The sequence below is a fragment of the Paracoccus yibinensis genome, assembly GCF_030846195.1.
In the GTDB taxonomy this organism is placed as follows: Bacteria; Pseudomonadota; Alphaproteobacteria; order Rhodobacterales; family Rhodobacteraceae; genus Paracoccus; species Paracoccus yibinensis.
In genome coordinates, this window is the sequence record NZ_JAVCWH010000003.1 from 336,725 (window position 1) to 393,473 (window position 56,749).

51 protein-coding genes and 1 pseudogene (2 of these 52 cut by a window edge) are annotated in these 56,749 nt (G+C 66.7%); 26 read left to right on the forward strand and 26 right to left on the reverse strand.

The window, feature by feature from the left end; translation table 11 throughout:
- From RAH32_RS08820 to RAH32_RS08835, 4 genes and pseudogenes are all read left to right on the forward strand, one after another.
- Positions 1–569, forward strand: the 3' portion of a protein-coding gene (locus tag RAH32_RS08820; RefSeq protein ID WP_306607207.1) for a HesA/MoeB/ThiF family protein. The gene continues 370 nt to the left of window position 1, outside the view; 569 of the gene's 939 nt are visible here — the last part of the coding sequence; its start codon lies off the left edge, out of view; the stop codon is at positions 567–569.
- A gap of 1 nt (position 570) precedes the next feature.
- Entirely contained in the window at positions 571–1,503 is a 933-nt protein-coding gene (locus RAH32_RS08825; protein ID WP_306607209.1) for an ABC transporter substrate-binding protein, read from the forward strand.
- A pseudogene (locus tag RAH32_RS08830) lies at positions 1,500–2,161 on the forward strand (TenA family protein). The gene RAH32_RS08825 and the pseudogene RAH32_RS08830 overlap by 4 nt, the downstream one beginning before the upstream one ends.
- A 53-nt stretch (positions 2,162–2,214) precedes the next feature.
- Positions 2,215–2,877: an ABC transporter permease gene (locus tag RAH32_RS08835; RefSeq protein ID WP_306607735.1), complete on the forward strand. Its 663-nt coding sequence runs from the start codon at positions 2,215–2,217 to the stop codon at positions 2,875–2,877.
- Here RAH32_RS08835 and RAH32_RS08840 read toward each other — a convergent pair.
- The 5 genes from RAH32_RS08840 to ribB form a co-directional block, all read right to left on the reverse strand.
- A complete protein-coding gene (locus tag RAH32_RS08840; protein WP_306607211.1) occupies positions 2,862–3,473 on the reverse strand; it encodes an ATP-binding cassette domain-containing protein in 612 nt (203 codons plus the stop codon). The genes RAH32_RS08835 and RAH32_RS08840 overlap by 16 nt on opposite strands.
- Positions 3,463–4,179 carry an ABC transporter permease gene (locus RAH32_RS08845; protein WP_373429699.1) on the reverse strand — a complete coding sequence of 239 codons (717 nt, stop codon included), beginning with the start codon at positions 4,177–4,179 and terminating at the stop codon, positions 3,463–3,465. The genes RAH32_RS08840 and RAH32_RS08845 overlap by 11 nt, the downstream gene beginning before the upstream one ends.
- A 52-nt stretch (positions 4,180–4,231) precedes the next feature.
- Complete coding sequence (locus tag RAH32_RS08850) at positions 4,232–5,218, reverse strand: ABC transporter substrate-binding protein (RefSeq protein ID WP_306607215.1); 987 nt, start codon at positions 5,216–5,218, stop codon at positions 4,232–4,234.
- A gap of 90 nt (positions 5,219–5,308) precedes the next feature.
- Positions 5,309–5,782, reverse strand: coding sequence for a 6,7-dimethyl-8-ribityllumazine synthase (locus RAH32_RS08855; RefSeq protein ID WP_306607216.1), 474 nt, complete (start codon positions 5,780–5,782; stop codon positions 5,309–5,311).
- Positions 5,783–5,786: 4 nt separating this feature from the next.
- Complete coding sequence (ribB, locus tag RAH32_RS08860; protein ID WP_306607218.1) at positions 5,787–6,902, reverse strand: 3,4-dihydroxy-2-butanone-4-phosphate synthase; 1,116 nt, start codon at positions 6,900–6,902, stop codon at positions 5,787–5,789.
- Positions 6,903–7,173: 271 nt separating this feature from the next.
- Here ribB and RAH32_RS08865 point away from each other — a divergent pair, with 271 nt between their 5' ends.
- Positions 7,174–8,859: a thiamine pyrophosphate-binding protein gene (locus RAH32_RS08865; protein WP_306607220.1), complete on the forward strand. Its 1,686-nt coding sequence runs from the start codon at positions 7,174–7,176 to the stop codon at positions 8,857–8,859.
- 1,469 nt (positions 8,860–10,328) lie between these two features.
- On the opposite strand, the gene RAH32_RS08870 is transcribed toward RAH32_RS08865, so the two are convergent.
- The 8 genes from RAH32_RS08870 to RAH32_RS08905 form a co-directional block, all read right to left on the reverse strand.
- Positions 10,329–11,135, reverse strand: a complete 807-nt coding sequence (locus RAH32_RS08870) for a CatB-related O-acetyltransferase (protein WP_306607222.1) — start codon at positions 11,133–11,135, stop codon at positions 10,329–10,331.
- 51 nt (positions 11,136–11,186) lie between these two features.
- Positions 11,187–12,476, reverse strand: a complete 1,290-nt coding sequence (locus RAH32_RS08875) for an HlyD family type I secretion periplasmic adaptor subunit (RefSeq protein WP_306607224.1) — start codon at positions 12,474–12,476, stop codon at positions 11,187–11,189.
- A complete protein-coding gene (locus RAH32_RS08880; RefSeq protein ID WP_306607226.1) occupies positions 12,473–14,194 on the reverse strand; it encodes a type I secretion system permease/ATPase in 1,722 nt (573 codons plus the stop codon). The genes RAH32_RS08875 and RAH32_RS08880 overlap by 4 nt, the downstream gene beginning before the upstream one ends.
- Positions 14,187–15,467, reverse strand: coding sequence for a glycosyltransferase family 4 protein (locus tag RAH32_RS08885; protein WP_306607228.1), 1,281 nt, complete (start codon positions 15,465–15,467; stop codon positions 14,187–14,189). Before RAH32_RS08885 ends, RAH32_RS08880 begins: the two co-directional genes overlap by 8 nt.
- Positions 15,464–17,614, reverse strand: a complete 2,151-nt coding sequence (locus RAH32_RS08890; protein ID WP_306607231.1) for a hypothetical protein — start codon at positions 17,612–17,614, stop codon at positions 15,464–15,466. The genes RAH32_RS08885 and RAH32_RS08890 overlap by 4 nt, the downstream gene beginning before the upstream one ends.
- Entirely contained in the window at positions 17,611–18,852 is a 1,242-nt protein-coding gene (locus RAH32_RS08895) for a glycosyltransferase family 4 protein (RefSeq protein ID WP_306607233.1), read from the reverse strand. Before RAH32_RS08895 ends, RAH32_RS08890 begins: the two co-directional genes overlap by 4 nt.
- Positions 18,849–20,816: an MmgE/PrpD family protein gene (locus RAH32_RS08900; protein ID WP_306607235.1), complete on the reverse strand. Its 1,968-nt coding sequence runs from the start codon at positions 20,814–20,816 to the stop codon at positions 18,849–18,851. Before RAH32_RS08900 ends, RAH32_RS08895 begins: the two co-directional genes overlap by 4 nt.
- Positions 20,817–20,894: 78 nt before the next feature.
- The gene (locus RAH32_RS08905) at positions 20,895–21,737 is read right to left on the reverse strand and encodes a calcium-binding protein (protein ID WP_306607237.1); all 843 of its coding nucleotides are present in this window, start codon (positions 21,735–21,737) and stop codon (positions 20,895–20,897) included.
- Positions 21,738–21,936: 199 nt separating this feature from the next.
- Between RAH32_RS08905 and RAH32_RS08910 the strand changes: the two genes are divergently transcribed.
- The 3 genes from RAH32_RS08910 (at position 21,937) to RAH32_RS08920 (ending at position 23,944) form a co-directional block, all read left to right on the forward strand.
- A complete protein-coding gene (locus RAH32_RS08910; RefSeq protein WP_306607238.1) occupies positions 21,937–23,133 on the forward strand; it encodes a calcium-binding protein in 1,197 nt (398 codons plus the stop codon).
- Positions 23,134–23,197: 64 nt separating this feature from the next.
- The gene (locus RAH32_RS08915) at positions 23,198–23,323 is read left to right on the forward strand and encodes a hypothetical protein (RefSeq protein ID WP_306607240.1); all 126 of its coding nucleotides are present in this window, start codon (positions 23,198–23,200) and stop codon (positions 23,321–23,323) included.
- Between the two features lie 138 nt (positions 23,324–23,461).
- Positions 23,462–23,944, forward strand: a complete 483-nt coding sequence (locus tag RAH32_RS08920) for a hypothetical protein (RefSeq protein ID WP_306607242.1) — start codon at positions 23,462–23,464, stop codon at positions 23,942–23,944.
- Positions 23,945–24,008: 64 nt separating this feature from the next.
- Here the strand turns inward: RAH32_RS08920 and RAH32_RS08925 are convergent, their stop codons facing one another.
- From RAH32_RS08925 to RAH32_RS08950, 6 genes are all read right to left on the reverse strand, one after another.
- Positions 24,009–24,920, reverse strand: coding sequence for a diguanylate cyclase domain-containing protein (locus tag RAH32_RS08925; RefSeq protein ID WP_306607244.1), 912 nt, complete (start codon positions 24,918–24,920; stop codon positions 24,009–24,011).
- Positions 24,917–27,718, reverse strand: coding sequence for a response regulator (locus RAH32_RS08930; RefSeq protein ID WP_306607246.1), 2,802 nt, complete (start codon positions 27,716–27,718; stop codon positions 24,917–24,919). Before RAH32_RS08930 ends, RAH32_RS08925 begins: the two co-directional genes overlap by 4 nt.
- Positions 27,715–28,098, reverse strand: a complete 384-nt coding sequence (locus RAH32_RS08935) for a hypothetical protein (protein ID WP_306607248.1) — start codon at positions 28,096–28,098, stop codon at positions 27,715–27,717. The genes RAH32_RS08930 and RAH32_RS08935 overlap by 4 nt, the downstream gene beginning before the upstream one ends.
- Positions 28,099–28,295: 197 nt before the next feature.
- Positions 28,296–29,354, reverse strand: a complete 1,059-nt coding sequence (locus RAH32_RS08940; protein WP_373429687.1) for a DUF475 domain-containing protein — start codon at positions 29,352–29,354, stop codon at positions 28,296–28,298.
- A gap of 563 nt (positions 29,355–29,917) precedes the next feature.
- A complete protein-coding gene (locus RAH32_RS08945) occupies positions 29,918–30,445 on the reverse strand; it encodes a hypothetical protein (protein WP_306607252.1) in 528 nt (175 codons plus the stop codon).
- 13 nt (positions 30,446–30,458) lie between these two features.
- Positions 30,459–31,610 carry a zinc-dependent alcohol dehydrogenase gene (locus tag RAH32_RS08950; protein WP_306607254.1) on the reverse strand — a complete coding sequence of 384 codons (1,152 nt, stop codon included), beginning with the start codon at positions 31,608–31,610 and terminating at the stop codon, positions 30,459–30,461.
- Positions 31,611–31,873: 263 nt separating this feature from the next.
- On the opposite strand from RAH32_RS08950, the gene RAH32_RS08955 reads away from it, so the two are divergent.
- Both RAH32_RS08955 and RAH32_RS08960 read left to right on the forward strand, forming a co-directional pair.
- Positions 31,874–32,449 (forward strand): response regulator, encoded by a 576-nt coding sequence (locus tag RAH32_RS08955; RefSeq protein ID WP_306607255.1) that lies wholly within the window; start codon positions 31,874–31,876, stop codon positions 32,447–32,449.
- 46 nt (positions 32,450–32,495) lie between these two features.
- The gene (locus RAH32_RS08960; RefSeq protein ID WP_306607256.1) at positions 32,496–33,563 is read left to right on the forward strand and encodes a zinc-binding metallopeptidase family protein; all 1,068 of its coding nucleotides are present in this window, start codon (positions 32,496–32,498) and stop codon (positions 33,561–33,563) included.
- A gap of 38 nt (positions 33,564–33,601) precedes the next feature.
- On the opposite strand, the gene RAH32_RS08965 is transcribed toward RAH32_RS08960, so the two are convergent.
- The gene (locus RAH32_RS08965) at positions 33,602–34,177 is read right to left on the reverse strand and encodes a helix-turn-helix domain-containing protein (protein WP_306607257.1); all 576 of its coding nucleotides are present in this window, start codon (positions 34,175–34,177) and stop codon (positions 33,602–33,604) included.
- 166 nt (positions 34,178–34,343) lie between these two features.
- Here RAH32_RS08965 and RAH32_RS08970 point away from each other — a divergent pair, with 166 nt between their 5' ends.
- Positions 34,344–34,826, forward strand: a complete 483-nt coding sequence (locus tag RAH32_RS08970) for a fasciclin domain-containing protein (RefSeq protein WP_306607258.1) — start codon at positions 34,344–34,346, stop codon at positions 34,824–34,826.
- Between the two features lie 187 nt (positions 34,827–35,013).
- On the opposite strand, the gene RAH32_RS08975 is transcribed toward RAH32_RS08970, so the two are convergent.
- Positions 35,014–35,643, reverse strand: coding sequence for a hypothetical protein (locus RAH32_RS08975; RefSeq protein ID WP_306607260.1), 630 nt, complete (start codon positions 35,641–35,643; stop codon positions 35,014–35,016).
- 186 nt (positions 35,644–35,829) lie between these two features.
- On the opposite strand from RAH32_RS08975, the gene RAH32_RS08980 reads away from it, so the two are divergent.
- On the forward strand, positions 35,830–36,012 hold the full coding sequence (locus tag RAH32_RS08980; protein WP_306607262.1) for a hypothetical protein: 183 nt from the start codon (positions 35,830–35,832) through the stop codon (positions 36,010–36,012).
- Positions 36,013–36,057: 45 nt separating this feature from the next.
- Here RAH32_RS08980 and RAH32_RS08985 read toward each other — a convergent pair whose 3' ends face one another.
- Complete coding sequence (locus RAH32_RS08985; RefSeq protein ID WP_306607264.1) at positions 36,058–38,568, reverse strand: ABC transporter permease; 2,511 nt, start codon at positions 38,566–38,568, stop codon at positions 36,058–36,060.
- Positions 38,565–39,263, reverse strand: a complete 699-nt coding sequence (locus RAH32_RS08990) for an ABC transporter ATP-binding protein (protein WP_306607266.1) — start codon at positions 39,261–39,263, stop codon at positions 38,565–38,567. The genes RAH32_RS08985 and RAH32_RS08990 overlap by 4 nt, the downstream gene beginning before the upstream one ends.
- An 82-nt stretch (positions 39,264–39,345) precedes the next feature.
- Here RAH32_RS08990 and RAH32_RS08995 point away from each other — a divergent pair, with 82 nt between their 5' ends.
- On the forward strand, positions 39,346–39,972 hold the full coding sequence (locus RAH32_RS08995; RefSeq protein WP_306607737.1) for an arylesterase: 627 nt from the start codon (positions 39,346–39,348) through the stop codon (positions 39,970–39,972).
- Between the two features lie 64 nt (positions 39,973–40,036).
- Here the strand turns inward: RAH32_RS08995 and RAH32_RS09000 are convergent, their stop codons facing one another.
- The 3 genes from RAH32_RS09000 to RAH32_RS09010 all read right to left on the reverse strand — a co-directional run bounded on the left by RAH32_RS09000 (position 40,037) and on the right by RAH32_RS09010 (position 43,925).
- Complete coding sequence (locus RAH32_RS09000) at positions 40,037–41,632, reverse strand: ABC transporter permease (protein ID WP_306607739.1); 1,596 nt, start codon at positions 41,630–41,632, stop codon at positions 40,037–40,039.
- Positions 41,633–41,735: 103 nt separating this feature from the next.
- Complete coding sequence (locus tag RAH32_RS09005; protein ID WP_306607268.1) at positions 41,736–42,761, reverse strand: Fe(3+) ABC transporter substrate-binding protein; 1,026 nt, start codon at positions 42,759–42,761, stop codon at positions 41,736–41,738.
- Positions 42,762–42,833: 72 nt separating this feature from the next.
- The gene (locus RAH32_RS09010; protein WP_306607270.1) at positions 42,834–43,925 is read right to left on the reverse strand and encodes an ABC transporter ATP-binding protein; all 1,092 of its coding nucleotides are present in this window, start codon (positions 43,923–43,925) and stop codon (positions 42,834–42,836) included.
- Between the two features lie 191 nt (positions 43,926–44,116).
- Here RAH32_RS09010 and RAH32_RS09015 point away from each other — a divergent pair, with 191 nt between their 5' ends.
- From RAH32_RS09015 to RAH32_RS21505, 13 genes are all read left to right on the forward strand, one after another.
- Positions 44,117–44,404 (forward strand): hypothetical protein, encoded by a 288-nt coding sequence (locus tag RAH32_RS09015; RefSeq protein WP_306607272.1) that lies wholly within the window; start codon positions 44,117–44,119, stop codon positions 44,402–44,404.
- Between the two features lie 385 nt (positions 44,405–44,789).
- Positions 44,790–47,117 carry a CRISPR-associated helicase Cas3' gene (gene cas3, locus RAH32_RS09020; RefSeq protein WP_306607274.1) on the forward strand — a complete coding sequence of 776 codons (2,328 nt, stop codon included), beginning with the start codon at positions 44,790–44,792 and terminating at the stop codon, positions 47,115–47,117.
- The gene (locus tag RAH32_RS09025) at positions 47,111–47,497 is read left to right on the forward strand and encodes a hypothetical protein (protein ID WP_306607276.1); all 387 of its coding nucleotides are present in this window, start codon (positions 47,111–47,113) and stop codon (positions 47,495–47,497) included. Before cas3 ends, RAH32_RS09025 begins: the two co-directional genes overlap by 7 nt.
- Entirely contained in the window at positions 47,494–47,883 is a 390-nt protein-coding gene (locus RAH32_RS09030; protein ID WP_306607278.1) for a hypothetical protein, read from the forward strand. Before RAH32_RS09025 ends, RAH32_RS09030 begins: the two co-directional genes overlap by 4 nt.
- Before the next feature lie 66 nt (positions 47,884–47,949).
- A complete protein-coding gene (locus RAH32_RS09035) occupies positions 47,950–48,234 on the forward strand; it encodes a hypothetical protein (protein WP_306607280.1) in 285 nt (94 codons plus the stop codon).
- 2 nt (positions 48,235–48,236) lie between these two features.
- Complete coding sequence (locus RAH32_RS09040) at positions 48,237–48,503, forward strand: hypothetical protein (protein ID WP_306607282.1); 267 nt, start codon at positions 48,237–48,239, stop codon at positions 48,501–48,503.
- Positions 48,504–48,629: 126 nt separating this feature from the next.
- Positions 48,630–48,857, forward strand: coding sequence for a hypothetical protein (locus RAH32_RS09045; RefSeq protein ID WP_306607284.1), 228 nt, complete (start codon positions 48,630–48,632; stop codon positions 48,855–48,857).
- Positions 48,858–49,017: 160 nt separating this feature from the next.
- On the forward strand, positions 49,018–49,662 hold the full coding sequence (locus tag RAH32_RS09050) for an ImuA family protein (RefSeq protein ID WP_306607286.1): 645 nt from the start codon (positions 49,018–49,020) through the stop codon (positions 49,660–49,662).
- On the forward strand, positions 49,589–51,076 hold the full coding sequence (locus tag RAH32_RS09055) for a Y-family DNA polymerase (RefSeq protein ID WP_306607288.1): 1,488 nt from the start codon (positions 49,589–49,591) through the stop codon (positions 51,074–51,076). Before RAH32_RS09050 ends, RAH32_RS09055 begins: the two co-directional genes overlap by 74 nt.
- Positions 51,073–54,465 (forward strand): error-prone DNA polymerase, encoded by a 3,393-nt coding sequence (locus RAH32_RS09060; RefSeq protein WP_306607290.1) that lies wholly within the window; start codon positions 51,073–51,075, stop codon positions 54,463–54,465. Before RAH32_RS09055 ends, RAH32_RS09060 begins: the two co-directional genes overlap by 4 nt.
- A gap of 640 nt (positions 54,466–55,105) precedes the next feature.
- Positions 55,106–55,243 carry a recombinase family protein gene (locus tag RAH32_RS21495; protein ID WP_373429688.1) on the forward strand — a complete coding sequence of 46 codons (138 nt, stop codon included), beginning with the start codon at positions 55,106–55,108 and terminating at the stop codon, positions 55,241–55,243.
- 12 nt (positions 55,244–55,255) lie between these two features.
- Positions 55,256–56,125 (forward strand): recombinase family protein, encoded by an 870-nt coding sequence (locus RAH32_RS21500; RefSeq protein WP_373429689.1) that lies wholly within the window; start codon positions 55,256–55,258, stop codon positions 56,123–56,125.
- A protein-coding gene (locus RAH32_RS21505) for a hypothetical protein (RefSeq protein ID WP_373429700.1) crosses the window boundary here: on the forward strand, positions 56,112–56,749 show its 5' portion. Its footprint extends 49 nt past the window's final position; only the first 638 of its 687 coding nucleotides appear in the window; it begins with the start codon at positions 56,112–56,114; its stop codon lies off the right edge, out of view. The genes RAH32_RS21500 and RAH32_RS21505 overlap by 14 nt, the downstream gene beginning before the upstream one ends.

The following is a 56,749-nucleotide window of genomic DNA, read 5'->3' on the forward strand; positions in this document are numbered from 1 at the left end:
TTACCTATACGCTGTCCGATGCCTGCCTTGCGGCGGGGCGTCCGCTGATCGCCGGTTCCGTCCTCGGCACCCAGGGCTTTGCGGGGGGCTTCTGCGCGGGCGCGCCTTCGGTCCGGGCGGTGTTCCCGGACCTTCCGGCGCAGGCCGGCAATTGCGCCACGGCAGGCGTTATGGGAGCGATGGCCGGCCTGATCGGCGCCATCCAGGCACAGATGGCGCTGACCGTCCTGCTGGGGATGACCCCGTCGCCCTTGGGCCAGATGATCCGCTTCGACGGATTGCGCCCGGCCAGCTTCCGCTTCGACGACGCCCCCGAACCCCAAACGGGCCATCGCTTCATCGCCCCCGGCCAGATGCGGCCGGATGACATCGCGGTGGAGCTGCGCGGCATGGACGAGGCACCCCTGCCCTTCGTGCCCCATGCCCTGCGCGGACCCGACCTGCCCCGCCCCCAGGACGGGCGGCGGGTCGTCCTCGCCTGCCGTTCGGGCTTGCGGGCCTGGGCCGCCGCCGAACGCCTGCGCCGCGACTGGCCGGGCGAGATTGCCCTGATCGCCACCGGAGACTGACATGAGACTGCTGCCCGCACTTGCCCTGGTTCTGACCGCGGCGCCCGCCATGGCGGACGATTCCCTCACGCTGATGCTGGACTGGTTCGTGAACCCCGACCATGCCCCGATCGTCATCGCACAGGAAAAGGGCTTCTTCGCCCAGGAAGGCCTGACGGTCGAGATCGTCGCCCCCGCCAATCCCGCCGATCCGCCGAAGATGGTGGCCTCGGGCCAGGTCGACCTGGCTGTCGGATATCAGCCGCAACTGCATCTTCAGGTCCATGAAGGGCTGCCCCTGACGCGCATCGCCACGCTGGTCGCGACGCCGCTGAACTGCCTGACGGTTCTGGCGGACGGGCCGGTCCAGAACATCGCCGATCTGCGGGACCGGAAGGTCGGCTATTCCGTGCCGGGGATCGAGACCGTGCTGATGGGCGCGATGCTGGAACAGGCCGGGCTGACGATCCGGGATGTCGAACTGGTCAATGTCGGCTGGGCGCTGTCGCCCGCGCTGATGACGGGCCAGGTCGATGCCACGCTTGGCGGGTTTCGCAACTTCGAACTGACGCAGATGCGGCTGGAAGGCGCCGAAGGACGCTGCCTCTTCGTCGAGGAACACGGCATCCCCGCCTATGACGAACTGATCCTGCTGGCCAATCCTGACAGGATGGACCCCGACGCCGTGGCCCGTTTCGTCGCCGCGATGGAACGCGGCGCGAACTACGTCGTGAACCATCCCGTAGATGCCTGGCAGGTCTTTCGCGACGCCCATCCCGACCTGGATGACGACCTGAACCGGCAGGCCTGGACCGCCACATTGCCGCGCTTTTCCCAAAGCCCCGGCGCGGTGGATCACGCCCGCTATGCCCGGTTCGAGGCCTTCCTGCATGATGCCGGTCTGACGCGCCAGACGCTGCCGGTATCGGCCCTGGCCAGGGATCCCGGCGCATGAGCCATGGCGCCTGCTTTCCGCTGTGGCGGGCCAAAGCCCCCGACTGGGACGCCTATGTCGATGCCCCCTTCGTCCGCGCCCTGGCCGACGGCAGCCTGCCCCGTTCGGCCTTCCTGACCTATCTGGCGCAGGATTACCTGTTCCTGATCCATTTCGCCCGCGCCTGGCGCTGGCCGTCGTGAAAGCCGGTTCCCTGGCCGAGATGCGCGCCTGTTCGGCCACCGTCCACGCGCTTCTGGAAATCGAGATGCGGTTGCACGTCGGGAACTGCGCGCAGGCCGGGATCAGCGAGGACGACCTGTCCCGCATCGTCGAGGCGCCGCAGAACCTGGCCTATACCCGCTATGTGCTGGAAGCGGGCTATAGCGGCGATTTCCTGGATCTGCTGGCGGCCCTGGCGCCTTGCGTCTTGGGTTACGGGGAAATCGGGGCGCGGCTGATCGCGGCGCCGCATGACCCCGCCTATGCCGACTGGATTGCGACCTATGGCGGCGCGGAATATCAGGCGCTGTGCCGCGACACCGCCGCGCTGATCGACGGCGCGGTCGCCGCGCGGCTGGGACCGCAGCCGACCGCGCTGCCGCGTTGGCGCGAGCTTCAGGACCGTTTCTCGACCGCGACCCGGCTCGAGGCGGGGTTCTGGACAGTGACCGGGTGATCCGCTGCGCCGTTTTCCTCCTGGCGTGGCAGGAGGCGGTCGCTGCCTTGCAGGTGCCGCCCTTCCTGCTGCCCGGTCCGGTCGCGGTCGCGCGGGCGCTGTGGGACGGGCAGGCCGGGCTTGCGCGCGACGCCCTGATCACCCTGGGCGAAACCGTCGCGGGCTTTGCCATCGGCGCAACCCTGGGCGTCGTTCTGGCGCTTGGCATAGCTTTGCTGGCGCCCCTGCGGCGAGCGCTGATGCCGGTGCTGACGATCAGCCAGACCGTGCCGGTCTTCGCCTTCGCGCCCCTGCTGACCTTGTGGCTGGGATATGGCGTCGCCCCCAAGATCGCCGTCGTCGCGCTGATCGTGTTCTTTCCCGTGGCGCAGACCTTCCTTGACGGGCTGTCGCGCACTCCAAAGGTCTTTCGCGAACTGGCCGACAGCATGGGCGCCACGCCCATCGAGGCGCTGCGGATCGTGCGCATCCCCGCCGCCCTGCCCGATCTGGCCAGCGGGCTGCGGATCGCGGCGACCTATGCCCCGGTGGGCGCGGTCATCGGCGAATGGGTCGGCGGCGCCAGGGGACTGGGCGCGGCGATGATCCAGGCCAGCGGGCGCATGAAGACAGACCAGATGTTCGCGGCCCTGGTCCTGATCGTCCTGATCGCGGTCGCCTTCAGGGGCGTGGTTTCGCTGATGGCGGCGCGGCTGGACCGCTATGCCGGTGGCTGAGAAGCCTCATCCGTCTGCAGAATGGCAGGGTTGCCCGACAGCCTGACCGGGACTGCCCCCAGCCGGGACGGTTCCGCCGCGTCATGCGTGACAAGCACCAGCCCCGCCCCGCTGCGGTCCAGGAGCATGGCAGTCAGGTCGATCATCCGGCCGGCGGTGTCGGGATCCAGGCTGGCGAAAGGCTCGTCCATCAGCAGGATGTCGGGGCTTGCGGCAAAGGCGCGCGCCAGGGACAGGCGGCGTTGCTGGGCTAGGGACAACTGACGGGGAAACTTGTCCTCGTGCCCGGCAAGTCCGACCTCGGCCATCAGGACGCGGGCCGTGGCGTCATCGCAGCCGGTGGGCAGGGTGACATTGGCGACGGCGCGCCGCCAAGGCAGCAGGGTCGGTTCCTGGAACACCGCCGCCAGCCTTTCGCCCCCGTCCAGACGACCCTGGAAATCCCTGTCCAGCCCGGTCAGGATGCGCAGCAGGGTCGATTTGCCGACGCCCGAGGGACCAAGGATCGCCAGCCGCTGCCCGCGTTCGACGGAAAGGCGCAGCGGACCCAGGATCGAGCGGCCCGCGAAGGACTTGCCCGCCAGATCAAGCCTCATCGCGCCGCCAGCGGTTCGCGCCAGCCTCCCACGGGCGCAGGATGGCAATGTCGATCAGCAGCATCACGGCGACGAAGGCCAGCGCCCAGGCCAGCACGCCGGCCACGTCGAAGCTGGAAAACAGCAGGTGGATCTTGAAGCCGACGCCGTTCGACCGGCCCAGGAATTCGACCACCAGCACGATCTTCCAGATCAGGGATATGCCCGCCCGCGCCGCCGCCGCGATATGGGGCGCAAGCTGTGGCAGGACGACATGGCGCAGCCGCGACCACCATCCCATGCCGAAGACCCGCGCCATGTCGTCCAGGTCGGGACGCAGGGCGCGGCCACCCTCGCGCAGCATGACGGTCACAAGGGGGATCTTGTTCAGGGCGACCGCGGTGACGGCGGCGACCTCGTTCAGGCCGATCCAGATATAGGCCAGCACGATCACCACCAGGGTCGGGATGTTCAGGGCGATCACCAGGGCGGGGTTCAGCCAGTGATCCGCCCGTTGCGACCGGCCCATCCACAGTCCCAGGGCGATCCCCAACGCCATGGCGATCGCAAAGCTGGCCAGCACCCGCAACAGCGTCGCGCCCGCGTGCAGCCACAATTCCCCCGTGACAGCCAGATCGACGATGCGCGCCGCTACTGCCAGGGGCGAGGGCATGGTGCGCGGGTCATCGGCCAGACCCGCCACCGCCATCCACAGGGCCAGCAGCATCAGCACCGACAGGATGCCCGGCACAAGGCCGGGCCGCTTCTGGGGGGTCGCGTCACTCACCTTGCCAGAACAACCCTTCCGGCAATTCCGTCAGCCCGCCTGTCAGGTCGTCCCCGCCCAGTTCCGCCAGCAGGGAAAACAGGCGCTGCGCGTCTTCGGCATCGACCGGGCCTTCGGGCGGGATGCCGGCCCGCCAGCCGTCGCGCAGGGCCGCGAATTCCGCGTCCGTGTCGGCCTCCATCATCGGGCGCAGCGCCTGCCAGGCCGCGTCGTCCGCCGCCAGCAGATCCTTGGCCTGACGCGAGGCCCGCGCCAGCCCGCGCGCCAGATCGGGGTTCGCGGCCACCCAGTCGTCGCGCAGGACATATCCCAACAGCGGCGTGTCCGGGTCCAGCCCCAGCCCCTGGGCGGCATCCGACACGCTGACCAGTTCTCGCATCCCGGCTGCCTGCATCTTCGCCAGGAAATGCCAGAAGTTGATCGCCCCCGCGACCTGCCCGGTTTCCGCCGCGTTCTGGATCATCGGCGGCGCGCCGAAAACCTGCTGCGTGACATCGGCCAGATCGCGGCCGGTCTGCTGGCGGTGCCAGGCGCGCAAGATCAGCCAGCTTTTGTCCACCGGCCCGCCTGCGATGCCGATCCTTTCCCCCTCCAGATCCTCGAGCCTGCGCGCGGGGCTGTCCGCGGGCACCAGCAGCCCGCCCACGGCGGTGGAATAGGGCCAGAAGGTGAAGGGCGCGCCGTTGGCACGCTGGACCGCGACCCAGATCCAGTCCGACACGATCGCATCGACCTGTCCGCCCTGCATGGCGACCTGGGTGGCGGGGTTGCCGGCAAAGGGTTGCATCCGCAATTCGAACCCATTCGCGCGGTCGAAGCCGCGATCCTGGATGGTGCGCAGTTCCCAGTTGACGGTGCCGTTTTCCAGGGTGCCGATGGTAACCACGGGCAGCGGAGCGGGCTGCGCAAGGCCCGTCCCGGCCTGCATCAGGACAGCCGCGGCCAGACCGGCGATCCGGCCGATCCACGGAAAGCGCATTGTTTCCCCCTTCGGCTTTCTTCGGCGACAGGGTGGCATGGGCGGGGGGCCGTCACAATCGACTAGAAGTCGCACCCCGCCGCCGCGCCGTCAGGCAGGGTTCCAGCGGCGCTTCAGCGCGATCAGGTGCAGCGCCGCCGCCGCAGCGCCGCCGCCCTTGTTCTGGCCTTGCGGATCGGCCCGAACCTCGGCCTGGTGGATGTTTTCCACCGTCAGGATGCCGTTCCCGATGCAATGGCCCTGCAAACCCAGCAGGGTCAGCCCGCGGGAACTGTCGTTGCAGACCGTGTCGTAATGCGTCGTCTCGCCCCGGACCACGCAGCCAAGCGCCACATAGCCGTCGTAGAAACCCCCGCTGGCGGCAAGCGCAATGGCGGTGGGGATTTCCAGGGCGCCCGGCACCTCGACCAGCTCGACGCCGGCACCCGCCTGGGCCGCCGCAGCCTGCGCCCCGGCGACCAGGTGTTCGGCGATCTGGCGGTAATAGGGCGCGACCACGATCAGCAGGCGGGCGCCTTCGATACGGGGCAGCGGCAGTTGGTGATGTTCGATGCTGGCGGCCATGGTGTCATTCCCTGATCGGACGGGTCGAATGGATGGACAGGCCATAGGCATCAAGGCCGATCACCCGCACCGGCGCCGAGTTCGTCAGCAGCACCAGTTCCGACAGACCCAGCGCCGACAGGATCTGTGCCCCCAGCCCGTAATGGCGGATGACATGGGACGACACCTCGTCCTGGCGCGGCAGGCGGGGTTCGATGTCGCGGAACAGCACCACGACGCCCCTGCCCTCATCCGCGATCATCCGCATCGCCTGGCCCAGCGTGCCCGCGTTCCTGCGCCCGATGCCCAGGACGTCGTGCAGCGGGTCCAGCACATGCATCCGCACCATCACCGGACCGGGCCGGGTCAGATCGCCCTTGGTCAGCACGATATGCTCCGCGCCCGACGTGTCGTCGGCAAAGACCCGCATCATCCAGTCGCCGCCGTGTTCGGAATGCACGGCCATCTGCCCGCGTTCGGCGATCAGATTGTCGTGGCGGCGGCGATAGGCGATCAACTGGCTGATGGTGCCGATCTTCAGCCCGTGTTTCTGCGCAAAGGCCACCAGGTCGGGCAGCCGCGCCATGGTGCCGTCGTCGTTCATGATCTCGCAGATCACGCCCGAGGGGTTCAGCCCCGCCAGCCGCGCGACATCGACCGCGGCCTCGGTATGGCCGGCGCGGACCAGCACGCCGCCCTCGCGGGCGCGCAGCGGAAAGATGTGGCCGGGGGTGGCGATGTCGCCCGGCCCCTTGGTGGGATCAATGGCCACCGCCACGGTCAGCGCACGGTCCTGGGCGGAAATCCCGGTGGTCACGCCCTCGCGCGCTTCGATCGACATGGTGAAGGCGGTTTCGTGGCGGCTGGAGTTCTTGGCGCTGAGCAGGGGCAGCCCCAGCGCGTCGATGCGCGCGCCGGTCATCGACAGGCAGATCAGGCCCCGGCCATGGGTGGCCATGAAGTTGATGACCTCGGGCGTGGCCATCTGCGCGGGAATGACCAGATCGCCTTCGTTTTCCCGGTCCTCGTGATCGACCAGGATGAACATGCGGCCATTGCGGGCCTCGTTGATGATCTCCTCGATGGGAGAGATGGCGTCGGACCAGTTGCGCTCGACCGGGCCGGGCTTGTCATCGGGCATCCGCTGCTCCTGCACAAAAGGGCCGGTCGCGTATCCCCGGCCTGCCGTGATCATTTCACGCCCGAGGCCCGGAAAGACCGGTCAGGGGCGCCCTGTCCCGCGTCCGATGCGACATCTTCGACCGGGACATTCCCGGATTTGCACCGCGCGCAGGCCCGATACAAGCCCCGACCGTGCAGTCTTCCGCCTTGCGCATCGGCGCTGTGCCCGGCACGATCCCGCCGCCAGGCACGGCACCGACATCTTGCACCGCCCCGGAAAGGACACGATCATGACCACAAGCACTTCTGTCAGGACCGGGGCCGGGCATCTGGTCGATGGCCTTGTGGCGCAAGGGGTGGACCGGGTCTGGTGCGTGCCGGGTGAAAGCTATCTGGCGGTGCTTGACGCATTGGCGGACGTGTCGGACCGTGTGCAGACCGTGACCTGCCGCCACGAAGGCGCCGCCGCCATGATGGCCGAGGCCGACGGCAAGATGACCAGGCGGCCGGGCATCTGCATGGTCACGCGCGGCCCCGGCGCCACCAATGCCAGCGCCGGGTTGCATGTGGCCTTCCAGGATTCGACCCCGATGATCCTGTTCATCGGCCAGATCGCCCGCGACGCGGCCGAGCGCGAGGCATTCCAGGAAATCGACTATCGCCGGATGTTCGGCCAAGTGGCGAAATGGGTGGCCCAGATCGACGATCCGGCCCGCATTCCCGAATTCCTGTCCCGCGCCTTCTCGGTCGCCATGGCAGGGCGGCCCGGCCCGGTGGTGCTGGCCCTGCCCGAGGACATGCTGGTCGAGAAAGCCACTGCCGCCCTGCCCCGCCGGGTCGAACCGGTCGGGACAGGCCCGGCTGCCGGCGCCATGGAGGATTTCACCCGGCGGCTTGCGGCGGCGGAACGCCCCGTCCTGATCCTGGGCGGCAGTCGCTGGGACAGGGGCGCGAAATCGGCGGTCGAACGTTTCGCCGCCCGCGCCCACCTTCCCGTCGCCGCCGTTTTCCGCCGTCAGGACCGCTTCGACAATGACCATCCCTGCTATGTCGGCGAACTGGGCCTGGGGGCCAACCCGGCCCTGCGCGGCATGATCGGCGATGCGGACCTAGTCATCCTTCTAGGCACCCGGATGGGCGACATCGCCTCGGACGGCTATGAGACGCTGGAGATCCCCTGTCCCCGGCAGTCGCTGATCCATATCCATGCCGACGCGCAGGAATTGGGCCGCCTTTACCAGCCCGACCTTGCGATCAATGCCGCGCCGGTGGATTTCGCCGCCCTGCTGGACGATGTCGCGGTTTCCGCCAAGGCTGCCTGGGCCGAACGCACCCGCGCCGCCCGGGCGTCCTATGAGGACTGGCAACGTCCCCGCCCGGCGCCTGGCGACGTGAACATGTCCGAAATCATCCTGTGGCTGCGCCATCACCTGCCCCGGGATGCCATCCTGACCAACGGCGCGGGCAATTTCGCGGCCTGGCTGCACCGCTTTCACCGCCATCGGGAACTGGGCACCCAGCTTGCGCCGACCTCGGGGTCGATGGGCTATGGCGTGCCTGCCGCGGTGGCGGCGGCGATGCGCCATCCCGGCAGGCGGGTCGTCTGCATCGCAGGGGACGGCGACTTCATGATGACCGTGCAGGAACTGGCGACGGCGGCGCAGTATGGCGCAACGCCGGTCTTCGTGGTCGTTGACAACGGGATGCTGGGAACGATCCGAATGCATCAGGAAACCCGCTACCCGGCACGCGTTTCGGCCACCGAACTGGTCAACCCGGATTTCTGCCTCATCGGCAGGGCCTGCGGTGCGCATGCCGAATTCGTTGACCGCACCGCGGATTTTGCGGCCGCTTTCAAACGGGCCGAAGCAAGCGGCCGAATGGCGCTGATCCACGTGAAGGTCGATCCCGAAGCCCTGACGGCAAACCGCTCGCTCTCGCAGATCCGGGAAGCCGCCCAGATGGCGGAACAATGATGGCGGCCGGATGCTGACGGCAAGGGCGTGCCCCTTCCTGGACGCGCGAGAGGAACGAACTGATCCGCGTCCCCACCGTTCATCGGCAGGCTTTCCATCACCGTCGGGCATGGGCCGGCGATCCAGGCGCTGGATACCGAAACTTCCTTCCCCTGGCAGAGAGGACCCCTGGTTCCGGTCGCGGCAAACCACAGCCTGATCGGCTTGAGCAAGGCGGCCTCAAGCACGCCGCATGGCAAGCACGCCCATCGCGGCCAGCATCAAGGTCCGGCCTCGACAAACGCCCGTTCACGCCTGCGCCTTGGGCCATGCCGGAAATCAGGAAGGACGCGGCCAATCCCGACGGCGGCTTCCTGGCCTGCCGATGCACCCGCACCAGGGATCAGCCCATACCGGCGGGGGCATCTTGCGCCACATCTGCATGGCTGATGCCCTTTCGGGTGTAATTTTCAAGGCGTTTGACTGCGGCGATGGTCGGTCCCCTTGCGGATCGGCGCATTGCCGGCCAGACCGTCGATCAAAGCCTGGTCGGTGCGCTTGCCACCCCGCTCTCCGCACGCGCCGCGCGGATGATCCGCCGCAATGGGTAAGGCAAGAATGGCTGGGAACAGCCAAGATTGCAGAGGACAGCCCTTGCGGGTCCCCTTTCAGCCAGAAGCGTGCTGCCGGTCAGGTCGTGCAATGCGTCTGTCAATCCAGCCTCCGAACGGTCGTGCAGCAGGCGCACAACCTTCTTGACGCGATGAAAAAGGCAAAGGCCATGGCAATGCCCGCCGTGGCCTCAGTCGGTGCAGCGCCGCCAGCACTGTGGCCGTCTCTTGCAAGGCCAAATGCGCGACAGGCTGGCCCGACAGAGGAAACGTTGCACCCGCCAAAGGACGCGGGAGACGACCTGCGCCTTTCAAGGTGTCAGATCGGCGGATGCAGCAACCGTTCCGGCTCGGATCGAACTTTTGAAAGGCCTCGGCTGCAATCGCGACCTGATGCCCAGGTCAAGGCATTGCTACACATGCAGAGTGCCATGTCCCAACCTTCCTTTGCGACCGCAACGTCGCCAGGCAGGTCGTCACCACCCGTCACCCGTCACCCGTCACCCGTCACCCGTCACCCGTCACCCGTCACCCGTCACCCGTCACCCGTCACCCGTCACCCGTCACCGACCGGGCAGTGTTCCATGATGACGTCAAGACCGTAAGCCACGCATTTGATTTCCGCGTTGCCACCCATCCATGATGATGCGGCGACCCAAGCCGGAACTGGCTGCCTGCGACATGGTTCTGCAGCCGCTGCATCCCAGAATGGCCCCGCCCATCCAGACCTTCCGAAAGCTGTCTTGCAGAAGCCAGGTATCGGCTGATCAGCCGCTGTCGAATTGCGGCACGCCGGATGGAAAATGCACGACCAGCCTTTGCAATCATCCCGCCGGGACGACGGCAACCAGGGCCAAGGATCTGTCCTGAAATTTCCGATCAACTGGCCTGCGCCAGCCGCGGCGTGAAGTGGGCTGCAAGCCGAGAGGCCAGAGCCTGCGGATCCCGCAGGTCGTCGGCAGTCACGACCGGGCCTTCATAAGGGGAAACCATCCCTGAACCGACCATTTCCTCGATCCGGTCCAATGCCGCCTCGATATCGTCCATCGGTGCCGAGAACAGATCAAAGATCGAATAGCGCCACCACTGCAGCGCAAGCAGCCGTTCCACCGCCTTGTCGGAAAAGCGCGGCCGCACGACCCGTCCGGGCGTTCCGACAACAATGGAATAGGGCGGAACATCGCGCAGCACGATCGCGCGCGCGCCGATGATCGACCCGGTGCCGATCTTGACGCCCGACTTGATGAAGGCCCCCTGCCCGATCCAGACGTCGTCGCCGATTTCGGTGATCGGACAGCTATCCCTGAACGGTCGCAGGCCACGGCGGATTTCGTCCTTCCGGTCCTGGGCGACAAGCTCTCTCCACCCGTTGACCTGCGGGAAATAGGCGGTGCGCGAGGTCGTCAGCCAGTCGGTCGGATGTTCGTGCATCCCGATGACCGCCCCCGCCGCCAATGAACAATACCGCCCGAAGCGGACGTTGTTGACCGTGCCGCCGCTGAGGTTGCAGAACGCGCCGATTTCCAGGAACGCCCCTGGCGTGACCGTGCAGATGATCGAAGTCGGCCCCTCGATCCGCGACCCTGCGGACAGTCTGCCCGTCTGGACAAGGCCCGGCAGGCGCAGGCCCGCGCGGTCAAGGGCCGGAAGGTCGGCATGTTTCAACGAGAAGTGTCCGTCGCTCATTTCTGATCCACCCTGTTTTCCTCGGCAGTCTTGCGCGAAAGGATTAATATTTCACTCATCCCGCATTGCCTTGCGCAGATGCCGCAAGATCGGCTCCAGCAGATAGTCGCCGGCGCGGCGTTCCCCGGTCTGGATGGCCAGTTCCACGGGCATCCCCGCCGTCAGGGCCACATCCGGGTGCATTTCCAGTTCGGCCGCGTTCAGCCTGACGCGGACTTCGAAATAGCGGCTGCCGTCGCGCGGCTCCTCCAGCAGGTCGGCGGACACATAGGTCACTTCGCCGTCAATGGTGGGGGCCGTGGCACGACGATAGGCGGTCAGCCTGACACGCGCCTTGCGGCCCACATGAACCGTGTCGATGGCTTCGGGCGGAAGGCGCGCCTGGATGACCAAGGCATCGGCATCGGGCAGGATCTCCATCACGATGGCGCCCGAACCGATCACGGCGCCCGGAGTCACGACGGGAATATCGACAACAAGCCCGTCCTGCGGGGCGCGCAGCGTGCGGCGGGCAAGGACATCCTCGGCCGCGCGGATTTGCGCCTCGAGCGCGGGAAGGCTGCGCCGGGCCTGGGCCAGAAACTCGTTCGCCTCGGCTACGCGCTGCCGGCGCAGGGTGGCGATATCGGCAGCGATGCGGGCACCATCCTGTTCGTTCGCCTTTGCCAGGGCGGCATATTCGTCGCGCTCACCTTCCAGCACAGACAGATTGCGGCTGATTTCGCGCGCCTTCTGCCGGGTCGCCGCCCCGCGTTCCACCAAGGCTTCGGTGTTTTCCAGTTCCTGCGTCCAGCTTTCGATCTGGCGTTGCGAGGCGCGGGCCTGTGCATGATTGGCCCCGGCCTGCGCGGCAAGATGATCCGCCTGACGCATCATTGATGCGATCTGCCCATGATGCAGGGCAAGGCGCGCGTCATAGAGTTCTGCCTGCGCCGAGGTCAGGACGGGATCGTCCTGGGGCGCCCGCGCCATGTCAAGCGGAAGCCCCCGCGCCTCGGCCTCGAGCCGCCAGATGTCAAGGACCATCGCGCGGCGTTCGGCCTGCATCTGCGCCAAACGCGCCTGGTCCTGGGTGGTGTCCAGCTGCGCGACGGGCTGGCCCGCCAGGACACGATCCCCCGGCGCCACAAGAAGGTCGGAAAGGATCCCGCCCTCCAGATTCTCGACCGTCTTGCGCTTGCTTTCCGCGAGAACGACACCCTGCGTCACCACGGCGCCGTCCAGCCGGGCGTAAATCCCCCACCCGCCAAGGGTGCAGGCCATGAACAGGATCATCGCGACCGCGGTCAGGAAGACAGGTCGATAGGCAGGCAAGGCTTCGTCGGCAATCGTCATGCTCATGACAGGTACGCCTTTTCTGCAGTTGCGGCCTGGCGCCGCCGAGGCCCAAGCGCCGACAGGATCTCGGCCTTGTTGCCGTATTGCGCCGGCGCGCCGTCGCGCAGCAAAAGCAGACGGTTCGCCTTGTTCAGGATCGACATGCGCTGTGCCACGATCAGAACCGCCGCGCCGGATGCGCGAGCCGCCTCCACCGCCTCGATCAGTGCCGCTTCGCCATCGGCGTCCAGCGAAGAGTTGGGTTCGTCCAGGACCAGAAGCTTCGGCATTCCGAAGATCGCACGCGCCAGGGCGATCCGCTGCCGCTGCCCGCCGGACAGGCGTGCACCGCCATCGACCAGGGGCGTCTCATATCCCTTGGGCAGACGACCGATCATGTCGTGAACGCCTGCCTGGCGCGCGGCGGCAACGACATCCTCGATGGGGGCATCGCGGAACCGGGCGATGTTTTCGCGAACCGTCCCTTCAAGAAGCAGCGGCTCCTGGGGAAGGTAACCGACTGCCTCGCCGAAGCTGGCCCTTTCGTGCTGGAAGGTGGATTGCCCATCCAGGAAAATCCCCCCCGCCGTCGGCGCCCACAGCCCCACCACCAGCCGTGCCAGCGTCGATTTCCCGGCGCCCGACGGGCCGATCACACCCACCATCTCGCCGGGAGCGATCGAAAAGCTGACATTTCGCAAAAGCGGCGCGTCCTGGCCCGGCGGCACATAGCTGAGCCTGTCCACCACGATCATGGCCTGCCCGACAGGTACCCTGACGGCCGACCGGATGCGCGCCCCGTCGCGCAGCAGATCGCGCAACCGCCGGGCGATGGCAAAGGCATTGACCCATTGCCGCCAACCGTCGATCAGATGTTCGAAGGGCGCCAGCATCCGCGAGGTGATCACCGCCGCCGCAAGGATGGTACCGGGACTTGCCTCTTGCCGGATGACCAGGGCGGCGCCCAGGCAAATCACCGCGATCTGAAGGGCAACCCTTGAGGCACGCGCAAAGGACGCCAGGAACTTTGCCGTGGTCCCCCCCGCCTCGATGCTGTCCAGGGACATGGCCTGGCCACGCCGCCATCGCCGCGAGAGTTCGGGCAGCATCCCCATGGCCGCGATCACTTCGGAATTGCGGATGGCATTGGCAGTGTCGGCTTGCAGCAGCACATTCTTGCGGATGGCATCGGCGGCCGGGCGCCGCGCCAGAATTTCGGTCGTCACGGCAATCATCGTCAGCAGGGCCGCGCCGCACAACCCGGCTATCCCGTAATACGGATGCAGCAGGGTCAGCACGACCAGAAGGACGGGCGTGAAGGCCATATCCATCGGCAGGGTGATTGCGCCGCCGGCGACAAAGCTGCGAAATCCGTTCAGGTCGCGCATGGCGGTGGCCGCAGAAGCCGCGCCGGATCGCAGCGCGCTTTCGACCGCGGCTTCGAACAGGGGACCGCCAAGAGCCATCGAAAGCCGTGCCGCAATGACCAGAAGCAGCCGCGAACGCAGGAAGTCCAGGGCGGCCTGGAACAGGAAAATCAGGCCCACGATCAGCGTCAGCGCGGCCAGTGTGTCGAAGTTCCCGGACGAGATGACCCGGTCGAAGATCTGCGCCTGGTACAGGGGCAGCGACAGATAAAGAAGGTTGACGAAGAAGCCGATGAAGGCTGCCGCCGCCACCCCCTTTGCCAGATCGGCCAGGGCTGCGCGCCAAGGGGTGGGATGTGCCGGGACATCAGCCATGGCGAATCGCCAGGGCAGGCGCCGATCTTCTGGCCAAGAGCTTGTCGAACAGGGCGGCGTGCAGGCGGGCGGATTCCGCCGCCGTGGTCGGCGGCCGGATGCCTGCATGCAGGCGGTCCCAAAGCGCGGGCTCCATCGCGCGTGTCATCGCCTCGGCCAGGCTTTCGGGATTCGAGACCCGGAAATGCAGCCCGTCGATGCCATCGCGTACTTTTTCCGCCATTCCGCCGATATCGGATGCGATGATCGGGCGACGGTGGTGGAAGGCTTCCTGTATGACGACAGGGGCGTTTTCCCACCAGGTCGAGGGCACGATGGTCCAGTCCACCTCTCGCATCAGATGGGGCAGGTCGGCGCTTTTATAGGATCCCATGAAGCGCAGCCGGCGGCCGGCCAGGCGGAACAGTTCCTTGACCTGGGTTTGGAAATCCTCGGGCTGGTGTTCCAGGTTGCCGCCGAAGACATAAAGAATCCCGTCGCCCCAGGTCTTTTCCGGGATGCGCGTCACGGCCTCGACCAGGACCTTGATCCCCTTGAAGGGGTTCAACTGGCCGAAATAGGCAAAGCGGTTGCGGCGTCCGCCCCCGGGCAGGGGGCGGATCGGGGCGACGGAACCGCCGTCGAGACCATTCTCGATCATGACCAGCTTCTGGCGCGGAAGGCCCCAGTCCTGGAACCGCCTCAGCAGGAAGCGCGAGGGCGAGACGAAGGCATCCACCTGGTCAAAGAAGGATTTTATGAACAACTCGCGCCGCAGCATGTTCGCGGCGCCGATATCGGGGAAGCACATCCCGCAATCGGATGCCGAGGCTTTCATGCACAGTGCGCCGGACCTAGCCTTGATCATCTGGCCATGATGGGCGCAGATCGGCAGGTATTCGTGAAGGGTATAGACAATCGGCACATTGCCAAGGGCGCGCCGCGCGGCGCGGATCGCCTGGATGCCGAAGCCCATGACGTGATGGAAATTCACGATATCGGGCCGAAGGTCGGACAGGAAGCGTTCGAAATGCCCGACAAGGGCATCGGTGTCGTTCAACCCCAGGTGAAACCAGTCGTAGTCGTTCGTCCAGAACAGGGTTTCGTCGGGGGCCTGGCCCAGCGACATCAGCGGGGTCGCGGCATGGCGCGCGACCGGGGGTCCCACGCCCGCCATGTAATGCGCATTCCAGCCCTGCTGCTGCTTCATGCCCTGGAACAGGTTGTATGACGCGACCTGCGCCCCGCCGATGGAAAAGGCAGGATGGGCATGGCTGAGAACAAGGGCTTTCATGGGAATCGGCCTGTGCTGAATATGCCCGCAGTCTTACCAATCAAAGCTGAATCAATCCTTTCCAGCAGTGCGCCCACGGCGTCGGCGGCGCGCGGCAAGTCCTCGAGCATCCAGAAGTTCACGCCGCGCGACGACCAGGTTCCGAAACCCTGGTCATGCAGGCGGCAGGCCAGATCCCTGTGCGCCAGCCCATCGGAATAAAGCCGGCCCGCAAATCCGCCTGCCTGGACCATTGCCTGACGGTCGATCAGCGCAAGCTGGGCCGCACCGGCGGCCATGGGGCGCGGGGCGCCGCCGGTCAGCCATCCTTGCGGATAACCCAGCATCGTGGCGCTATCGCCTGCCACACCATCGCCACCATAGAAGACCGACCCGTCTTCATAGACCAGCGTGGGTGAAATCAGGCCCGGCCTGCCAAGGCCGGCAAGCTCCGACTCCAGCATGTCCAGCCAGCCGGGGCCCATGGGAAGGGCAGAAGGCTGCCAGATCAGCACCCGCGCCCCGGTGGCCAAGGCAAGCCCCGCCTCGATCCGGGCGCAGAGATCGGTCTGATCGACAATCAGCAGCCGGCCCCGGATGCCATAAAAGGAGAACAGATCCCGCAGCCGCCTTGCCGCTTCGCCCGCCCCCCCGCGTGTCATGACGATCGCCAGATCAAGCCGTCCCGCCTCGGGCGTGCCGGACAGCAGCGCCATCATGGGCTGAAGATGATCCAGTCGGTCCAGGGGAACCACGGCGGTAACATCGCCGGCGATTTCGGAAAGCGGGATCGGCCGCTGCGCCCCACGAGTTTTCCTGGGACGGGCGGGCAGTTGCGCCAGGAACGGCGCCACCATCTCATCGACGATCCGGTCCAGGGCCGGGTCGTGCAACGGCAAGGCGGCAAGAATCTGCGGCAGCATTTCGCGGCCTTCGGGCCCGGTGATCTTCAGGGGGTGGAACAGGCAGCTTTTGTCGGCAAGCACCAGTTCCAGATAGAATTCCTCATTCCCCCGGCGGGGGGTGCCGCTGGCGAAGGCGACGAAGCCATGCAGGGTATCAGCCGGATCCAGCAGTCGGGCAAAGCGTGGATCGCCCCCAAAGCCCTGGTTCAGATCCGCGCGCGGCAAGGGGCTCCAGCAGTCTTGCAGGGGCGCGTAAAGCCCGGCCGTGCTTTTGACGATGACACGCTCTACCTGCCGCAGCGGATCCAGCAGCCAGCCCGTCGCCAGAAGCCCGCCAGAGGGCGCCTGGAACACCGCATCGAAAGCGGCGGCGATGGGCAGCGTGGTCAGGGAAAGCGTGTCCACCCCCTGATACCTGGGACGGCAGATGCGGCGATAGATGCCGATCCCCCCCTCGTCGCCAGCCAGCCGGGGCAGCATGTGACGGACATGGTCGGTCGCCGCATCGCCCGCCAGCCGCAGGACGCTGCCCCGCACGACCTCGAGCCGTTTGAGGGTGCCGTCCTGTTCATAGAACAGGCAGTCCAGCCCGTTAAGGTCCGTTTCCCAGTCCAGGCTGAACAGGCAGAAGCCCATGCCGGGCGGCGGGATGTCGTCGCGCGCGAACAATGCCACATCGGCGTCGCACAAGGACAGCGTGCCGTCCAGCCGCGCCAGACGGTGACGGCCCGCACCAAGCGACATCGCCCAGCCTTGCGCGAAAAGCCCCCGGGTGCCGGGGCAGGCAAGGATTTCGACAAAGCCGCCCGCTTCGGCTGCAAGCGACAGGAAACGGGCCGCAAAGTCGCCATCGCCGGACCGTGTTCCGGCCGGGGCATCGTCGGCCAGGGTGGCGGCAAGGAAATCGAAGACCTCGCGGCTGTTCAATCCATGACGCCTGACGAAATCGGCCAAGGGCGCGGGGGCTACGTCAAGGGCGCGCGGGGCGGCAATTTCGCATTCCTCACCGCCGGGCGCGCGCAACCACTGCGTGCCGACCAGAGGGGCCTGAACCACGGCCAGGCCTGCGCGGCCGTTCTGGACGGGCCAGCAGACCGCCTGCCAGGACGCATCGCCGCATGATCCCTGCGGGGGCAGGGCATCGGCCAGATCAGAAAGCGCCAGCAGCGTCCGTCCTCCGGGCAGGATGATCGCCAGATCCGGCACCAGGGCCGGGGGGGCTTCCGCGGCAAGTCCGAAGAATGCGCCGTCAGCGGGACTCATGCGCCGATCCTTCCTGTCAGGGTTCGATAAAGGTCCAGATGACTGTGGACAAAGCCGCGATAGGCGTCCTTTCCATGCCGGGCGCGCTGCGCAGCTGCCATGCGCGCCTGCCCGGCCCGATCGGCTGCGGCTGCGCGCATCGTTTCGGCCAGGGGACGCGGATCGCCGGGGGGAACATGCAGACCGGTGACGCCGTGTTCCACCATCTCGGCCATGCCGCCTATCCCCGAGCAGATCACCGGCAGGCCCGCCGCCCGCGCCTCGAGCAGGACAAGGGGGGCATTCTCCCACCAGATCGAGGGCATGACGACCCAGTCGGCACGGGCCATCAGGGCAGGCAGATCCGCCCGCGCATAGGGTCCGTGGTGATGGGCATTGGGCGCGGCGGCCAGCGCGCCGGCAAAGGCGCGGCGGAACCCATCTTCGGCATGGCCCAGCCCGCCGTGCAGATCCAGCGTCACACGGTCCCCCGCCATGCGCGCCGCTGCCAGCAGCGGCAGGACCCCCTTGTGCGGGGCGATGTTGCCGAAGAAGGCAAGGCGGTCCGGGCGCGCGCGCGACCCGCGCGGCGGCTGAGGAGCGGCCTGGACCTGATTGGGCAGCACCGTGATCCGGCTTGCCTCGATCCCCCATTCGACGAACCGTTCGGCAAGGAAGCGGGAAGGCGCGATGAAGGCATCGACCAGTGCCAGAAGCGCCGTCAGATGCGCCTTGCGCAACAGATGCGCCGCCGCCGGCATCGCCGGATAGCACCCCCGGCAGCGCTCGGGTCCGGCCTTCTGGCACCGCATCCCGTCCGGCACCGTCAGCATCAGCCCGTCATTTGGACAAAGAATCTGGTAGTCATGCAGCGTCATCACGATCCGCGTCCTTGGAGCCAGGCGGCGGATGACCGCCAGAACCTCGGCGCCGATGCGGTCCAGACCATGCAGATGCACGACATCGGGGCGAAAGCTGTCCAGAAGCCGCCCCATCGAGGCAACCCAGTCGGTGCCGTCCTGCCGCAGCATCGAGAAGCGGTCATAGCGCCCCGTGCGCAGCAGGTGGTCCCCCCCCTCGATACCCAGCGATCCGGGCGCGTCGTCGGGACGTTGCAGCGACGTCGTGGCGGCCAGGAACCTGGCGCGGACCCCGCCCGCCGCGTTCAGCGCCGCCGTCAGGTCATGGGCCAGGAATTCGGTCCCGCCGGCGGTATGGGCAGGGTGGTCATGGGCGATCTGCAAGACCTGAAGGGTCATTCGCGAACCTTTTCGATCAGGGAAAATTCGGCATCGGAAAGGGCGGTCGCAAAGTCGTCCGGCGCCGGTGCGGGGCCGAAGCGGCGGAACGGGTGGCGCGTCTCGGACCGGGCGCAACCTTGAAGGGCCTGGGCCATCCAGATTGCCGGGTCGGGATGGGGCACACTGGCCAGAAGCCGCGCGATTCCTTCCGGGGCAAGCGCCAGGCAGGACGGCAATGGCCGATCGATCCCCTGCCCCGCCTGGGGCAGATGCTGGGCGGGCAATCCCCGGCAGGGATCCAAGCCTTCCCGCGTCGCGGCGACAGAACCATCCCGCGCCAGCAGCGCCGGAGCCAAGGCGGCGCGCCTGCGCAGCCGTCGCAGCCAGAAGCTGATCCAGCCCGGCGTCGCGGGCAGGACATCCCCACCCAGCACCAGCACCGGGGCATCCTTCGCATCCGAAAGGGCAGCGTGCATCCGCTCGGCAGACGTGGCGAAATCGGGCAGCAGCAGCAGACGATGCGGAACGCCATAGATCGCTGCAGTCTGGGCCAGGGCCTGACGCGCGCCGATGGCCAGCGGCCCTTCTGTCATGGTGCAGACCACTTCGACCGGGATGCCTTGGCCTTCAGCCATAATCATGGCGGCACGCGCCCGGATCACATCGGCCGAATCGCCAACCAAGGTGAGGATCCTGAGCCGGGGTTTCTGCAAAGGTCCGAAATGCTGCACGGTGCAGGGCGGCGGCAACCGGCGGAACCCCGCGCGGGCCTGTGCCAAGGACCGCAGGGAACCGGCCCCCACAATCCAGGCATCCCGGAAGCCGTCGGGAATGCCGCCGTCATAGGCCGGGACCGTCGTTTCGGCCCACAGGCGCGACTGGCCGGAATGATCGACGATGCGGATCCGGCAGGTGTGTTCCCCCCCTGGCTGCGGGGGCAGGTCGGCCAGTCCTGTCAGGATCGCGGTTCCGTCCGACTTGCGGGATGTTTCCAGTTCTGCCGTCCGACCCTGCCGTTCCAGAATGACCTTGCCCGCCATGCGCGAGGGGTCCGTCAGCGTCAGCGCATAAAGGATACCCCCGGCGGTCGACGACAGATGCCGGATCGCGATCTTCGGCTCCTCCCGCTCGCAGGAAGGTTCGGGCGGCGCATCGGCGATCGTTCCAGTAAGCCCGAACAACCAGTCCTTGCACGCTTGGCTGCGGGCGCGCAGCCAGGCCGAGACAGGTAGGCGGCGCAGCAGCGCATCCCCCGCCGCCAGCCGCAGCGGCCTATCCGTCAAAGCGAGGATCTGCGACCGGCCAAGTCCGGCGGGCAGCAGCACATGCAGCAATTTCCCTTCGGCGAGGCAGTCGAAATCCTTCAGGCGGACCAGCCGCCCGTTCAGGAACGCGGCAGCATCGGCCGGATGGCCCATGCCGGGAAGGCCGGGCACCGCATAGCTGACAAGCAGCCGCCCCGCGATCCGGGTTTCCGCAACCGGCGCGCAGGCCGGGATGGCGCAGACATCCATCAGACGTGCGATCGCCTCGGCAAGGCCCGCCTGGGCCGGCGCGGCAAACAGCGACGCCCCGGCCATCATAACCCGCAGCAACTTGCGCAGCCCGGGGACAGAAAGCTGCGCGATCAGGGCAGGCAACTCACCCTCGGGCGGCTGCAACCAATTCGGGTCGATCTCGGCCACGGCAACACCGTCCAGACGCAGCACAAGATGACGCGCCTGCAAGGTCTCGATCCCCTGGGGGACGAACAGGACATGCCGCGTGCCGCCGGTCCGAAGGGCAAGTTCTGCCCCGATCAAGGGCCGCGGGATCGGCAGGCCGTCCTGTTCCGCCTGCATCCGGGTTCGCGGGCCTGCCTGGCGGTCGAAGAAGACCGCGCTGAGCATGGCGCCCATGGCGATCACCGTCGCCTCGTCGGGCGGGGCAGCAAGGGGATGCGGGCCGGGACGGCAAAGCTTTCGGTCGACGGGGATATTCATGCCGTTTGGAACCTGGGGCAGGATGACAGGAAAGTTTCGACATGATCCGGGCGCGCCAGGGCGCCCGGATCATCAGATTCAGACGACGGTGAAGAACCGGCCCGGATCCGAGGTCACGTCGTCAAAGGCCACGCCATGCAGCAGGACACTGTCGCCCTGACCAAAGTCGATCAGCGTGCCGGCATCGCCAAGATCAATGGCGAAATCGGCCACTTCCTCGGCCGATGCCAGGGTGACGCCTTCCAGTCGGGACGAAATCTGAAGGATGTCGCCATCGGTGAAGTCCATGACCACATCCCCGCCCCCCGAAAAGACGAACAGGTCGTCCCCGGCGCCGCCATAAAGATTGTCGTCGCCCGCGCCGCCATCCAGCGTGTCTTCACCGCTGTCGCCTTGCAGGAAATCGTCGCCCGCGCCGCCCAGCAGCAGGTCGTCCCCTGCGTCACCATAAAGCCGATCGTCACCGGCACCGCCTTCCATCGTGTCGCGACCGGCGCCGCCCGACAGGATGTCATCGCCCGCGCCGCCCAGCAGCAAATCGTCGCCGGCATCGCCGGTCAGGGCGTCGTTGCCCGCGCCGCCCGACAGCGTGTCGTCGCCCGCCCCGCCGGCCAGAAGGTCGTCGCCGGTGCCCCCCAGCAGCAGATCGTCGCCCGCGCCGCCGGACAGGGTGTCGTTCCCCTCGCCCCCGTCAAGCGCATCATCGCCCGATCCGCCCAGAAGCTGATCTTCCCCCGCCTCTCCCAGCAGGCGGTCGTCGCCCGAGCCGCCATTGAGAAGATCGTTGCCCGTCCCGCCATAGACGATGTCATCGCCTGAATTGGCCATGACGGTGTCATTGCCGCCGCCTGCCGTGATGAAGTCCGAGAGCGACGTCCCGAACAGGAAATCGCTGAACGCGCCCCCTGGTATCGTGGCCATGATGAACCCTTCCATGCTGTTGATCTTATGCGGCACAACCTATGCGAAAGCCCGTTAACGGCCGATCGCTAATTACTTAAAATTGCATCTATTTCCGGGGTCGCGGGAAGACGGCCCCCCGCTAACATGCGGCCGATGGCCCGGCATGGGCCGGTTCCGGGCAGAAGGCATCGGGTTATTTCAAATTGGAAAAGCACCCATGACGACCTATTCAGACCCCAATCCTCCCCTTCTGACCGATGGCTTGGCACAATTGCCGCCGATCACCGCGAATCTGGCAGAGGCCCTGGCCGCGCGTCAGGACTTCCTGGTCGCCGCCATCACCATCTTCGATGAAAGCCTTGCCTCGGGTCTGTGGCTGGGCGGGGCAGGCGACGATACGGTACGGGCGGGCATCGGCAACCACATCCTCGCAGGCTTTACGGGTAACGATTCCCTGCATGGCGGCGCAGGATGGAACCTGCTGATTGGCGGCGAGGGCGACGATGTGCTGGATGTCCGCTGGGCCAGCGATCCCGAACGAGGGGGATTGTCTTATGGCGACTGGTCCGGGGCCAAGCGCGCCTCGTCGGACTGGCTGTTCGGCGGGGCGGGAAACGACGCGCTGTTCGGATCATTTGCGGCGGATTTGATGCATGGCGGAACCGGGAACGACACGCTTGACGGTCAGGACGGGGACGACATTCTGTTCGGCGGCGCCGGCAACGACCTGCTGGAAGGCGATGCGGGACGTGATGTCCTGTCAGGCGCCGCCGGCCGCGACACACTGGACGGCGGGCTGAGCGCTGACCTGATGTCCGGCGGGGATGGAAACGACCGCCTGAACGGCGGCAACGGCAACGACACCATGGACGGCGGCACGGCGAACGACACCCTTCATGGCGGCTTCGGCGATGACAGCATCCAGGGCGGGACTGGTAACGACTGGGTAGACACCGGCGGGGGCGACGACATCGTCGATCTGGGCGACGGCAACGACTTCGTCGCCGCCGTGGATGATTTCGGCCGCGGCGACGATGTGTTGCTGGGTCGTGCAGGAAACGACACGCTGCACGGCGGACGCGGCAACGACATGCTGGACGGCGGCGAAGGGGACGACGTGCTGAACGGCGGGTCGGGCGACGATTTCCTGACGGGGGGCAGCGGGGCGGACGTGTTCCAGTTCCGCAGCAGTCACGGAACCGACATCATCGCCGATTTCGGCCCGGACGACCGCCTTGTCCTTACAAGCAGCATCAATGGCGAGACAATCGACCTTGCATCCCTTGCGGATCGGATGCTGGATCTTGGCGATGCGACCCTGCTGGATCTTGGGAACGGGAATGGCGCGATCTTCCTGAACCAGGATCCCGAAACGCTGACGCAGCTTTTGCAGACGAGAATCGATTTCTGGTAACAGCATCCCCGATACCCGCCTGCCAAAACATGGTCGGATGCGCTTGTCGAAGGCTTATCCGGCCATGAACCGCATCCAGGCCCGCCTGATGTCGATCATTCCCTTGGGGCTCGCGCTGCCAGCATGCCACGTTGGAGTGCAGGGAGACAAGGCGGCAGCCGCCGGGATCCGGCAGGGCTGCCTGCACTAGGCAGTTACCGAAAGCTGCTGCCGAAATCCCGTGATTTCAACTTCATCCGCCATCAGGGGACTTGACCTGCAGCAGAACTGAGGCAAGATTTTCCTGTGCGATGGACGTTGGGTGATCTGGATACCAGGGGATGTCGTGATGGATACCTATCTTTCCGCAGCGCGGGATCTGGTGGTTGAGGGGATGCGCGAAAGCCGGGTCGCGCTTTCTGCGGATCTCGAATACCACCTCGCCTCGACCCTGGCACGCTACATGCACCGACCGCTTGCACCTGACCGGCTGACGATCAGGCTGATGGACGCCGCCAGTCGCGGCGCCAGACAAGGTGAATCGCGCCAGATCGGCGATGAATGCCTGATTTCCTGTGCATTCTTTTCGGCACGGCTGGTGCGGCAAGGGGGAACCATCGTCCACTATGCAGGCCTGGGGCAAGCCGCCTATGCGGTGGCCGGGATGCCGGACATCGCCAGCGGCTTTCCCGACATGCTGGATGTCCTGCAGGCCAGTCGTCCGCAGGTCGAGGAACGGCCCTTCCCCCGAGCTGACGGCACCGGCGCCGGGCCGGAGCATGACGAAGGCGACCGCAAGATCCTGATCATCTCGTCAAGGTTCAGGCACTGACATCCCAGGCGCGCGCGCCGGGACGAAGGCGGCGCCGATCCTCCCTGCAAGGACGATCCTGTGGTCACGGGACACAGGAATTCCCCGTCACGCGGTTCCGACCGGCGTTCTTGCTGCGGTAAAGCATAAGGTCGGCGTCCCGAAGCCAGCGTTCCGGCGAAGCGCCCGGTGCGGGGGGGCCGGCCGCGACGCCCAGGCTGACGGTGACCAAGCCACCGACACGCGATCCGGCATGAGGGATCGCCAGGGCTTCCACTTCGGCGCGGATCGATTCGGCCAGGGCCATGCCTCCGGCCAGATCCGGGCCGGGCAGGATGCAGGCGAATTCCTCGCCGCCATAGCGGGCGGCAAGATCGCGTCCGCGGCGCATGTGTCGGTCAAGCACGGCTGCCACACGCTGAAGACAGCGGTCGCCCTCGGGGTGGCCGTAAAGATCGTTGAACTGCTTGAAATGGTCGATATCAAGAAGAATCAGCGCCAGATTACCGCCATCCCGGCCTGCCTGGCGCAATTCCTCGTGCAGGCGCTGTTCCAGCAGGCGGCGGTTGCCGAGGCCCGTCAGATGGTCCTGCATCGCCAAACCGGCAAGCTGGTCGCGCATCCGCTTCATCTGGACATGGTTGCCCACCCGCTGCCGCAGGGCACCTGGCTGAAAGGGCTTGGTCACATAGTCGATGGCCCCGGCGGACAGGCCCAGCAATTCGGCCTCGGGGGTCTGGAGACTGGTGGTGAAGATGACCGGAACGTCCGAAAGGCCCGGATCCTGCTTGAGCAGCCTGCACAGATCGTAACCGTTCAGGCCGGGCATCAGAACGTCCAGCAGGATCAGGTCCGGTCCGGCGGCATGGGCCACCTCCAGCGCCTGGTCACCGGACAGGGCAAAGCTGATCTCGTATCCATCCTCAAGCGCGGCGCTTGCGATCTCGATATTGAGGATCTCGTCATCGACGATCAGGACCACGGGCTTGGCGATCATACGGCGATCCCCTTCACCGGAACGGCAAACTCGGCGTCGATCAGGGCCGAAGCTGCGCCATAGTCCAGTCTTTGCAGCGCCACATGCAGCGGGTGGGCCTGCCGCGCCGCGTCATCCAGCCGCAACAGATCGGCCAGTTGCACAAAGCCATGCCGGGCGGACAGGCTGCGGCGCCGGATCTGGTCGCGCAGGGTGTCCAGGGCTTCGGCCAGCAGGTTCGGATCGGCATCGGCTTGAGGAGAGGCGCCACGCATCGGCAGCGCCACGGAGGCCATCGACCGCAACTGCCCGGCGGCGGCGACCGCACGAGCCAGGGGCGGCCTCAGCAGGGCCAGGAGGGCTGCGACATCCCCCTCTCCACCAGGCGACAGGGCCTGTTCCAACTGTCCCGCCGCAGCCGCGACGTCCGGCAGCTCCAGCGAGGCGGCCACGCCCCGAAGGGTATGTGCCAGCCGATGCGCATCCTCGGCCTTGCCCTGGTCCAGCAAGGTGGTCAGGTCATCGCAGGCATGGGCATGACTGTCGGCGAAGGACAGGATCAGCCGCAGCAAGAGGTCGCGGTTTCCATTGACGCGCGCCAGGGCCGCGGCAATGCCGAAGGGCGGCAAGGCGTCGGGCAGGCTGGCTGTGCCGGAAACCGCGTTGCGGCCCATGACCAGCCAGCGTTCCAGCGTGGCGATCAGATGCGCGGGATCGACCGACTTTGTCAGGTGATCGTCCATCCCGGCGGCCAGGCAGTCCTGCCGTTCCTCGGCAAAGGCATGGGCGGTCATGGCGATGATGGGAAGCTGTGCCGACGACCAGGTCTTGCGGATGTGCCGGGTGGCGGTCATGCCGTCCATTTCGGGCATCTGGATGTCCATCAGGACGGCGGAATAGGCTGCGCCCGCCTGCTCGACCATGCGGCAGGCGATGCTGCCATCGGCGGCGCAATCGACCACCAGCCCGGCATCCGACAGGATCTGGGCGGCGATTTCCCGGTTGATCTCGTTATCCTCGACCAGCAGGACGCGCAGCCCGCGCAGGGCGGGCGGCAGGCTGGGTCCGCGTGCGGGGGCTTCCTGGACAGGCTGATCGGCGCGGACCAGGGGCAGCTGGTTCAGCGCGTGCAGCAGGTTCGCCGCGTCGATCGGCTTGGCAAGGAGCAGATCCACGCCCTTGCCGTTCGCGTCCTGCCGAACCTCATCGATGTCGTAGGAGGTCGTCATCATCACGAAAGGGGCGAATTCCGCACCCAGCACCGCCCGCATGGCATGAAGGGTCTGAAGCCCGTCCATTCCGGGCATCTTCCAGTCCATGATCACAAGATCATGGCGCCGGCCGGCCTGAAATTCCCGCCTGGCCACTGCCAGGGCGACGCTGCCGCCATCGGCGATGTCGATGGTCATGCCCCATCGCCGGAAGATCTCCTGGATGATCCGGCAGGTAATAAGGTTGTCATCCACCAGCAGGACGTGCAGCCGCCTGATCGCTTCCGAAGGAAGGGCATCGGGCAGCACCTGCGGTTCGGGGATCCGCAAGGGTGTCATGACCGTGAAGGTGCTGCCATGGCCCGGTTCGCTTTCCGCCCGGATCCAGCCACCCATCTGTTCGACGATCTGGCGGCAGATCGCCAGCCCCAGGCCGGTGCCGCCAAAGCGGCGCGTGGTCGAGCTGTCGGCCTGCATGAAGGGCGTGAACATCCGGGATAACTGTTCGGCCGTCATACCGATGCCATTGTCGCTGATCGCCGATTCGATCACCGCAATGTCGCCTTTTCGTTCGACCAGCCGCGCCTCGATGGTGATGGTCCCCTCGCTTGTAAACTTGATGGCATTGCCAAGCAGGTTGGTCAGAACCTGGTTCAGCCGCGTGATGTCGCCCGACAGCAGCGGGGGGATGTTCGGGTCGATCTGGACCCGGATGTCCAGGTTCTTCCTGTAGAGCGGCTCGGACAGAAGCTGGATCTGGCGCGAGAGTTCGGCACGGGGGTCGAAGACCTCGTCTTCCAGTGTCAGATGCCCGGCCTCGCCCTTCGACAGATCCAGGATGTCGTTCACCAGCCGCAGCAGTGTGGTCCCCGCGCTGCTGATCTTGCCGATCTGGTCGCGCTGCCGCGCATCCAGGGGCGTGCGCTGGATCAGGTGGCAAAAGCCGATGATCGCATTGATGGGGGTGCGGATCTCGTGGCTCATGGTGGCAAGGAACATGCCCTTTGCGCGGCTGGCCTGCTCAGCCTCGTGGCTGCGCAGCTTCAGCGTCTCGCTTTGCGCCACAAGCCTTGTGCCCATCCGATCGATGCGGCGGAAGGATTCGACGACCTTGTCGCTGACCCAGATCAGCACGACCGTCTGGAACAGCACGATCACCGCGTGCAGGGCAACCCGAACAAGATCGCCTTCGGTCGAAAAGACGGCCAGCGGCAGGAAATACAGAAGCACCAGGTGATGCAGCGCGGTGATCGTGGCGGCCACGACCAGGGCCGTGCGGTCGAACCATGCGATGTTCAGTGCGATCATCGCAAAGAAATACATGTGCATGTCCATCTGCCACATGTGCCCCTGCAGAAGCACCAGAAGCAGCGAAGGCTGTCCGATCAGCAGCACGGCGGCGACATGGCGCGTCACCGGCGCGGTGCCCGCGCGATACCACGTCACCTGATAGATCGCGGCCATGACCGCGCCGATCAGCATGGCGCCCGACACCGGCATGGTTCCGGTCAGCAGCGCGACAATGCCCAGAAGCGGAACGTGGCACCAGAAGACCAGCACCAGCAGTTGGCCGAAACGCTGCCGCAGGCGGTTCAACTGGTCTGTCATCGCCCGCGCCCCCCGCCCGCAGGCCCGCAGCCCGCAAAGCCCGAGGTCGGCAAGACAAGCCAGACGCCCTGCGCGCGCGCGGCTGCGGGAAAGCCCTCGTCCTCGGACCAGGAGACGGCGATATTGGGCAGGAAGCCCGACGCGACCAGCCCGGCCCCGGCGCGGTGGACAGTGCCTGCAACCCCCGCCCTGTCCACCCAGGGGGCGGCGATCACCACATATTGCCCCCTGCCCTCGCCCGAGGTCAGGGCGAGCAGCACCAGGATCGGAAGTCCCAGAAGGGCCACCGCCGCAGCCGGCCAAAGGCTGCCAAGGGTCGGCCGTTCAGCGGCCTTGTGCCTTGCCTGCAGGCAGACTGAGGTATCGGAAGGGTTGGACACGTCGATTCCCTGGCAAGAAGCGGTTTCCTTGAACATAGGGAACCATAGCTGCCGGTTCGTTTAACAACGCGCCAAAAAGCAGTTTCAGTTTTAAGTATCTACGGAAATCAGGTGGCTGCCAGGCGCGCCGCCGTTTTCATGCCCGGCGCGCGCCCGCGGCATTCCCGGCCGCAGGGTGTCCTGCGGCCGGTCCATTTTCATTCCCCCGCGTGCCGCGTGTCGCGGTTCCAGCGGATCGACGACCACAACGACACGCCGATCAGCGCGGCGCCGCCCAGGCCGGTGATGACCTCGGGGATATGGACGAAGGATTGCATGAACATGATCACCGACAGCGCGATGATCGCATAGAAGGCGCCGTGTTCCAGATAGCGGTACTGGGCCAGCGTGCCCTTTTCGACCAGCATGATGGTCATCGAACGCACATACATCGCGCCGATGCCTAGGCCGATGGCGATGATGAACAGGTTCTGGGTCAGCGCAAAGGCCCCGATCACGCCGTCGAAGCTGAAGGACGCGTCCAGAACCTCGAGATAAAGGAACGCCCCCAGGCCGCCCTTGGCCCCGGCCGCCAGGGCTTCCTGGCTGCTGTCCAGCAAGCCGCCCAGCACCTCGACCAGAAGGAAGGTCAGAAGGCCCCAGATCGCGGCCCTGAAGAAGACCTGCGCTTCGGCGGGTTCCAGGAAGCGCGTGAAGATCAGGATCAGCGACAACACCACCGCGACCTCGATCCCGCGAATGGTGGCGTATTTCTGCATCTTGGCTTCCAGCCAGCGGACCCAGTGGACATCCTTTTCATGATCGAAGAAGAAGGACAGGCCCACCATCATCAGGAAGGTGCCCCCGAAGGCCGCGATGGGCAGGTGGGCATCATGCATGATCCTGGCGTATTCCTCGGGCCGCGCGGCGGCCAGCACCATGGCGTCCCACGGCCCGATCTTGGCGGCGATCACCACGATCAGCAGCGGGAAGACGATCCGCATCCCGAACACGGCGATCAGGATCCCCCAGGTCAGGAAGCGATGCTGCCATTCCGGCGTCATTTCCTTCAACTTGTTGGCGTTGACGATCGCGTTGTCGAAGGACAGCGAGATTTCCAGGACGGCCAGCACCGTGCAGATGAAAAAGATGGTCAGCATGCCGCCGACCGTCCCGGTCATCTGCCAGCCCAGGAAGGCGCCCAGGATCAGGCCCACGGCGGTGACGATGAAGGCCCAGGTGAAATAGCGAAGTGTCGGCCGGGCGTCTGCGCTCAAGCCAGAGGAAGGCAGTCCATTTTCCATGAGAAAAGGTCCAGGCGGCTGGTTCAGGATCAGTGCCGACATCACGAATGTGCCGCCACATTCGCCAGAGGGACCCGGTCACCCAGTCTGCATCCGCCCCGGCGGATGACGCGCATTTGAAGGATGTCGGGCCAGCACGCAAGTGTCTTGTGCCCGCAAGGTGCAAAAACGACCCGTTCCCGCCGGACCTTTGCCCTGTCCCGGACCGGCCCGGCAGGACCTTGCAATGTCGCCGATCAGGCCGACATGGCCGGGACGCGGACAACCCGCGGGCAGTCGGGACGCCGTTCGGACCGGCAGTCCCGACCTTTCCCCGCAAAGGCTTGTCCCGTTCTGCGATCAGGCGCAGAAGCGTCAACCGGATGAAACCAACAGGACGCTTGCGGCACCCCGGTCCGAGGGCGCGAAGGGCCGCGCCCTTAAAACCAAGCACCCGATGGTTCGGGCAGATGTCTTCCCGACCCTCATTGCCTCGGGGCAACGCAGTTGGAGGGACCAGGGCATCGATGCGGGATGCCTTGGCCCGCAGCCTTTTCTTACCGGATCCGGCGGGGTGATCGTGCATGGCTGCGGCCCTCGTTCCGGCCCAGAAGCGCCACCGCCACCACGGCGACGGCCGCGCCGATGGCGACCTTGCGGGCCAGGCCGCCCCTGTTGTGCCGCCATTCGGCCCCCATGCCCATTTCGGCGGGAACGTTGGGGACATGTCCCCGGCCAAGGTCCTGGGCAATGCCCTCGATCATGTTGATGCGGTCGGCCCCCAGCAGCATCAGCCAATGCCGCCAGTCGGATTCGCTGAAGCCGAAGGCCGCGCGGCGGACCATGCCGCTGATGCCCGACGGGGGCGAGGAGGTGCCGAAGACCGCAGGCCGGCGGTTATGCTCCACGGATTGAAGCAGCTCGACCTCGGGCCGCTGCAAGGGCGGGCGCTTCCAGGCCATGTGCGTTTCGGTATCGGCGGATCGGTCGCGCATCGGATAGGTCGGATCATTGCGGGGGTCGGCATCGACGCCCCAGCCGTTCACGGTGGCAGGGTCGATCGTCTGGCTGGAATTCTGCGTCATCCTGTGCGTCCTTTCAGCGTCCGCCGTTGGGATAGAGAACGGGCTTGATGCATTCGTCGAGCTTGGCGGAAAAGAGGTGATAGGCGTCGGGCAGATCCTCCAGCGGCACCCGGTGGGTGATCAGCGCCTTGGGGTCGATCCGGCCTTCGCGGACATGCTCGATCAGCCGGGGCAGCAGCCGCTTGACCGAGGCCTGGTTGGCCCGGATCGTGATGCCCTTGTTCAGGACATTGCCCATGGGAACCATGTTGCCGGTGGGTCCATAGACGCCGACGATGGAAACCACGCCGCCCTTCTTGACGGAATTGATCGCCCAATGAAGGACGATGGCCGAACCCGCCTCGATCTTCATCTTCTTGCCCAGAACCGTGCGCAGCGGACTGCCCGAGGCGTCGCCGCCCACAGCGTCGATGCAGACATCCGCACCCAGCGAATCCGTCTGCTTCTTGATGAACACGGCCATGTCGTCGATGGACTGGAAGTTATACACCTCGGCCGGGCAATACCGGCGCGCGAAATCCAGGCGGTAATCCAGGTGGTCGATCACGATCACCCGGCCCGCGCCGAACAGCCACGCGCAGCGCGCGGCCATGATGCCGACCGGCCCCGCGCCGAAGACCACAACAGTGTCGCCCTTCTGGATGCCACCCATCTCGGCCGCCTGGTATCCCGTGGGCACCACATCCGTCAGCATCACCGCGTCGTCGGGGTCCATCCAGTCGGGGATCAGCGTTGGCCCGACATCGGCATAGGGCACGCGCACATATTCCGCCTGCCCCCCGTCATAGCCGCCCGCCGTGTGCGAATAGCCGAAGATGCCGCCGACGGCAGTCGCCTGGGGATTGGCCTCGTGGCAGTTGCCGAACAGGCCCTGCTTGCAGAAATGGCACTGGCCGCAGGCGATGTTGAAGGGGACCAGCACATGATCGCCGGGCTTCAGGTTTGTGACCTCGGACCCGACCTCCTCGACGATGCCGCAGAATTCATGGCCGAAGGTCGTTCCGATCCGGGTATCGGGCACCATCCCGTGATACAGGTGCAAATCCGATCCACAGACGCAGGACCGGGTGACGCGCACGATCGCGTCGCGCGGATGCTGGATCATCGGGTCGCGCTTGGAACTGACCCGCATACGGCGCGGGCCGCGATAATCGGCAGCTAGCACGGCAATCCTCCTTGCAGACTGCCGGGGCAACATCCACGGCCCGCCAGTTGTTCCCCTGGAGCGGCCAAAGCGGGCGCAGATGAACAAAGATCAAGCGACGGAACATTGCAACGATCCTGCGGTTGATTGGCATGCAAGGGGGAAGCCGGAAAGTGGCGCTGCGATCCTGCCCGCCAGGTCGGAACGCCAGATACCCGGCCCGTGCAACGATGTCATTTCTTTACGACGCGATGGCGACCTGCCGTCGCAGGAGGATCTTCGACATGCGCCTGACGGCAGGGGGGGAGGGGACTGCGGTCCTGTTGGTCGAAAACGACGTCCGGCTTGCGGCCCGTGCCCATCAAGTGCTTTGCAAGGCGGGTGCCCAGGTCATCGGCCCGGCGGCCCAGGAAGATCAGGCGATTGCCCTGATCAAAAGCCGCTGCCCATCCTGCGCGATCGTCGAGATCGACCTGGGCCAGGGGGTGCGGTTCAAGGTGGCGGATGCCCTAAGGGCGCGCGGCGTGCCCTTCGTCTTCATGACCGCCCATGACGACGTGATGATCCCGCGCTGTTTCGACGACATCGGCCGCATCCGCAAGCCCTCGGGCTTCCGCCTGGCTGTCGAGGCGATTGCCTTGATGTGTCCCGCCCGGCCCGCCTGGATGTCCCAGGGGTCGATGTTCCCAGAACGCATCGCCGGGGCACGGGCGCAGCTTGACCTGCCGGGCGGGATGCGCGTTCCCGCCGATGTCGTCCTGCCTGCTGATGCCTTGCCTGCGGGTGTCACCCGAACGGCGCATGAGGATTTGGCATTGCCGCCCATGCGGCCCGGCATGACCAGCCGACCCGCTGCGTAAAACCGGGTTTGTCGCCTCACGGGTCATATCCTGAAAGGAGCGTTCCATGGACGATCAGGCGCTTGAACTTCTGAAGTCACTTGTCTCCACCCCCTCGCCCAGCGGGTTCGAACAACCTGTGGCCCGTCTTTACCGCAACTATGTGCAGCCTTTCGCCCATAAGTTGACAACCGATGTCCTGGGCAATGTCAGCGCCATCATCAATCCCGACGCGAAGTTCCGCTTCATGTATGCCGGCCACATGGACGAGATCGGCTTCATCGTCCATTACATCGACGAGAACGGCTTTCTGTTCTTCAGCACCATCGGCGGCACCGATGTCGCGACCGAGGTCGGCCAGCGGGTCAGCGTGCACGGACATGAAACCGTGCCCGGCGTGATCGGGCGCAAGGCGATCCAGGCGCTCAAGTCTGCCGATTTCGATCAGACACCGCAGCTTACCGACCTATGGATCGACATCGGCGCCCGGTCCCGCGACGAGGCCGAGAAGGTCGTCCAGATCGGCAGTGCCGTGACCATCGACGCGGGCTTCACCCTGCTGGGCGACAGCCTGGCCGCCGGGCGGGCCTTCGACAACAAGGTGGGCCTGCTGATCGGGGCGGAACTGGTGCGCAGGCTGTCCGGCGACGGCGACATCCGGTCGGATGTCGGATTTCACATCCTGGGCACCGTGCAAGAGGAAATCGGCTCTCGGGGGGCGCGGACGGCGGGGTTCAACCTTGCGCCCCATGCGGCCCTGGTCATCGACATGGGCGTCGCCATGGACTATCCGCGCGCGCGCCCCGAGGATCAGGGCCAGCTGGATCTGGGCAAGGGGCCGGGGATCTCTCGGGGGGCCAACACCAACCCGGCAGTCTTCGACATGTTGATCGCTTCCGCCCAGGACCGGAACATCCCCTTCCAACGGCAGGCGACCGGCGGCAAAAGCCCCACGGACGCGCGGGTGGTTCAGGAACTGCAGGGGGGTGTGGCAACCGGCGTCATCTCGGTGCCCCTGCGGTACATGCACACCCCGTCCGAAGTCGTCTGCCTGGACGATATCGGGGCGACGATCGACCTGGTCCACGAATTCTGCCGCCGCCTGCGCCCGGACATCGACTTCACGCCGGTCTAGGGGTCTTGCCCGGCGTCAGGGATTGTCCGGCCCAGGCGTCATGCCAGCGCCACGACAAGCGCCTGGCATTCACTGTCACCCTGCCCTTGATAGCTGTGCAGAAGACTTGAATCGAAGGACATCGCGTCCCCTTCGCCAAGCGTGACCGTCTCCTCGTCCACCATCACCACAAGGCTGCCCTCGATCACATGGACCATCTCCTCGACCCCGTGCCGGTGGGGTTCGGACGGCGGGGCGCCTGGAGGGAAATAGGCCAGGAAGGCCTCCATCCGCCGCTCTGCCAAGGGATAGTCGAGGCTTTCGAACAGATAGGACGCCGGCGAGGTGCCGCCCGGGATGGCCAGGCGGATGCGTTCGTCCCTGCGCGTGACTGCGATCTTCGCCTCGCTCTTCTTGAAGAAGTAATCCAGATCGACCCTGAACACCAAGGCGATCCGCAGCAGCGTGGGCAGGGTGGGAAAGACCTGCCCCCGTTCGATCTTGGACAGCATGGCAGGCGAAAGCCCGGTATGTTCCCCAAGCTGGACCAGTCCCAGCTTCTTGCGCAGCCGTAGTTCCCGCATCCGCGGCCCGATGCGGTATTTTTCCAGTTCTTCCGTCAGCATATCCGACATGGCATCCCCGGACATCTTTCACCCCAGGATAATGACCTTTCATTGGTTTTCCTGTCAAGAAAATCTGGTTTATTATCATGAAAATTTGATTAGTCTGAAAATTGTTTTTCACGTTATGAACAGGGCACGGACCTCCGTGACGCTCATGCAATCCAAGGAGACGACCATGAAAATGATGCCTGCCATTGCCGCCGCCCTGATCGGCTTTGCTGCTGTTCCCGCTTTTGCAGCGGAAAAGGACATCGTCGATACGGCCGTTGAGGCCGGCACCTTCAACACCCTCGCCCAGGCCCTGGAGGCCGCCGGTCTTGTCGAGACGCTGAAAGGCGAAGGCCCCTTCACCGTCTTCGCCCCGACCGACGAAGCCTTTGCCAAGCTTCCTGCCGGCACGGTCGAAACCCTGCTGCAGCCCGAGAACAAGCAGCAGCTTGTGGACGTGCTGACCTATCATGTCGTGCCGGGCGAAGTGATGGCGGCCGACGTGGTCGGACTGGACGAAGCCCCGACCGTCAACGGCAAGATGATCGACGTGCAGGTCGATGGCAGCGCCGTCAAGGTGAACGAGGCGAATGTCACCGCGACCGACATTGCCGCCAGCAACGGCGTCATCCATGTCATCGACCAGGTGATCCTGCCGCCGGAAAGCTGATCCCGCAGGCGATACAGGCCTTTTATCAGGTCACGGGACGGAGAGGGGCACTTCCCTCTCCGTTCCTTTGTTCAAAGCGCAAGAACCGCAACACGACGCGAGAAGCGAAGGCACTGCCTGGGGGGCGATGCGGATGGGACGGCCCTGCTGGAGTTCGGCCTTCTCACATCCGGCAGGCCAAGCCCAGTCACCCGGAAAAAAGCGAAATAATGCCGATAGCCAGCGATCCGACGGCAATGATGGCGCCGCCTATGGCGGTTGCGGCAAGCCAGCCGGAATGTTTTTCCGGTGGCGCGGCCATGGTCGATATCGCCGCTTCAATCCGTAGCTGGACAAGTTCCAGCCGTTCCTGGAAAGGCTGGCGGCCCTGTTCAGCCGTTGCCAGGTTCCGCCGCAAGTCGCCCATGTCGTCGCGCAGATCCGCCAGTTCTTCCAGGATGCGGCCAAGCGCCCGCTTTTCGGCCGAGATCGTCCGGGCGGCATTCGCAACCGGTTGCAGGACCAGTTCAGCCCCGTCCTGCGACCTGGCCTTGACCGCGACCGTGAACTCCATCCCCTCTTCCAGCGGGGGATCGAAGGTGAAGGCGAAGCCATAGGATCCGGTCCCGACCGCCTGGCGTTCCAGATCCTTGCGCGGGCGGTTGGCGGTCACGGTCCCGACCAGCCTCCCCTCGCGGCGTATCTCGACGGTGGCATTGCGCGCAGGATCGGTCCGGTCGATCACCCAGCCCGCCACCCGGTCGGCGCGCAGGACATCCACCACGCCGTAAAGCAGGGGTTCCTTGGTGGCTGGCGGAATGGGTGTCTGGTCTGTCATGCGGCGATTCCTGCGGCGATACGGCTGAAAACATGCCTAGAGGAAGCCCCTTAAGATAGGGTTTACAGCCCTGCGGCATTGCCCGCCGCCTGCGGATCAGGAACAAAAGCGACCTGCGCATCGTTTTGCCTGTCCGTGGCCGCCCGTCTGAGTGGCCGCCGGCTCAAGGAACCCGAAAGGAAACCCATGGCCCAGGACAAGGACATCCAGACGACCCGCGACGATCACCCCCCGAAAAACGAGGGTATCCTGCCCGACGGCGTGCGGGGAACGACGCGGGATACCGGACACACCGTTCCCGCCGACGAACATGCGGGATACAGGGATCCGACCAAGCCGGAACTGCGCAAACCGTCGTCAGAGCTTTGATGCTCATGGTCCCGGTTCGGCCGGGACCGTGATGCCCCCCATCAGCTATTCCTGCGCGCGCAGCACGCGGGCAGGGCGCGCCGACAGGGGGCGCAGGGCAAAGACCAGGCCTGCGGCGAGCGTCGCCAGCACACCCCCGGCGATGACGGCAAGGGCGGAGCCGGGGGCGAAGCGGTAGTCCAGTTCCATCACCTGCGTCAGGATCGCCCAGGCGGACAGGGCTGCGACCAGAACCGCGACCAGCCCGGCCGCCGCGCCCATCAGCGCGGATCTCAGCGCAAAGCTTGCCAGCACCGTGGCCCGCGTAGCGCCCAGGGTCTTCAGCACCGCCGCCTCGAACACGCGGGCGCGTTCGCCCGCCGCTGCGGCCCCGATCAGCACGACAAAGCCCGTCGCCAGAACCGCAAGCGCCGCCAAGGATGTGGCGGATGCAAGGGCGCCCATCGCCTCGGCCACGCGGTCGGCCACGTCGCGCACGCGGATCGCGGTGACGTTCGGAAAGGCCGCTCCGATATCCCGCAGGATCGCGGCTTCGGATGCGGGGTCTGTATGGACCGTGGCGATATGGGTCTGGGGGGCACCGGCCAGGGTGGCGCTGTCGAAGATCATCACAAAGCCGATGCCGCCGCTGCGAAAATCCAGGCGACGGAAGTTCGCGACGGTGCCGGTGATGTCGCGGCCCAGGATGTTCACTGTCACACGGTCCCCCAGCGACAGGCCTAGCTCCGCAGCCTCATCCGCACCAAAGCTGATCAGCGGGGGGCCTGCATAATCCTCGGGCCACCATTCGCCGGCGGTCAATTCCGTGCCAGGGAGTGGCGCGGCGGCGTGGCTGACGCCCCGGTCGCCTCGCAACACCCAATGATTGCCCCAATTGCGTGCGGGAATGTCGTTGATGGCGGTGACAATCCCGCGCAGAGACGGCGCGGTATCCACCGCCCCTACGCCCGGATCGCCGTCCAGCCGGTCAAGAACCCCCGCCAACTGGTCGGGCTGAATGTCGATGAAGAAGAAGGACGGCGCTTGGTCGGGCAGTTCCGCCGCGATGGCGCGGCGCATGTTGGCGTCGATCTGGCCCACCGTGGCCAGCACCGACAGACCCAGGCCCAGCGACAGGACCACAGCTGCAACCCCCTCACGCGGATTGCCGACCGCCGCCACCGCCAGCCGCAGCACGGGGCGTCCGCGAAGGGCGGGATGGCGCGCCAGCCGCCGGGCAAGCGCGCGCAATCCCTGTGCCGCCAGCCACAGCGCCGCAAGCGCCGCGACCACGCCCCCCGCGACGGACAAGGCCAGCCACGGCAGCGAGGCCAAGGCAACCGCCGTTCCGATCAGCGCCAGCACCGCCGCCATCAGCGCCGCCAGATACCGCTTGCGGGGCCAGGCGCGGGCTTCGGCCCCGATGCCCCGGAACAGGGCTGCCGCGCGCACCCGTTCGACACGGGCCAGCGGCAGCAGGGTGAAGATCAGCGCGGTCAGGATGCCGTAGGCCCCGGCCTCGGCCAGGGGGGTGGGGTAAAGCGCGAATTCCGCCGGGATCGGCAGGCGCGATTGCAGCCAGGGGGCTGCGACCAGGGGTGCAAGCCCCCCCAGGACCAGGCCCGCGAGAACCCCCAGCAGGGTCAGCGCGCCGATCTGGAGGAAATAGATCGCAAAGATCGTCCGCCCCTCGGCCCCCAGGGTCTTCAGCGTGGCAATGACCGGAGTTTTCGCGTCCAGATAGCTGCGCACCGCCGCCGACACGCCCACCCCGCCCACGGCCAGCCCGGCAAGACCCACCAGGACCAGGAACGACCCCAGCCGTTCGACAAAGGTTTCCACGCCCGGCGCGCCCCGGCGGCTGTCGCGCCATCGCATTCCGTCATCGAAATACCGGGTCGCTGCGGCCCGCAGCCCGTCCAGGCTGTCGCCGGGGCGCAATGTCAGGCGATAGCTGGTTTCGAACAGCGTGCCGGGCGACAGCAGCCCCGAATCCGCCAGTGCCTGGGTCGCGACAAGCGTGCGCGGGCCAAGGCCGAAGCTGCCGCTCAGCGCATCGGGTTCGCGGGTCAGCGCGGCGGTCAGCACGAAATCCTGCACCCCCAGGCGAAAGCGGTCGCCGATCCGCAAGCCCAGCCGGTCGATCAGAAGCGGATCCATCGCCGCCCCCGGCAGGCCGTCGCGGCCTGCCAGGACCTCGGCCACGGCCAGGGGCGGTTCGAACCGGGCCTGCCCCCGCAGCGGCCAGGCATCGTCGATCCCCTTGACCTGGGTCAGCGCACGATCGTCGCCCACCACGGCCATCGACCGGAAATCGACGACTTCGGACACCTGCCGGGCATGTTCCGCCATCCAGTCGCGTTCGGCGTCGGTGGCACGGCGATAGGTCAGCCGCAGCGCGGCGTCGCCCCCCAGCAGCACCGCCCCCTGCCGCGCAAGCCCGGATTCAAGCGCCGCGCGCACCGATCCGACCGCGGCAATGGCGCCCACCCCCAATGTCAGGCACAGAAGAAAGATCCAGAAGCCTGCCAGGCCGCCCCGCAATTCGCGCCGGGCAATGCGCCAGCCCGGCGTCATTGGGCCGCCTGTTGCTGACGATCCTCGCCTTCGATCCGGCCGTCGCGCAGGCGCAGCACCCGATCGCAGCGCAGCGCCAGGTCAGAGGCGTGCGTAACCAGGACCAGGGTCGCCCCGTGCCGGTCGCGCAAACCGAACAGCGAATCCATGATCGCCTCGCCGGTGATGCCGTCCAGATTGCCCGTGGGTTCGTCCGCAAGCAGGATCGCGGGTCGGGGCGCGGCCGCGCGGGCCAGCGCCACCCGCTGCTGTTCGCCCCCTGACATCTGTGCGGGATAATGGTCCATCCGCGCGCCCAGACCGACGGCCACCAATTCATCCGCCGCGCGGTCGAAGGCGTCGGCATGGCCCGCCAGTTCCAGGGGCGTGGCGACGTTTTCAAGCGCGGTCATCGTCGGGATCAGGTGGAAGGACTGGAAGACCACGCCCATCCGGCCGCGCCGGAACCGGGCAAGCGCATCTTCGTCCAAGGCGGTCATGTCATGGCCCAGGGCCTGCACCGTGCCGCCGGTCGCCCGTTCCAGGCCGCCCATCAGCATCAGCAGGGACGACTTGCCCGACCCGGACGGCCCGACCAGGCCCAGAGTCTCGCCCTGGTGGACATCCAGCGAAATGCCCCGCAAGATCGCGACCGGCCCGGCATTGCCTTGCAGGGTCAGGTGGACATCCCTCAGCGACAGAACCGGACCCATCATGACAATTCTTCCCCCATGCCTGCATTTCCTGCCATCTAAGCCTTGGCGGCGCGCGAACAAGCCACGCTGGCGCGGGATTTTCATGGCGCTTGGCCTGCTGGCGGCGCCTGTTCCCGCATTCGCCCAAGAACCGCTGCAACTGGTGGCGCTTGGGGATTCGCTGACGCAGGGCTATGGCCTGCCTGCCGATCAAGGGCTGGTGCCGCAATTGCAGGACTGGCTGCGAAAGGCCGGCCATGACGTCATCGTGATCAACGCAGGCGTCAGCGGCGACACCACGGCGGGCGGGCTGTCGCGGCTGGACTGGACGCTGGCCGACGAGCCTGACGCGATGATCGTGGCGCTTGGCGGCAACGACCTGCTGCGTGGCATCGACCCGGCGACCAGCCGCGCCAACCTGGACGCGATCCTGGCGCGGCTGGCGACCGAAGGGGTGCCCGCAATGCTGGTCGGCCTGTCCGCACCGGGCAATTTCGGACCCGAGTTCCAGCGGGATTTCGCGGCCATGTTTCCCGATCTCGCCCGGCAGCATGGCGCGGCGCTGTATCCCGACCTGCTTGCGCCCATCACGGAACGATACAGGGCGGGCGAGAGACTGGATGGGCTGATGCAGGACGATGGCCTGCATCCCGACGCCGCCGGCGTCCAGGCCATCGTCGAGGCCTTGGGACCGGCCGTGGACACCTGGCTGGACGGGATCGAGCGTTGATGCCATCGACTGTGGCGGACAGGACACTCCATTCTGTTGTCCTTTCGCGCCACGTTCGGCGCCCCTACTGGATGCCGCGCCCGACCCGCGCCAGCAGGATCACCGGCAGGATGCCCACCACCACGATGGCGAGCGCCGCGATGGCGGCTTCCTCATAGGTGCCGCGGGCCGCTTCCCCGTAAAGATGCGTCGCCAGCGTTTCGAAGTTCAAGGGCCGCAGCAGCAGCGTCGCGGATAATTCCTTCATGCAGTCCACGAAAACCAGCAACCCGCCCGCGGCCAGCGCCGCCCTGGACAGCGGCAGGTGGATATGGCGCAGCGTGCTGCCAATCCCGTGCCCCAGGGTGCGCGCCGACTGGTCATAGCTGCGCGGGATCCGGCTGAGCCCCGCCTCGACCGATCCGATCGAGCTCGCGAGGAACCGCGCAAGATAGGCATAGCCCAGCGCCAGCCCCGATCCGATCAGCACCAGGCCCGGATCCAGCCCCAGCACCCCTTTGGCCATCCCGCCGATCCAGCGGTCGAATCCCCCTGCCGCGATCAGAATGCCAAGGGCCAGGATCGTGCCCGGCATGGCATAGCCCAGCGACGCCATCCGGTGAACGGCCTGCATCCCCCGCTGCGGAAAGAGTCGCGCGGTATAGGCGACGACAAGGCCGCAGGACAGCACGGCGACGGTCGCCAGGGCAGACAGGGTGAAAGTGTTTCCGGCCTCGGTCACAAGGCGGGCGGACAGGCCCGCGAACTGGATCCGCTTCCAGGCCTCGATCGCCAGATGGCTGGCCGGCAGGACGAAGCCCAGCAGCACCGGAAGCAGGCAAAGGCCCAGCGCCATCCAGCGGGCGGTGCCCTTCAGGGGCTGGCGAGCCATGCTGCGGGCACGCTGCGCGCTGACCGAATAGCGTTGTTTCCGGCGCGCCCAGCGTTCCAGCGTGATCAGCGCGACCACCAGCACCAGCATCGCCAGCGCAATCTGCGCGGCCCCCGCCAGGTCGGATCGCGTGACCCAGGTGGTATAGACCGAGATCGTCAGCGAGCGGCCCCCCAGGAATTCGGATGCGCCGATGTCGTTCAGCGTCTCCATCAGGGCCAGGCTGACACCGACCGCAATGGCCGGGCGCGCCAGCGGCAGGGCGACGCGCCACAGGATATGGCGCCGGGGCGTGCCAAGGGTATGGGCGACCTCGACCAGGTTCGCGGCCTGGGTCATGAACATCGCCCGCACCGGCAGATAGACGTAAGGATAAAGGACAAGGCCCAGCAGCAGGATCGCCCCGGTCATCGACCGGATGTCGGGCAGGCGGAAATCGCGCGGGCTGTCAAAGCCCAGCACCACCCTGACCGCCGACTGGAACGGTCCAAGGGGGTGCAGCATGTCCAGATAGGCATAGGCGATGATATAGGTCGGAACGGCCAGCGGCAGCAGCAGCGCCCATTCCAGCGAACGGCGACCGGGAAAGTCATATGCCGTGACCAGCCAGGCGATTCCCGTGCCGATCGCGGCGGTCAGAAAGCCGACGCCCGTCATCAGGATCAGCGTCTGGCCCAAGGCATGGGGAAGAACATGGCGGGCCAGATGGGACCACAGGCCTTCGGAACCCTGGGCTGCCTGCCAAGCCAGGGCAAGGACAGGCACAAGCGTCAGCGCGGCGATCAGCACGCTTGCCAAGGCCCACGCCCCCCCGCGTGGGCGCAGGAGGGTGGCCACCGATGCCAAGGCGACGGCAGGCAGGGGGCGGCGGGGGGATTCCCCGCCGCGCGCGTCAGTTGTCGAAGCCGACACGGTCAACCAGTTCGCTGACTTCCTTGCGGTTCGTCACGATTTCAGTCAGCGGGGTCGGGTCCACCTTCAATTCTCCGAAGGACGCGATGATCGGATCAATCGCGGCGCCAGGCTTGACCGGATATTCGTAGTTCGCCTCGGCATAGATCTTCTGCGCTTCGTCCGAGACCAGGTATTCCAGCAGCTGCACGGCCTCTTCGCGGTTCGGGGCGTGCTTGGCGACCGCCGCGCCGCTGATGTTCACATGCGTGCCGCCGTCTTCGAAGGTGGGCAGGATCACCTTGATCGCATCGCCCCAGGCGCGCTGTTCGTCGCCCCCCTTCCCCGACCGCATCAGGCCGACGTAATAGGAATTCGCAATCGCGATGTCGCAGATGCCGCCTAGGATGTCCTTGGCCCCGTCGCGGTCGCCGCCGCCCGCCTGCCGCGCCAGATTGGCCTTCAGGCCAGTCAGCCATTCCTCGGTCTGCGCCGCGTCGCGATGGGACATGAAGGCCGAGAAAAGGGCGGTGTTGTAGGGATGCTGCCCCGACCGGATGCAGATGCGGCCCTTCCATTCCGGGTCGGCCAGGCTTTCATAGGTGATCTGGTCGACGTCCAGATCCTTGGCCGCATAGATCACGCGGCCGCGCATCGACAGGCCGAACCAATGGTTTTCGGGATCGCGCAGGTTTTCCGGGATGGCCGATTCCAGGACATCGGATTCGACCGGCTGGGTCAGGCCCTTGTCCGCCAAGTCGGCCAGATTGCCGGCATCGACCGCCATCAGCAGATCCGCCGGTGAGCTTTCACCCTCGGAGGCCACGCGTTCCGCAAGCCCGTCCTTGAGGAAGACCGTGTTCACCTTGATGCCCGTGGACTCGGTAAAGGCCTCCAGCAGGGGCTCGACAAGTCCCGGCTCTCTGGATGTGTAGAGGTTCAGTTCCTGGGCATGGGCCGCGCCCATGGCGGCAATCATGGCTGTGGATGCCAGGGCGACGCGAATGACGACCGGTGCGGTTTTCATGTGACCTCTCGAAACCTGTGAATCTGTCCAAGGGGTCATATGTCAGGTGGCGCAGGTAGTCTAGTATTTTCGTCAACTTTGCACGGCCGGATGATTTTCCCCGGAGGGGTCATCTGGAAACACATGGATCTGAGCACCGTTCAGTTGCAGGCTGACCTTCTCGCCGATCGCCATGGGGATGCGCACATGGGAATGCATCCGCAAGGTCTGGGCCAGCGGATGAACCATGATGTCGATCTGTTCGCTTTCCCCCGTGAAGGTCTTGGCCATGATGCGGGCCGAGATGCCCTGCCCGTCGGGTCCGATCGACAGCGCCTGGGGCCGAATGCAGGCAAGTGCCAATGCGCCGTCCGGCAAGTCCAGGTCGGCCAGGAAGGTGCCGATGGGCGTCTCGATCCGGCCCCTGGACCAGATGCCCGTGAGGCGGTTGCAGGGCCCCATGAACTCGGCCGCATAGGCCGAGCAGGGCTGGTCATAGATCTGGAACGGAGTACCGGCCTGTTCGATCCGTCCATCCCGCATCAGCACGATCAGATCGCCGACGGCAAGGGCCTCCTGCGGGTCATGGGTGACCATGATGGCCGTGGTGCCGGTCTTGCGCAGGGTATCGACCGTCTCTCGGCGCACGCGTTCCCGCAGGCCCTGGTCAAGGTTCGAGAACGGCTCGTCCATCAGCAGGACGGCCGGCTGCGGGGCAAGCGCGCGGGCCAGAGCCACCCGCTGCTGCTCGCCCCCTGACAGAGAATGGGGATAGCGGTCCAGCAGATGAGTCAAGCCGATCCGTTCGACGACCTCCATCACACGCTCGCGACGCTGCTGCCTCGACAGGTGGCGCAGCCCGAAGGCCAGGTTGTCGGCGACGGTCAGATGGGGAAACAGGGCATAATCCTGGAACATGAACCCGATCCTGCGGTTTTCGGGCTCGACGAAACGTTCCGGTCCGGCCACCTCCGTGCCGCCCAGGAAGATACGGCCGCCGGGGTCGGGACGATCCACACCAGAGATGATCCTCAGCAGCGTCGATTTGCCGCACCCCGATTGTCCCAGGAGGCAGGTGATCTTGCCAGGCGGGATCGCAAGCGAGATGTCCGACAGGACAGCCCGGCCGTCGAAATACCGCGACACATGTTCAAGCTCGAGCGTATATGCCGGATTGGCAAGCATGCATGGCCTTCCAGTTTCATCCCGGCTGCAACGCCCAGGGGCGCCAGCCTCACCACCGGTGCTATCCGATCAGGCGGATATTCTCCAGCCCGAGACCCACGTTCTGGATGGCCTGAAGGAGCGTCTTCTGCATCCGAAGATCATTGCGGCCTTCGTTGAGGAATACCGCCGCGTTTGGAACGAGGCTCAAGATGGAGCGGGTGCTGGGCGAGCGGGCCACCGAGGCGCTGCACCGCCTCATTGATCGCATCACCGTCCGCTGGGATGCGGCGATGACGGTCCACCGCCTGGAACTCGAAGGCGATCTGGTCGTGATGTTGGGGAAGGCAGACACGCAAAAAGCCCCGGCTTATCAGCGCGGGGCGGTTCTGCTTCAGTTGGTTGCGGGGGCAGGATTTGGATTATGGCGAACATGTTTAATTGTTAGCCCTCGAACACCTTTATGGGAAGGTTGCCGCACATATGTCATAGCGACATGAGCCAAAGCGATCGGCGTTCCAAATGATGACTTACAACCCTTTTTGGGTAACGCCAACAAGCGCCTCTGCAAGCACTTTTCTGTTTGTAGTGAAAATCTTGCTGGCTGCGGAGGTCTGACACCGCCAATGTCTGCGTCATGAACGCCCGTCATGACCGAAAGCTATAGGCACCCCTCCCACATGTGTTGATAGCAAACCTCGCGGCTTTCGGGCGTACCGGAATGGCCTTGGCTAGCCTCCTGTAGTGGTCGGGGCTTGGTCCATGCGGACCATGATCGCGGTGCACGGTTGGTCTTGGATATCAGTCTTGCCGCATATGGCATCGAGGAGCCATGTTGCGGATCAATGACTGCGAGTTCTGCCACATACACACAATGGCTCTGACATGAAGATCGCATGGATAGCAAATTGGCCCGGCAAGAGCCCGCAGGTGCCGGGCAGGCTGCACCACCCTGCAGTCTATCACATGCTGGACGTTGCCGCTGTGACCGAGATGCTGCTGGCTGCTTGGGACTTGTCGAAGCCATGGAAAGACGCGCTTATTCTGTTGTCGGCCCTGCATGTCCTCGGCAAGATCGGGGGTCCGTTCCGCGACTGCATTCTAAACGGCACCCCGCAGCATCACGGCGCGCATTGGAAGGTGACAGAGGCACTGCTGCGCCATCACGACGCGCTACTGGCAACCATCTGGGGCGGCGTCCGCCAAACATGGCGATTCTCGCTCTATGCCGCAGCGGCGGGGCATCATGGCCGCCCGCCGAGGGCGTCCATGGACGAGATCAAGCGCATGCAGGCTGTCGCCGGCACACCGGCGCTCATGGATGCTGCCACAGTAATCCAAGAGCTTTCAGACCTTTGGCCGCAGGCCTCGCTGGCCGACCTGACCCGTGACGAGATGATCCGCCTGTGCTGGTGGCTGCCCGGCCTGATCGCGGCGGCGGACTGGATCGGATCGAACGCCGAATGGTTTGGGGCGAAACCGCCTGTTTTTGCCCCGGCCGACTATCTGGCGATGACGCGCCTTCAGGCGGCAGAAGCGGTCGCAAAGGCTGGCTTCGCCTGGCCCGCGCCATCGACGGCACGTCTTTTCGACTTCGACCTTCGCCCCATGCAGGAAGCCTGCTCGGCCGTGGCGCTGCGGGATGGCCCCATGCTTGCTGTGATCGAAGATGAAACCGGCGCCGGCAAGACAGAGGCCGCGCTGATCCTGGCGCAGCGGATGATGGAGGCGGGCAAGGGCCGCGGTCTTTTCTTTGCCTTGCCGACCATGGCGACAGCGGACGCCATGTTCCTGCGCAACAGGGACTGCATCGGCCGCATGTTCGCGCGGGGTCCATCGCTCACCCTGGCGCATGGGCGGGCGGGGCTGTCGGTCGGGTTCCGCGACCTGATCGGGCGTGAGCGGCCAAGCCCGGACGAACCGGGCTGCTCTGCTTGGCTGGCAGAGGATCGGCGGCGGGCGCTCCTGGCCGATGTGGGCGTGGGCACCATCGACCAGGCGTTGCTGGCCGTGCTGCCGACCCGCCATTCCTGCCTGCGGCTTTACGGCCTTTCGTCGAAGATCCTGATCGTCGATGAGGTTCATGAGATGGGCGATCCTTACCTGCAGGAGTTGCTGGTGACGCTGCTGCACGTCCATGCCGCGATGGGCGGCTCGGCCATCCTGCTCACCGCAACGCTGCCGCTCGGCCTGCGGACGCGGCTGATGGCGGCCTTCGAGGAAGGGGCGGGACGGCAGTCGGCACCCTTGACGGATCAGGCCTATCCGGCGCTGACCGTCGCCGGGGTCAAGGCGCCTGCCCTGCCCTGCCGCACCGGGAAACGTGGCCCAGTGCGGGTGGAACGGATCGGGTCCGTGGACGCGGCGGTGGACCTGCTGTCGGACCGGGCCGCCAGGGGCGCGGCCTGCGTCTGGATCCGCAACGCGGTGGATGAGGCGATCGCCGCCGTCCAAGCGCTCCGTGCGCGAGGGGTGGAAGCGGACCTTCTGCACGCGCGCTTCGCCCTGACGGACCGAAAGCGGCACGAGGCGGCGGCGCTCGGCCGGTTCGGAAAGCAAAGCCGGGATCGGGCAGGAAGGGTGCTGGTCGGCACGCAGATCCTGGAGTCGAGCCTGGATCTGGACTTCGACGTGATGGTTTCCGACCTCGCGCCGATGGCCGCGCTGATCCAGCGGATGGGGCGGCTGTGGCGGCACATGGACCTGCGGCCGCATGGGTCACGGGCCGTCCCCGAGCCCGTGCTTCATGTGCTGTCGCCTGACCCGTTCGAGGTGCCGGACGCGCGCTGGCTCCAGCCCGTGCTGGGGGCGGGCGCGCATGTCTATCCCTTGGCCCTGCAATGGCGGACGGCCAATACCCTGTTCCGCGCAGGCAGGATCGAGCCGCCGGGCGACCTGCGCGGCCTGATCGAGGCGGCCCATGGCGGGGACGCAGGAGACGTGCCGGAGGTGCTTCTGAAGGCAGAGATGGAAGCCGAAGGCAAGAACCATGCCGCGCGGGCGCAGGGCGCACGGAATGCGCTCGACTTCGGCAAGGACTTCCGCGAAGGCGCAGGCGGCTGGGAGGACAGCGAGTTCCCGACCCGCCTGGGCCAGCCGGTGCGGCGGCTGCTGCTGGCGCGCTGGCAGGGCGGGCGGCTGGTGCCTTGGGTGGAGGGGGAGACGCAGGCGGACAGCCTCGCGCTCTCACAATCGGCGGATGGCGCGTGCTGACCGTGGCGCCGGGTATCGACGATGTCGCGCAACCGGTCCGCGCCGGCACCCTGCGGATCACGCGCCTCGACGAAGTTCGCAATGCCGGTCTCGCCAGGCCCGTGCGCTTCGAACTCGGGCGCCGTGTCAGCCTGGCCCCGCAGCATCCCGGCCTGAGCGTCGATGCAGGCTCCCCGGTCGTCGGACACCTGTGCGTGCAGTCGCTGGCGCGGCTGCACGCAGAGCGCGCCCGCCTGCATGCGTTGCGTGACATCACAGCCGAGCGGCGCCACGAACGCCGCGCACACCGCGCCCACGACCGGCGCACCGGCTGGTGGCGTCCGGCCCGCAGGCCCGCTGCGGCTCCGGCGAGCGGACAGCCGACGGGAGATCGCGCATGATCGCCCCGTCTCGTCATCAGCTGCTGGTCGAACAGAAGTCTGCGACCGATTTTGAGCGGTTGGAGGACATCGGTGCCGATGCGATTGCGGCGGCGCGGCATGCGCATGCGCGCGCGCAGGCGCTCGACGGCGACACGGCTTACGCGCTGCGTCGCGAACTCGACGACCTCCGCAAGATCGCGGAGAACCGCACGGCGCTCACGAAGGACGCGCGCGAGAGCCTGCGCGGCTTGGCCAAGAACCTCCGGGACCGGGTCGATGCCGACACCTCGCCTCCCATTGGCCCCCTGCTGGAGGCGGTGATCGACTGCCTCACTGCCTCGGAAAGGGTAGCCGACCTTTTGGCCGCCGAACGCCATATCGGGCGCTGCCGCGGCATCGTGTGATCCTGCCTGCCGGCGCGTGCCCGTGCGCCGGCACCCCATCCCGACATCATCAATAGAGAGATCCTCATGACCTCCATCACTTCTTCCGGCTGGGCCGCTGCACTGCGCCCCGGCACCGTCCTGTCGTTCCGGTTTCCCCTTGGCGAGGGCGAGGGCCGTGCCAAGGCCCGTCCCTGCCTCGTCATCGGCGTCGCGAGCCAGGATGACGAGGCGCCGCGCGTCACGATCGCCTATGGCACCAGTGCCACCAGCCATGCGAACCGCGGCCTCGATCTGCACCTGCCCGAGCCGAACGACTGGCAGGCGCCGGGCTGCGGCGCCCGAGCCGTTTCGTCCTGTCGCGCCGGGTGACGGTGCGGGTCGACGATGCCGGTTTCGACCTGCATCGGAGCGGCACGCCCACGATCGGCATGCTGCCGCCGTCCGCCATGGCCGTCCTGGGCCGGCTGACCGGCAGGCTCGATCCGACCATCACCGACGACCGGCGCCGGGGTGCCGCGCCGAAGAGACGCAGCGAGAACCGTGCCAAGCGGGCGCAACACCCACGCCGCGGCAGACAGGCGCCGATCATCATCGGCGTGAGGCCGCAGCCGCGCGTGCCGACGAGAGGACGGGTCTGAAGGTTCCAGAAGAGCGATGCCCGCGGCACGGGGCCGCGGGCATCCCTGCAAGTTCACGACGCTCTCGGCACTCCGGTCCCGACACGTTGCGGGATGTTCTGGTGGCCCGAACGGAAGGAGACGCGGATGCACCTCAAGACACTCATCGACCTCATCGCCGAGCAGGCCGCACGGGAAGCCGCGAAGCGGACAACCGGGGACGCGCCAGGGGCAGTGCGTCCTGGCTACGGCTACCTGCCTCGCCGGGCAATCGCCTTTTTAATGAAGATTGTCGCAGTCATGGCTCGCCCGGACTGCCACGGCCCGCCATCACCAACTCAACGAGGAACCTTTGATCATGGATTACGCCCCTGACCACCTGGCGATCCATCCTGTTGTTCGACCAAAGGCCCTTCCTGTATTTCTTATGTTCTGGCAATGTTCTTCATTGTTGCCGTCGCTATTCCAGATGTCGTTCCATGCCTAGCCAATCACACAAGTTGTCGCCCTGCCCCCGCGCACAAGGTTTGGTTTCATGCGATTTCGCGCGTCCGGGCCGCCGATGACCCTGGCCACCTTCCGTATTTCCGGCTCTGCCGGGCTGACAACTTCATCCAACCCCTTTTCCCTTGCGCCTGCCCGGATGCATGAGGCCGAGGGTTCCGGCCGCCGCGCCTTTGCGGTGTTCCAGGCATTGCGCCATCCCGGCCCGCTGGTGTGGATCCTGCGGGCCCATGCGCTGCACCGTCCCCTGCCACCTGCCCTGCCAGGCGACGTGGGAGCGCGGCTGCATCTGCTGACGCCCCGGTCCGAGACCGACCTGCTCTGGGCGGTGGAGGAAACGCTGCGCGCGGCGCCGGTCGGGCTGGTGATCGCCGAACCGCTGGAACCCTTGTCCTTGACCGCCGGGCGGCGGCTGCAACTGGCAGCAAAGTCCGGGGACACTACCGGGCTGATGCTGGTGAAGGACAGCCACGGCAGCCCTGCGGCCGAGACGCGCTGGACCTGCGCACCGGCGCCACTGGACGGGCGCGCCTCGACAGGGCACATATGGCGCGTTACAAAGAACAAAAAGGGAACAACAGGAACGTGGATGGTGGACTGGGATGGCGCGTCGGCGGCTTTCGATCTGGTTTCCGCGGCTGGCGAGCGATCTGAGCCTGCGGCACCGGCCCGTTGAAGGACCTTTCGCGCTGACCCTGCGGCAGAGGGGAGCCGAGCGTCTGCGCTGCCTCAACCGCGCGGCTGCGGCGCGGGGCCTGACCCCCGGCATGGGACTGGCCAATGCCCGCGCGCTGTGTCCCGATCTTGTGACCCGGCCCGCCGACCCTGAGCACGAGACTCGCGCCTTGGCGGGCCTTTGCCGCTGGGCAGGGCGCTATGCGCCGCTGGTCGCCGTGGACGGGGCGGACGGGCTGATGGCCGATGTCACCGGCGTGGCCCACCTGTTCGGCGGAGAGGAGGAACTGCGCGCCGACCTTCACGCCCGGCTGGAGCAGGCGGGGCTGGAGGCGCAAAGCGCGCTGGCCGGCACCGGAGGCGCAGCCTGGGCTTTGGCCCGGCACGGGGGCGGGATCATCCCCAAAGGTGGACTGTCCGCGCATCTGGGTTCCCTGCCGGTCGCGGCGCTGCGTCTCGACCCTGCCACCGCCGCATCCTTGACCCGCGTGGGCCTCGCCCGGATTGCCGATCTTCTTGCCCTGCCCCGCGCGGCATTGGCGCACCGCTTCGGTCCCGCTCTCGTCCGCCGCCTGGATCAGGCGTTGGGCGTGGAGCCGGAGCCGGTTTCTCCCGCCCCTGAGACACCGCATTTCGGGGTGCGGATGACCCTGCCCGAGCCGATCGGCCGGCAGGAGGACGTGATGACGGGACTGGCGCGGCTTCTCGACCGACTCTGCGCGATGCTGGCCCTGCACCACAGCGGCGCGCGGCGGCTGCGGCTGGAGTTGCGTCGGGTGGACCGGGGCACGGCCGGGGTGGAGATCGGCCTTGCCCGCCCGATGCGCGACCCCAGTCGGATCGCCCCCTTGTTCCGCAGGGGGGTGGACGAGGTGGACGCGGGCTTCGGCATCGACGCGCTGCGCCTGACCGCGCCGGTGGTGGAGCCGCTGGCGCCCGAGCAGTTGGGCGGCGGGCCCATGGCGGAAAGCGGCGATGCGCTGGCCGACCTGATGTCCAGCCTAGGCAACCGCCTGGGCTTCGATCGGGTGCTGCGCCCACTGCCCGCCGACAGCCGGATTCCCGAACGCAGCTTCCTTCTGGCACCCGCCGCCCGGAGCGAACCCGCCGCCGGGTTTGCCCAGCCTGGCCCGCCCCGGCCGATCGTGATCTTCGCGCCCGAACCCGCCGAGGTCAGCCCTCCCCCTGGTCCCGGCCGTCCGCCCGCGCGGTTCCGCTGGCGGCGGATGAACCTGACGACACACCGCGCCACCGGCCCCGAGCGGATCGCCCCTGAATGGTGGATCGACGATCCGGCTTGGCGCACTGGGATCCGCGATTACTGGCGGATCGAGACACGCGAAGGGCCGCGGCTCTGGCTGTTCACCACCCCGCAGTCGGGCGGCGCCTGGCATGTTCAAGGAGAGTTCGCGTGAGCCTTGGGGACCATTCCGGCCCGGACGGGGGTCAGGTGGATTACGCCGAACTCTGCGTGACATCCAACTTCACCTTCCTGACTGGCGCCTCGCACCCCGAGGAGCTGGTGACGCGCGCGGCCGAACTGGGGCTGGCGGCGCTGGCCATCACCGACCGCAACTCGGTCGCGGGGGTGGTGCGGGCCTTCTCGGCCCTGAAGGAGCTGGGGCGTCTGGAGGACGAGGCTTGGGCCGCCGCGGGTCAGGAGGGGCCTGAGGTGCGCTCGCGCCGGGTGATGGACCATTCGAGCCGCCAGCCGGTCGCGCATCTTTCCGCCGCCACCGAAGCGCCGGGACCGCGCCCGCGCCTGCTGCCCCGGCTGATCCCCGGCGCGCGACTGGTCCTGACCGACAGCGTGACCGAATGGGTAGCGCTGCCGACCGATGTCGCCGCATGGTCGCGGCTGACCCGGCTGCTGTCGCTGGGCAAGCGTCGCGCCCCCAAGGGGCAGTGCCGCCTGACCCGCGCCGACCTTCTCGACGGGGCGCAGGGACTGATCCTGATCGCTGTGCCGCCCGATCCGCTGGAAGGCGAGGCCGACCTTCACTGCCGCGTCCGCGCCGATCTTCTGGCGGTGGCGCGGGCCTTTCCAGGCATGGGCTTTCTCGGCGCGGCGCCCCGCTATGACGGACGCGATCCCGCGCGTTTCAACCGGCTGGCGGAACTGGCGCAGGCGGTGAACCTGCCGCTGGTGGCAGTAGGCGACACGCTGATGCACCGCGCGTCCCGCAGCCCTCTGGCCGATGTCCTGACCTGCCTGCGGATCGGCTGCACCATCGACACCATCGGCACCCGTGCCCTGCCCAACGGCGAACGGCGTCTCAAGAGCGGGGCCGAGATGGCGCGGATGTTCCACCGCCATCCGGCCGCCATCCGCCGCACGCTGGAGATCGCCGCCCGTTGCGCCTTTCGTCTGGATGACCTGCGCTATCAGTATCCCGACGAGACGCAGGACGGCGAGCCGGCGCAGACACGGCTGGAACGGCTGGCGCGCGAGGGGCTGGCCTGGCGCTATCCCGAGGGTCCGCCCCCGAAGATCGCGGCGCGCATGGACAAGGAACTGCGCCTCATCGCCGAAGTGGAGTATGCGCCTTACTTCCTGACCGTCCATGATATCGTGGCTTTCGCCCGCTCGAAGGGCATCCTGTGCCAGGGGCGCGGCTCGGCCGCCAACTCGGTGGTCTGCTACCTGCTGGGCGTGACCGAGGTGCCGCCCGAATCGATCACCCTGATCTTCGAGCGGTTCATCAGCAAGGAGCGTGGCGAACCCCCTGACATCGATGTGGATTTCGAGCATGAGCGGCGCGAGGAAGTGATCCAGTGGATCTACGACCGCTATGGCCGCCATCGGGCAGGACTCACCGCCACCGTCATCCATTTCCGAACCCGTGCCGCCATCCGCGAGGTGGGCAAGGTCATGGGGCTGAGCCAGGACACGCTGGCGCGCTTGTCGGGGCAGATCTGGGGCTTTGCCTCGTCCCCGCCATCCGAGGACCGGCTGCGCGAGGCAGGCCTTGATCCTTCGGACCGTCGTGTCGCCCTGACCGCCCGGCTTGTCGCCGAGATCCTTGGCTTTCCACGCCATCTCAGCCAGCATGTCGGCGGCTTCGTCATCACGCAGGGACGCCTCGACGAACTGTGCCCCATCGAGAATGCGGCCATGGACGGCCGCACCGTGATCGAGTGGGACAAGGACGACATCGACGCATTGGGGCTGCTGAAGGTGGACATCCTGGCCCTGGGGATGCTGACCGCCATCCGCAAGGCTTTCGGACTGCTGGCCGATCATCGCGGCCAGTCCCTGTCCCTGGCCACGGTCCCGCCCGAGGATTCGGCGGTCTACGACATGCTCTGCCGCGCCGACGCCATTGGAGTGTTCCAGGTGGAAAGCCGGGCGCAACTGAACTTTCTGCCCCGGATGCGGCCGCGGACCTTCTATGACCTGGTGTGCGAGGTCGCCATCGTCCGCCCTGGTCCCATCCAGGGCGGGATGGTGCATCCCTTCCTCAACCGCCGCAGGGGCCGCGAGCCGGTCGAGGATCTCGGCCCCGCGTTGATGGAGGTGCTCCACCGCACCCACGGCGTGCCCTTGTTTCAGGAACAGGCCATGCAGATCGCGGTTGTGGCCGCAGGCTTCACTCCCGCCGAGGCCGACCGGCTGCGCCGTTCCCTCGCCACCTTCAAGCGCATGGGCACCATCGGCGGGTTTCGCGACCGTTTCGTCTCGGGGATGCTGGAGCGCGGGTATGACGCCGACTTCGCCATGCGCTGCTTTGCCCAGATCGAGGGCTTCGGCTCCTACGGCTTTCCTGAAAGCCATGCGGCGAGCTTTGCCCGCCTTGTCTACGTCTCGGCCTGGCTCAAGTGCCACCACCAGGCCGCCTTCACCTGCGCGCTGCTGAACGCCCAACCGATGGGCTTCTACGCCCCGGCCCAACTGGTGCGCGACGCGCGCGACCACCGGGTCGAGATCCGGCCCGTATCCGTCAACCATTCGGTCTGGGACTGCACGCTGGAGCCGCGCCCGGACGGAAGCCTGGCCCTTCGGCTGGGGTTTCGCCTGATCAAGGGCTTGCGGGAAGAAGACGCGGCCTGGATCGCCGCGGCCCGCGGCAACGGTTATCCAGATGTGGAAAGCCTGTGGCGGCGCGCAGGCTTGCGCCCGGACGCCTTGGAGCGTCTGGCCGAGGGCGATGCCTTCGCCACCCTGGGCCTGCCTCGGCGCGACGCCCTCTGGGCCGCCCGCGCCCTGCGGGCACCCGCGCCCCTGCCGCTGTTCGGCATCGACGGTGAGGGTGGCCAGGAGCCGGAGGTGATCCTGCCGCCCATGAGCCTGGGCCAGGAGGTGATCGCAGACTACATCGCCCTGCACCTGTCGCTCCGCGCCCACCCACTGGAACTGCTCCGCCCCTGCCTGCCTGCCACCCTTCCCCATGCAGGCTTGGCCAGCGCCCGAGGCCGCGTCACCATTGCCGGTCTTGTCATCACCCGCCAGCGCCCCGGCACCGCCTCGGGCGTGATCTTCCTCACGCTGGAGGACGAGACGGGATGCGCCAACGTCGTGGTCTGGTCCCGCGTCTACGAGACCCACCGCGCCGCCGTCCTGGCTGGACGCCTGCTGCGCGTCACCGGCCGCATCGAGCGCGACGGGCCGGTGGTGCATCTGGTGGCCGAGAGGATCGAGGACGCCTCGCACCTGTTGGGCACGCTGGGGCGTGGAACGGTCTTGGAGGCCAATGATGGACGAGCGGACGAGACGAAGCGGCCGGCAGGAGGCAGCCTGCGGGAGATGCCTCGTTGGCAAAGGATGGTGGAGAAGGGCGGGTTCGGAAGCCGGGACTTCCGGTGATGGAGAGGACGGTCAGGGTGATCGTGCAGCGGAGCTTGCCGGCCTGACGGTGCTTCTCAGCTTCGATCTTCGACAATGATCCGCGATGCACCCTGCTGCCGATCTGTCCAGCACCATCATCTCACTCTGCCTCGCCGCCGCAGATAGGGGCATCACAACGAACCCTTGTCGAGCCCCGCACCAGGCGGGTGCCCCGACCCATCCCATCCGCCGCCTGACGGGTGGCGGTGCTGGCGCGCCGGCGATCTCTCTGCTGCTCCGATCCCGGCGCGCCCGATCTTCCTGCATCAGGTGTCAGACATGATGCGCCGGGCATGGCCCCGGCGCGCTCCCTGGTCAGTGCTTTCGGCGCAAGCGCTTCCGGGACCGCGGTCGGTTTTCGGTTGTCCCGACCCGAACGAGAAGCCCATGCACCTCCAGAAACTCATCGACTTGATCGCGGAGCGGGGAAGACCTTGAAGGAACCCAGGACGCCGCCCGGTGGAGTGGGATCGACACGAGCCGGAGCATGGGCCGGCGCAACCCGCGGAATGCGTCGGATTCTAGCGAGACTGTCGGCGCGCTGGCACGACCCATGCCGCTTTCGGCTTGGCCGCTTTCCACAGTCCCGATTATTCTGCCGCGAACAGGAGTTCTGACGATGCACCATTCCCCTGGCCGCGTGGCGATCTATGCCCGCTATTCGACCGACCTGCAGAACCCCAATTCGGTGCGTGACCAGATCGCCAGCTGCCGGGCGCTGGCCCAGGCCGAGGGCTGGCAGGTGGTGGCGGAATAGGCCGACGAGGCGATGTCGGGCACGCGCTCGGACCGGCCGGACTTCCTGCGCCTGTCCGCCGACCTGGCCACCGGCCGCTTCGACCTGGTGCTGGCTGAGAGCCTCGACCGGATCAGCCGGTCGATGAAGGACACCGCCGAGTTCTACGCCATCGCCAGCTTCCATGGGATCGGCATCCACACGGTCGATGCCGGCGAGATCGACAAGCTCAGGATCGGCATCACCTCGACCATGGCCGAGATGTTCATCGACAACCTTCGCGCCAAGACCCACCGGGGGCTTAAGGCGCGGGTCGAGGCCGGAGGCTCGGGCGGCGGCCGCGCCTATGGCTACGCCACGGTCGCCGGCAGTGGCGAGGACGGTGCCGGGAGCCTGACCATTGTGACGGAGGAAGCCGAGACGATCCTGCGGATCTTCCGCGCTTATGCCGAAGGGCAGTCGCCGATGAGGATCGCGACCGATCTGAACCGGGAGGCCATCCCTGCCCCGCGCGCCCGCTCCGGGAGCGGTCACTGGATGCAGAACACCATCAACGGCCATGTCCGGCGCGGCACCGGCATCCTGAACAACGAGCTTTACATCGGCCGGCGGGTCTGGAACCGGCTGGAATACCGCAAGGACCCAGCCACCTCGAAGCGGGTCTCGCGCCTGCGTCCCGAAGCAGACTGGGTCTGCCAGGAGGTGCCTGAACTGCGCATCGTGCCGCAGGAGCTGTGGGAGGCAGTAAAGGCGCGGCAACGCGCCACGAAGAAGGCGATCGCGCGAGCCGAGGGCCCGGACCGTCAGGGCCTCGGCGCGGGGCGCGGCTCGGCGGCGCAAGTATCTGCTCTCGGGGCTGCTCTTCTGCGGCCAGTGCGGCGGCGCGCTGATCGTCGCCGGTAGCGGCAGTTCCAAGAGCTACTACTGCGCCAATGCCAAGCAGAAGGGCCCGGCGGTCTGCACCGGCATGCCGGGACTGCGCAAGGCGGCGGTCGAGGGGATTATCCTCCACGGGCTGCGCGAGGCGCTGATGACCGAGGAAGCCGTGGCGCAATTCCGCAGGGACTATACCCGCCATCTGGCCGAGCAGAACCGCGGCGCGGCGGACCGTATAGCCCGGCGCAACAGCGTCCTTCGTGGCCTGGAGCAGAAGCGGCAGGGGTTCCGCGAGGCGATCGGCGCGGGCCATGCCAACCCGTCGCTCTTCGAATGGCTGACCGAGACGGAAGAGCAGCTGGCCGCCCTGCGGGCAGAGGTCGCAGCCGAGGCCGGCACGGTGATCATAATTCCAGAGGATCTTTCGGTGCTCTACCGGGCCCACGTCGAGGATCTGGCGCGGACGCTATCTGGCGGCGAAGTCGTCGGGCGCGCGTCGGATGAACTGCACCGGCTGATCGAGAAGATCAGGGTGTGCTGGAACGCCGCGGATGCACGCCACGACCTCGACCTTCAGCGCGATCTGGTGGCGCTGCTCTGCGTGGCGGACAACAAAAAAGCCGCCTCGTATGAGGCGGCTGGGTCTTCGCT

What these genes read in the sequence shown, in the direction of transcription:
- RAH32_RS08825 (WP_306607209.1), top strand. Translation starts at nt 571, where the DNA reads ATGAGACTGCTGCCCGCACTTGCCCTGGTTCTGACCGCGGCGCCCGCC.
- RAH32_RS08840 (WP_306607211.1), bottom strand. Translation starts at nt 3,473, where the DNA reads ATGAGGCTTGATCTGGCGGGCAAGTCCTTCGCGGGCCGCTCGATCCTG.
- RAH32_RS08845 (WP_373429699.1), bottom strand. Translation starts at nt 4,179, where the DNA reads ATGCTGCTGGCCCTGTGGATGGCGGTGGCGGGTCTGGCCGATGACCCG.
- RAH32_RS08850 (WP_306607215.1), bottom strand. Translation starts at nt 5,218, where the DNA reads ATGCGCTTTCCGTGGATCGGCCGGATCGCCGGTCTGGCCGCGGCTGTC.
- RAH32_RS08855 (WP_306607216.1), bottom strand. Translation starts at nt 5,782, where the DNA reads ATGGCCGCCAGCATCGAACATCACCAACTGCCGCTGCCCCGTATCGAA.
- ribB (WP_306607218.1), bottom strand. Translation starts at nt 6,902, where the DNA reads ATGCCCGATGACAAGCCCGGCCCGGTCGAGCGCAACTGGTCCGACGCC.
- RAH32_RS08865 (WP_306607220.1), top strand. Translation starts at nt 7,174, where the DNA reads ATGACCACAAGCACTTCTGTCAGGACCGGGGCCGGGCATCTGGTCGAT.
- RAH32_RS08870 (WP_306607222.1), bottom strand. Translation starts at nt 11,135, where the DNA reads ATGAGCGACGGACACTTCTCGTTGAAACATGCCGACCTTCCGGCCCTT.
- RAH32_RS08875 (WP_306607224.1), bottom strand. Translation starts at nt 12,476, where the DNA reads ATGAGCATGACGATTGCCGACGAAGCCTTGCCTGCCTATCGACCTGTC.
- RAH32_RS08880 (WP_306607226.1), bottom strand. Translation starts at nt 14,194, where the DNA reads ATGGCTGATGTCCCGGCACATCCCACCCCTTGGCGCGCAGCCCTGGCC.
- RAH32_RS08885 (WP_306607228.1), bottom strand. Translation starts at nt 15,467, where the DNA reads ATGAAAGCCCTTGTTCTCAGCCATGCCCATCCTGCCTTTTCCATCGGC.
- RAH32_RS08890 (WP_306607231.1), bottom strand. Translation starts at nt 17,614, where the DNA reads ATGAGTCCCGCTGACGGCGCATTCTTCGGACTTGCCGCGGAAGCCCCC.
- RAH32_RS08895 (WP_306607233.1), bottom strand. Translation starts at nt 18,852, where the DNA reads ATGACCCTTCAGGTCTTGCAGATCGCCCATGACCACCCTGCCCATACC.
- RAH32_RS08900 (WP_306607235.1), bottom strand. Translation starts at nt 20,816, where the DNA reads ATGAATATCCCCGTCGACCGAAAGCTTTGCCGTCCCGGCCCGCATCCC.
- RAH32_RS08905 (WP_306607237.1), bottom strand. Translation starts at nt 21,737, where the DNA reads ATGGCCACGATACCAGGGGGCGCGTTCAGCGATTTCCTGTTCGGGACG.
- RAH32_RS08910 (WP_306607238.1), top strand. Translation starts at nt 21,937, where the DNA reads ATGACGACCTATTCAGACCCCAATCCTCCCCTTCTGACCGATGGCTTG.
- RAH32_RS08915 (WP_306607240.1), top strand. Translation starts at nt 23,198, where the DNA reads ATGAACCGCATCCAGGCCCGCCTGATGTCGATCATTCCCTTGGGGCTC.
- RAH32_RS08920 (WP_306607242.1), top strand. Translation starts at nt 23,462, where the DNA reads ATGGATACCTATCTTTCCGCAGCGCGGGATCTGGTGGTTGAGGGGATG.
- RAH32_RS08925 (WP_306607244.1), bottom strand. Translation starts at nt 24,920, where the DNA reads ATGATCGCCAAGCCCGTGGTCCTGATCGTCGATGACGAGATCCTCAAT.
- RAH32_RS08930 (WP_306607246.1), bottom strand. Translation starts at nt 27,718, where the DNA reads ATGACAGACCAGTTGAACCGCCTGCGGCAGCGTTTCGGCCAACTGCTG.
- RAH32_RS08945 (WP_306607252.1), bottom strand. Translation starts at nt 30,445, where the DNA reads ATGACGCAGAATTCCAGCCAGACGATCGACCCTGCCACCGTGAACGGC.
- RAH32_RS08955 (WP_306607255.1), top strand. Translation starts at nt 31,874, where the DNA reads ATGCGCCTGACGGCAGGGGGGGAGGGGACTGCGGTCCTGTTGGTCGAA.
- RAH32_RS08960 (WP_306607256.1), top strand. Translation starts at nt 32,496, where the DNA reads ATGGACGATCAGGCGCTTGAACTTCTGAAGTCACTTGTCTCCACCCCC.
- RAH32_RS08965 (WP_306607257.1), bottom strand. Translation starts at nt 34,177, where the DNA reads ATGTCGGATATGCTGACGGAAGAACTGGAAAAATACCGCATCGGGCCG.
- RAH32_RS08970 (WP_306607258.1), top strand. Translation starts at nt 34,344, where the DNA reads ATGAAAATGATGCCTGCCATTGCCGCCGCCCTGATCGGCTTTGCTGCT.
- RAH32_RS08975 (WP_306607260.1), bottom strand. Translation starts at nt 35,643, where the DNA reads ATGACAGACCAGACACCCATTCCGCCAGCCACCAAGGAACCCCTGCTT.
- RAH32_RS08980 (WP_306607262.1), top strand. Translation starts at nt 35,830, where the DNA reads ATGGCCCAGGACAAGGACATCCAGACGACCCGCGACGATCACCCCCCG.
- RAH32_RS08985 (WP_306607264.1), bottom strand. Translation starts at nt 38,568, where the DNA reads ATGACGCCGGGCTGGCGCATTGCCCGGCGCGAATTGCGGGGCGGCCTG.
- RAH32_RS08990 (WP_306607266.1), bottom strand. Translation starts at nt 39,263, where the DNA reads ATGATGGGTCCGGTTCTGTCGCTGAGGGATGTCCACCTGACCCTGCAA.
- RAH32_RS08995 (WP_306607737.1), top strand. Translation starts at nt 39,346, where the DNA reads ATGGCGCTTGGCCTGCTGGCGGCGCCTGTTCCCGCATTCGCCCAAGAA.
- RAH32_RS09005 (WP_306607268.1), bottom strand. Translation starts at nt 42,761, where the DNA reads ATGAAAACCGCACCGGTCGTCATTCGCGTCGCCCTGGCATCCACAGCC.
- RAH32_RS09010 (WP_306607270.1), bottom strand. Translation starts at nt 43,925, where the DNA reads ATGCTTGCCAATCCGGCATATACGCTCGAGCTTGAACATGTGTCGCGG.
- RAH32_RS09015 (WP_306607272.1), top strand. Translation starts at nt 44,117, where the DNA reads ATGGAGCGGGTGCTGGGCGAGCGGGCCACCGAGGCGCTGCACCGCCTC.
- cas3 (WP_306607274.1), top strand. Translation starts at nt 44,790, where the DNA reads ATGAAGATCGCATGGATAGCAAATTGGCCCGGCAAGAGCCCGCAGGTG.
- RAH32_RS09030 (WP_306607278.1), top strand. Translation starts at nt 47,494, where the DNA reads ATGATCGCCCCGTCTCGTCATCAGCTGCTGGTCGAACAGAAGTCTGCG.
- RAH32_RS09035 (WP_306607280.1), top strand. Translation starts at nt 47,950, where the DNA reads ATGACCTCCATCACTTCTTCCGGCTGGGCCGCTGCACTGCGCCCCGGC.
- RAH32_RS09045 (WP_306607284.1), top strand. Translation starts at nt 48,630, where the DNA reads ATGCACCTCAAGACACTCATCGACCTCATCGCCGAGCAGGCCGCACGG.
- RAH32_RS09050 (WP_306607286.1), top strand. Translation starts at nt 49,018, where the DNA reads ATGCGATTTCGCGCGTCCGGGCCGCCGATGACCCTGGCCACCTTCCGT.
- RAH32_RS09055 (WP_306607288.1), top strand. Translation starts at nt 49,589, where the DNA reads ATGGCGCGTCGGCGGCTTTCGATCTGGTTTCCGCGGCTGGCGAGCGAT.
- RAH32_RS21495 (WP_373429688.1), top strand. Translation starts at nt 55,106, where the DNA reads ATGCACCATTCCCCTGGCCGCGTGGCGATCTATGCCCGCTATTCGACC.
- RAH32_RS21500 (WP_373429689.1), top strand. Translation starts at nt 55,256, where the DNA reads ATGTCGGGCACGCGCTCGGACCGGCCGGACTTCCTGCGCCTGTCCGCC.